The sequence below is a fragment of the Collinsella aerofaciens genome, from assembly GCF_040910185.1.
Taxonomy (GTDB): domain Bacteria; phylum Actinomycetota; class Coriobacteriia; order Coriobacteriales; family Coriobacteriaceae; genus Collinsella; species Collinsella aerofaciens_BF.
Genome location: NZ_JBDGBA010000007.1, coordinates 57,118 through 108,355, shown reverse-complemented (window position 1 = coordinate 108,355; position 51,238 = coordinate 57,118). Strand labels below are relative to the sequence as shown.

Annotated in this window: 47 protein-coding genes (1 of these 47 cut by a window edge); 20 read left to right on the top strand and 27 right to left on the bottom strand. The window is 57.0% G+C overall.

Going from position 1 to position 51,238, the window contains the following annotated elements:
- Positions 1-120 precede the first annotated feature (120 nt).
- Together AB5Z54_RS04595 and AB5Z54_RS04590 are read left to right on the top strand one after the other, a co-directional pair.
- On the top strand, positions 121-720 hold the full coding sequence (locus AB5Z54_RS04595) for a tRNA (cytidine(34)-2'-O)-methyltransferase (protein WP_368160504.1): 600 nt from the start codon (positions 121-123) through the stop codon (positions 718-720).
- Between the two features lie 142 nt (positions 721-862).
- The gene (locus tag AB5Z54_RS04590) at positions 863-1,963 is read left to right on the top strand and encodes a DUF8462 domain-containing protein (RefSeq protein WP_368160501.1); all 1,101 of its coding nucleotides are present in this window, start codon (positions 863-865) and stop codon (positions 1,961-1,963) included.
- A gap of 42 nt (positions 1,964-2,005) precedes the next feature.
- On the opposite strand, the gene AB5Z54_RS04585 is transcribed toward AB5Z54_RS04590, so the two are convergent.
- The 4 genes from AB5Z54_RS04585 to AB5Z54_RS04570 form a co-directional block, all read right to left on the bottom strand.
- Complete coding sequence (locus AB5Z54_RS04585; RefSeq protein WP_438265570.1) at positions 2,006-4,519, bottom strand: excinuclease ABC subunit UvrA; 2,514 nt, start codon at positions 4,517-4,519, stop codon at positions 2,006-2,008.
- Positions 4,512-5,630, bottom strand: coding sequence for a DUF8462 domain-containing protein (locus tag AB5Z54_RS04580; protein WP_368160495.1), 1,119 nt, complete (start codon positions 5,628-5,630; stop codon positions 4,512-4,514). Before AB5Z54_RS04580 ends, AB5Z54_RS04585 begins: the two co-directional genes overlap by 8 nt.
- 93 nt (positions 5,631-5,723) lie before the next feature.
- Positions 5,724-7,727, bottom strand: coding sequence for a GTP-binding protein (locus AB5Z54_RS04575; protein WP_368160492.1), 2,004 nt, complete (start codon positions 7,725-7,727; stop codon positions 5,724-5,726).
- 305 nt (positions 7,728-8,032) lie between these two features.
- Entirely contained in the window at positions 8,033-8,521 is a 489-nt protein-coding gene (locus AB5Z54_RS04570) for a GNAT family N-acetyltransferase (protein ID WP_368160490.1), read from the bottom strand.
- Between the two features lie 76 nt (positions 8,522-8,597).
- Here AB5Z54_RS04570 and AB5Z54_RS04565 point away from each other — a divergent pair, with 76 nt between their 5' ends.
- Positions 8,598-8,894: a hypothetical protein gene (locus AB5Z54_RS04565; RefSeq protein WP_055310006.1), complete on the top strand. Its 297-nt coding sequence runs from the start codon at positions 8,598-8,600 to the stop codon at positions 8,892-8,894.
- Positions 8,895-8,943: 49 nt separating this feature from the next.
- Here the strand turns inward: AB5Z54_RS04565 and AB5Z54_RS04560 are convergent, their stop codons facing one another.
- Complete coding sequence (locus AB5Z54_RS04560; RefSeq protein ID WP_368160487.1) at positions 8,944-9,648, bottom strand: class I SAM-dependent methyltransferase; 705 nt, start codon at positions 9,646-9,648, stop codon at positions 8,944-8,946.
- A gap of 63 nt (positions 9,649-9,711) precedes the next feature.
- A complete protein-coding gene (locus tag AB5Z54_RS04555; protein ID WP_368160484.1) occupies positions 9,712-9,855 on the bottom strand; it encodes a hypothetical protein in 144 nt (47 codons plus the stop codon).
- A 227-nt stretch (positions 9,856-10,082) separates the two neighbouring features.
- Here AB5Z54_RS04555 and AB5Z54_RS04550 point away from each other — a divergent pair, with 227 nt between their 5' ends.
- Positions 10,083-10,484 (top strand): hypothetical protein, encoded by a 402-nt coding sequence (locus tag AB5Z54_RS04550; RefSeq protein ID WP_161161012.1) that lies wholly within the window; start codon positions 10,083-10,085, stop codon positions 10,482-10,484.
- Between the two features lie 125 nt (positions 10,485-10,609).
- Here the strand turns inward: AB5Z54_RS04550 and AB5Z54_RS04545 are convergent, their stop codons facing one another.
- Positions 10,610-11,422 (bottom strand): putative RNA methyltransferase, encoded by an 813-nt coding sequence (locus AB5Z54_RS04545; protein WP_368160480.1) that lies wholly within the window; start codon positions 11,420-11,422, stop codon positions 10,610-10,612.
- 178 nt (positions 11,423-11,600) lie between these two features.
- On the opposite strand from AB5Z54_RS04545, the gene AB5Z54_RS04540 reads away from it, so the two are divergent.
- Both AB5Z54_RS04540 and AB5Z54_RS04535 read left to right on the top strand, forming a co-directional pair.
- The gene (locus AB5Z54_RS04540; RefSeq protein WP_368160477.1) at positions 11,601-12,983 is read left to right on the top strand and encodes an MATE family efflux transporter; all 1,383 of its coding nucleotides are present in this window, start codon (positions 11,601-11,603) and stop codon (positions 12,981-12,983) included.
- Positions 12,984-13,196: 213 nt separating this feature from the next.
- Positions 13,197-13,922, top strand: a complete 726-nt coding sequence (locus AB5Z54_RS04535) for a uracil-DNA glycosylase (RefSeq protein ID WP_156597989.1) — start codon at positions 13,197-13,199, stop codon at positions 13,920-13,922.
- A 53-nt stretch (positions 13,923-13,975) separates the two neighbouring features.
- Here the strand turns inward: AB5Z54_RS04535 and AB5Z54_RS04530 are convergent, their stop codons facing one another.
- The 3 genes from AB5Z54_RS04530 to AB5Z54_RS04520 form a co-directional block, all read right to left on the bottom strand.
- Positions 13,976-14,656, bottom strand: coding sequence for an SDR family NAD(P)-dependent oxidoreductase (locus AB5Z54_RS04530; RefSeq protein WP_346969449.1), 681 nt, complete (start codon positions 14,654-14,656; stop codon positions 13,976-13,978).
- Between the two features lie 9 nt (positions 14,657-14,665).
- Entirely contained in the window at positions 14,666-15,388 is a 723-nt protein-coding gene (locus AB5Z54_RS04525) for a VUT family protein (RefSeq protein ID WP_346969450.1), read from the bottom strand.
- A gap of 156 nt (positions 15,389-15,544) precedes the next feature.
- Complete coding sequence (locus AB5Z54_RS04520; RefSeq protein ID WP_368160474.1) at positions 15,545-17,158, bottom strand: peptide chain release factor 3; 1,614 nt, start codon at positions 17,156-17,158, stop codon at positions 15,545-15,547.
- A gap of 477 nt (positions 17,159-17,635) precedes the next feature.
- Between AB5Z54_RS04520 and AB5Z54_RS04515 the strand changes: the two genes are divergently transcribed.
- The 5 genes from AB5Z54_RS04515 to AB5Z54_RS04495 all read left to right on the top strand — a co-directional run bounded on the left by AB5Z54_RS04515 (position 17,636) and on the right by AB5Z54_RS04495 (position 20,562).
- Positions 17,636-18,016 (top strand): GntR family transcriptional regulator, encoded by a 381-nt coding sequence (locus tag AB5Z54_RS04515; RefSeq protein ID WP_118388727.1) that lies wholly within the window; start codon positions 17,636-17,638, stop codon positions 18,014-18,016.
- 23 nt (positions 18,017-18,039) lie between these two features.
- Positions 18,040-18,921, top strand: a complete 882-nt coding sequence (locus tag AB5Z54_RS04510; protein ID WP_368160471.1) for an ABC transporter ATP-binding protein — start codon at positions 18,040-18,042, stop codon at positions 18,919-18,921.
- Positions 18,918-19,619 carry an ABC-2 transporter permease gene (locus AB5Z54_RS04505; protein ID WP_368160468.1) on the top strand — a complete coding sequence of 234 codons (702 nt, stop codon included), beginning with the start codon at positions 18,918-18,920 and terminating at the stop codon, positions 19,617-19,619. The genes AB5Z54_RS04510 and AB5Z54_RS04505 overlap by 4 nt, the downstream gene beginning before the upstream one ends.
- Before the next feature lie 68 nt (positions 19,620-19,687).
- Positions 19,688-20,095, top strand: coding sequence for an EamA family transporter (locus AB5Z54_RS04500; protein WP_368160466.1), 408 nt, complete (start codon positions 19,688-19,690; stop codon positions 20,093-20,095).
- Positions 20,059-20,562 carry an EamA family transporter gene (locus AB5Z54_RS04495; RefSeq protein ID WP_368160463.1) on the top strand — a complete coding sequence of 168 codons (504 nt, stop codon included), beginning with the start codon at positions 20,059-20,061 and terminating at the stop codon, positions 20,560-20,562. The genes AB5Z54_RS04500 and AB5Z54_RS04495 overlap by 37 nt, the downstream gene beginning before the upstream one ends.
- 713 nt (positions 20,563-21,275) lie before the next feature.
- Here the strand turns inward: AB5Z54_RS04495 and AB5Z54_RS04490 are convergent.
- Positions 21,276-21,875: a type II toxin-antitoxin system PemK/MazF family toxin gene (locus AB5Z54_RS04490; RefSeq protein ID WP_346978060.1), complete on the bottom strand. Its 600-nt coding sequence runs from the start codon at positions 21,873-21,875 to the stop codon at positions 21,276-21,278.
- 690 nt (positions 21,876-22,565) lie between these two features.
- Here AB5Z54_RS04490 and AB5Z54_RS04485 point away from each other — a divergent pair.
- On the top strand, positions 22,566-23,810 hold the full coding sequence (locus tag AB5Z54_RS04485) for a radical SAM/SPASM domain-containing protein (RefSeq protein WP_346969459.1): 1,245 nt from the start codon (positions 22,566-22,568) through the stop codon (positions 23,808-23,810).
- Between the two features lie 64 nt (positions 23,811-23,874).
- Here the strand turns inward: AB5Z54_RS04485 and AB5Z54_RS04480 are convergent, their stop codons facing one another.
- The 5 genes from AB5Z54_RS04480 to lanKC form a co-directional block, all read right to left on the bottom strand.
- Positions 23,875-25,581, bottom strand: coding sequence for an ABC transporter ATP-binding protein (locus tag AB5Z54_RS04480; RefSeq protein WP_346969460.1), 1,707 nt, complete (start codon positions 25,579-25,581; stop codon positions 23,875-23,877).
- 19 nt (positions 25,582-25,600) lie between these two features.
- The gene (locus AB5Z54_RS04475) at positions 25,601-26,935 is read right to left on the bottom strand and encodes an FtsX-like permease family protein (protein ID WP_346969461.1); all 1,335 of its coding nucleotides are present in this window, start codon (positions 26,933-26,935) and stop codon (positions 25,601-25,603) included.
- Positions 26,932-27,657 (bottom strand): ABC transporter ATP-binding protein, encoded by a 726-nt coding sequence (locus AB5Z54_RS04470; RefSeq protein WP_346969463.1) that lies wholly within the window; start codon positions 27,655-27,657, stop codon positions 26,932-26,934. Before AB5Z54_RS04470 ends, AB5Z54_RS04475 begins: the two co-directional genes overlap by 4 nt.
- A 286-nt stretch (positions 27,658-27,943) precedes the next feature.
- Positions 27,944-28,075, bottom strand: coding sequence for a hypothetical protein (locus AB5Z54_RS04465; RefSeq protein WP_346969464.1), 132 nt, complete (start codon positions 28,073-28,075; stop codon positions 27,944-27,946).
- 35 nt (positions 28,076-28,110) lie between these two features.
- Positions 28,111-30,684: a class III lanthionine synthetase LanKC gene (gene lanKC / locus AB5Z54_RS04460; protein WP_368160460.1), complete on the bottom strand. Its 2,574-nt coding sequence runs from the start codon at positions 30,682-30,684 to the stop codon at positions 28,111-28,113.
- A gap of 1,633 nt (positions 30,685-32,317) precedes the next feature.
- On the opposite strand from lanKC, the gene AB5Z54_RS04455 reads away from it, so the two are divergent.
- On the top strand, positions 32,318-32,590 hold the full coding sequence (locus tag AB5Z54_RS04455) for a hypothetical protein (RefSeq protein WP_346970201.1): 273 nt from the start codon (positions 32,318-32,320) through the stop codon (positions 32,588-32,590).
- 1,073 nt (positions 32,591-33,663) lie between these two features.
- Here the strand turns inward: AB5Z54_RS04455 and AB5Z54_RS04450 are convergent.
- Together AB5Z54_RS04450 and AB5Z54_RS04445 are read right to left on the bottom strand one after the other, a co-directional pair.
- The gene (locus tag AB5Z54_RS04450; RefSeq protein ID WP_346970200.1) at positions 33,664-33,945 is read right to left on the bottom strand and encodes a helix-turn-helix domain-containing protein; all 282 of its coding nucleotides are present in this window, start codon (positions 33,943-33,945) and stop codon (positions 33,664-33,666) included.
- Positions 33,946-33,953: 8 nt separating this feature from the next.
- Positions 33,954-34,580, bottom strand: a complete 627-nt coding sequence (locus AB5Z54_RS04445; protein ID WP_346970198.1) for a hypothetical protein — start codon at positions 34,578-34,580, stop codon at positions 33,954-33,956.
- 280 nt (positions 34,581-34,860) lie between these two features.
- On the opposite strand from AB5Z54_RS04445, the gene AB5Z54_RS04440 reads away from it, so the two are divergent.
- On the top strand, positions 34,861-35,055 hold the full coding sequence (locus tag AB5Z54_RS04440) for a hypothetical protein (RefSeq protein ID WP_368143438.1): 195 nt from the start codon (positions 34,861-34,863) through the stop codon (positions 35,053-35,055).
- Between the two features lie 402 nt (positions 35,056-35,457).
- A complete protein-coding gene (locus AB5Z54_RS04435) occupies positions 35,458-35,784 on the top strand; it encodes a transposase (RefSeq protein ID WP_346969711.1) in 327 nt (108 codons plus the stop codon).
- Between the two features lie 463 nt (positions 35,785-36,247).
- Here the strand turns inward: AB5Z54_RS04435 and AB5Z54_RS04430 are convergent, their stop codons facing one another.
- The 3 genes from AB5Z54_RS04430 to AB5Z54_RS04420 form a co-directional block, all read right to left on the bottom strand.
- Positions 36,248-37,537 (bottom strand): chloride channel protein, encoded by a 1,290-nt coding sequence (locus AB5Z54_RS04430; protein WP_368160457.1) that lies wholly within the window; start codon positions 37,535-37,537, stop codon positions 36,248-36,250.
- Between the two features lie 125 nt (positions 37,538-37,662).
- Complete coding sequence (locus tag AB5Z54_RS04425) at positions 37,663-38,196, bottom strand: TIGR00730 family Rossman fold protein (RefSeq protein ID WP_368160454.1); 534 nt, start codon at positions 38,194-38,196, stop codon at positions 37,663-37,665.
- 37 nt (positions 38,197-38,233) lie between these two features.
- Complete coding sequence (locus AB5Z54_RS04420; protein ID WP_035136976.1) at positions 38,234-38,659, bottom strand: potassium channel family protein; 426 nt, start codon at positions 38,657-38,659, stop codon at positions 38,234-38,236.
- A gap of 198 nt (positions 38,660-38,857) precedes the next feature.
- Between AB5Z54_RS04420 and AB5Z54_RS04415 the strand changes: the two genes are divergently transcribed.
- Entirely contained in the window at positions 38,858-41,662 is a 2,805-nt protein-coding gene (locus AB5Z54_RS04415; protein WP_368160451.1) for an ATP-binding protein, read from the top strand.
- Positions 41,663-41,704: 42 nt separating this feature from the next.
- Positions 41,705-42,184, top strand: coding sequence for a pyridoxamine 5'-phosphate oxidase family protein (locus AB5Z54_RS04410; protein ID WP_368160448.1), 480 nt, complete (start codon positions 41,705-41,707; stop codon positions 42,182-42,184).
- 69 nt (positions 42,185-42,253) lie between these two features.
- Here the strand turns inward: AB5Z54_RS04410 and AB5Z54_RS04405 are convergent, their stop codons facing one another.
- The 4 genes from AB5Z54_RS04405 to AB5Z54_RS04390 all read right to left on the bottom strand — a co-directional run bounded on the left by AB5Z54_RS04405 (position 42,254) and on the right by AB5Z54_RS04390 (position 47,521).
- Complete coding sequence (locus AB5Z54_RS04405; protein ID WP_368160444.1) at positions 42,254-44,446, bottom strand: hybrid sensor histidine kinase/response regulator; 2,193 nt, start codon at positions 44,444-44,446, stop codon at positions 42,254-42,256.
- Entirely contained in the window at positions 44,443-45,312 is an 870-nt protein-coding gene (locus AB5Z54_RS04400) for a substrate-binding periplasmic protein (RefSeq protein WP_368160442.1), read from the bottom strand. The genes AB5Z54_RS04405 and AB5Z54_RS04400 overlap by 4 nt, the downstream gene beginning before the upstream one ends.
- A 144-nt stretch (positions 45,313-45,456) precedes the next feature.
- On the bottom strand, positions 45,457-46,671 hold the full coding sequence (locus tag AB5Z54_RS04395; protein ID WP_368160439.1) for a MalY/PatB family protein: 1,215 nt from the start codon (positions 46,669-46,671) through the stop codon (positions 45,457-45,459).
- A 112-nt stretch (positions 46,672-46,783) separates the two neighbouring features.
- Complete coding sequence (locus AB5Z54_RS04390) at positions 46,784-47,521, bottom strand: tRNA (N6-threonylcarbamoyladenosine(37)-N6)-methyltransferase TrmO (RefSeq protein ID WP_316364542.1); 738 nt, start codon at positions 47,519-47,521, stop codon at positions 46,784-46,786.
- 141 nt (positions 47,522-47,662) lie between these two features.
- On the opposite strand from AB5Z54_RS04390, the gene AB5Z54_RS04385 reads away from it, so the two are divergent.
- The 3 genes from AB5Z54_RS04385 to AB5Z54_RS04375 all read left to right on the top strand — a co-directional run bounded on the left by AB5Z54_RS04385 (position 47,663) and on the right by AB5Z54_RS04375 (position 49,888).
- Positions 47,663-48,490: a TipAS antibiotic-recognition domain-containing protein gene (locus AB5Z54_RS04385; RefSeq protein WP_368160437.1), complete on the top strand. Its 828-nt coding sequence runs from the start codon at positions 47,663-47,665 to the stop codon at positions 48,488-48,490.
- Positions 48,491-48,541: 51 nt separating this feature from the next.
- Complete coding sequence (locus tag AB5Z54_RS04380) at positions 48,542-48,787, top strand: glutaredoxin family protein (protein WP_152068661.1); 246 nt, start codon at positions 48,542-48,544, stop codon at positions 48,785-48,787.
- A gap of 834 nt (positions 48,788-49,621) precedes the next feature.
- Positions 49,622-49,888, top strand: coding sequence for a ribbon-helix-helix protein, CopG family (locus AB5Z54_RS04375; protein WP_316369217.1), 267 nt, complete (start codon positions 49,622-49,624; stop codon positions 49,886-49,888).
- A 143-nt stretch (positions 49,889-50,031) separates the two neighbouring features.
- On the opposite strand, the gene AB5Z54_RS04370 is transcribed toward AB5Z54_RS04375, so the two are convergent.
- The gene (locus tag AB5Z54_RS04370; protein WP_368160435.1) at positions 50,032-50,985 is read right to left on the bottom strand and encodes a tRNA dihydrouridine synthase; all 954 of its coding nucleotides are present in this window, start codon (positions 50,983-50,985) and stop codon (positions 50,032-50,034) included.
- 53 nt (positions 50,986-51,038) lie between these two features.
- Positions 51,039-51,238, bottom strand: the end of a protein-coding gene (locus tag AB5Z54_RS04365; RefSeq protein ID WP_368160432.1) for an ABC transporter ATP-binding protein/permease. Its footprint extends 3,055 nt past the window's final position; only the last 200 of its 3,255 coding nucleotides appear in the window; its start codon lies beyond the right edge, outside the window; the stop codon is at positions 51,039-51,041.

Sequence of the window (51,238 nt, the reverse complement as noted above, 5' to 3'; positions counted from 1 at the left end):
GTCGTGCTTCACCCTGAGGTCTATACTCATGGAAAACCTCCCATTTCCCGATGTCCAAGAAATGGGAGGCAGTTCACTGTCCCCTTCGTGGTGGTTTTTCGTTCTGAGCCAAGGAGATTCATGTTCAACATTGTGCTGTATGCGCCCGAGATTCCGGCCAATACGGGCAATATCGGCCGTACTTGCGTGGTTACCGGTGCCCGCCTGCATCTGGTGGAGCCGCTGGGGTTTTCGCTCGACGACAAGACGGTGCGTCGCGCCGGCCTGGGCTACTGGCAGAATTTGGACGTGACGACCTATGCCGGCTGGGAGGATTTCCTTGCGCGCAACGGCCTCTCCCCCGCCGACGAGCGCCTACATCTGCTGACCAAAAAGGCACGCCGCACCTATGCGCAAAGCACCTACCGCGACGGCGACTACTTGGTCTTTGGCAGCGAGAGCTCGGGCATTCCCGAGCCACTGCTCGCCGCGGCGCCCGAGCGCTGCGAGCGCATCCCGATGCTGCGCGATTGCGACTCGCTCGACAACGCCGAGGCCTGGGAAGCCCACGAGGAATCGCTCGGGCATACCGAGGACGGCCATGAGGCCATCCTTCGGCAGGATATCTGCGGCAACTTCGTCAATCCGGACGACTACCGCATCAGCGCACTCAACCTCTCCAACAGCGCCGCCATCGTCCTCTACGAAGCCCTGCGCCAAACAGGCTTTCCGGGAATGTGACAAAGGGGCAGTCCCTTTGTCACATTCAAGCACCATGTCGATGACACACACCTAATTGATGCTCTAAATAACGGACCATCGCTTTTAATCAGAATTAACTAGAATAAAATGAAGTTAAACGGCGGTGTGGAAGGAGAGCCTTGTGGAATATCTCGAGAACCCGTTTACCCCCAGTTTTGGCGAGGTTCCTGCCCATCTCGCCGGCAGACAACAGATTATTCGGGATTTGGACCGTGCCTTCTTGAGCCAGCGCAGGCGCCCGGAATTGACCTCTATCTTCTCAGGCGCGCGTGGAACCGGTAAAACCGCTCTCATGTCATCCCTCGCGACAAGGGCAGAATCCCACGGCTGGATAGCCGTAAAGACGACCGCGCTCCCGGGAATGCTTGAGGAAATCGAGTTCGGGGCGAAACGTGCTGCAGGCCATCTCATCGACCCGTCTAACAACTTCGAAGTCACCGGTCTCGAAATTGCACCATTCGGCAGCATCGAGGTCAATCGCGTTCATGATGTCTCAACCTGGCGCTATCGCATGAGCGACATCATCGACCAGCTCAACGAGGCGGGCACCGGTCTGCTCGTCACGGTTGACGAGGTGGACCCGACACTCGACGAGATGATTCAGCTCGCAGCGACGTATCAGCACTTTGTGACCGATGGGAAACGCGTCGCCCTGCTCATGGCGGGACTTCCCAACAACGTATCGACGCTACTGAACCACAAGACGGTCTCGTTCCTTCGCCGCGCTCAACAATATCATCTGGGTCGCATTGCCGACTATGACGTGCGCGAGGCCCTAATTCGCACAATCCAGGAAAACGACCGCTTGGCAGATGCCGAGGGAATCGATAAGGCCGTTCGCTCGATTTCGGGCTTTCCCTTCCTTTTGCAGCTTGTGGGTTACCGCGCCTGGGATCTCACGAGCAACTCGAGGGAAATATCATCTCGCGACTTTGACCAGGGAATCAAAATCGCACGCGACGAAATGGACGACCGGATCCTCGCGGCGACCTATCGGGAACTCACTGCAGAGGACAAGCGATTCCTCATCGCCATGCTCGATGACGAGGAAGAGTCCACCACCGCCGACCTTGTCGAGCGCCTTAAGCGTTCGCCACAACAGGTCTCCCGCTACCGACGCCGCATGATAGACGCAGGCATTATTGGGGAACGCGGGCGCGGTCTCGTTGCTTTTGAATTACCGTTCTTCCGTGACTATCTCGCCGCTCAATGCGTGAAATAGGTACCAATGTGACAAAGGAAACTGTCCCTTTGTCACATTCGGTTAGAGGTAGCGACCGGTGATGCTTGCGGAGCAGGCTGCAATGTCGCCCGGCGTGCCGGCGCAGACGATTTGCCCGCCGGCGTCGCCACCGCCCGGGCCCATGTCGATCACGTAATCGGCGTTACGGATAAGGTCGAGGTCATGCTCGATCACGACAACTGTGGCGCCTTTGGCAACGAGGCCGTCAAATACACTCAGCAACACCTGAACATCGAGCGGATGCAGGCCGATCGTGGGCTCATCGAATACGAATACGGCATCATCCTGCACGCGGCCCATCTCGCTCGCAAGCTTAAGACGCTGCGCCTCGCCGCCCGAGAGCGCCGGCGTGGGCTCACCGAGCGTGAGATAGCCCAAGCCCAAGTCGTGTAAGGTCTGTAAGCGCGCCTGAACTTTCTTGAGACCCACCGTGGCGTCGAGGGCCTCGTCCACACTCATATCCATGAGCTGCGGCAACGTAAGCAGACTCCCGTCCTTGCCCTCGCGATGAATATGCGAAGCCGCGTCTGCATAACGTGAGCCGCGACATGTCGGACAGACGATCTCGACGTCGGGCAAGAACTGCACGTCGAGCGATATCGAGCCCGTGCCATCGCACGTAGGGCAGCGCAAGGCGCCAGTGTTGTAGCTAAATGCGCCCGCCTTGTAGCCGGCTGCCTTGGCCTCGGGCGTACGGGCGAAGGCGCGACGTAGCTCATCATGGATGTCGGCATAAGTCGCCACCGTCGAGCGCACGTTGGCGCCGATAGGCGTAGCGTCAATCAGATTTGCACGGGCAATGCCCTCGGCATCGACCCAACGCACGTGCCCCGGCAGGCGCTCGCCGGCTGCCTGCGCCTTGAGTGCCGGAATGAGCGTCTCGAGTACCAACGTCGTCTTACCCGAACCCGAAACGCCCGTCACCGCGACCAAGCGACCGCGCGGGATATCAACTTCGAGCGGCTTGACGGTATGGATGGCATCGGTCGCCATGCGGATATGGCCCCGGTCGAACATTTCCTCGTCGGACACCTGCGGGCGCAAGCGCTTGGACTCTGCGCGCAAAAACGGGGCGATGCGGCTGCCCTGCGATTGTTCGACCTCGTCCACCGTGCCAGTGGCAATCACATTACCGCCGCCTGCTCCGGCAACGAGGCCCATCTCAACCAGATAGTCGGCTTCCGCTAGTACGCGCGTATCGTGGTCGACAACAACCACGGTGTTGCCGTCATCCACCAGATCGCGCATTACGCCCACCAAGCCGTCGACATTGGCAGGATGCAAGCCAATCGAAGGCTCGTCCAGCACATAAAGCACGCCCGTCGAGCGGTTGCGCACCACGCGGGCGAGCTGCACACGCTGGCGCTCACCCGTGGAGAACGTAGCACCGGCGCGGTCGAGCGAGAGGTAATCGAGCCCCAGGTCGACTAGGCGACGAGCCGTGCTCAAAAACGAATCGCAGATATCCACTGCCATGGGCTGCATCTCGGCCGGCAAGGATGCGGGCACCCCGCGCACCCACTCAATCGCCTCACCCAACGTCATGGCCGCGGCCTGCGCCAGATTGATACCGCGCACCTGGGGCTGGCGCGCAACCTCGGAGAGACGCGTGCCGCCGCAGTCACGGCACGGGCCCTCGCGCAAAAAGCGAGCCACGCGCTTTAGTCCCTTATCGTCCTTAACCTTGGCGAGCGCATTCTCGACGGTATAGACGGCGTTGTAATAGGTAAAGTCGAGCGGCGTGGCACCCTCGCCGTTTTTGGGAACGTAAAGAATATGCTTCTTAACCGCCGGACCGTGGAACACGATGTCGCGCTCTTGAGGTGTGAGCTGATTAAACGGCGCATCGGTACGCACACCCATCTCGCCGGCCACCTGCTTCATCAGGTCCCACATGAGCGTGCCCCAGGGAAGCACCGCGCCTTCGTTGATAGTCTTGGACTCGTCGGGCACCAGGCTCGCCTCGTCTACCTCGCGCATGACACCGGTGCCGCCACAGGTGGGACACGCGCCGCCGCTATTGAAAGCCAAATCCTCGGCACTCGGCGCGTAGAACTCGCGGCCGCATGTCGAACACGTGAGCGACAGGCCTGCGGCCACGTTAAGGCTCGGCTCCACACGCGCCCCGCAATGTGGGCACACGTGATGGGCACAGCGGCTAAAGAGCAAACGCAGACTGTTGTTGAGCTCGGTCATGGTGCCAAAGGTCGAGCGTACGCCTGGCACACTAGGGCGCTGATGCAACGCGAGCGCCGCCGGCACGTGCAGCACTTCATCCACCTGAGCGTGCTCGGCCTGGGTGAGCCGTCGGCGGGTATAGGTGCTGAGCGCCTCCAGGTAACGGCGCGAGCCCTCGGCATAAAGAACTCCCAGCGCCAGCGAGCTCTTGCCCGACCCCGACACGCCGGCAATACCCACGAGCTTTCCCAGCGGAATATCGATATTGATGTCCTTAAGGTTGTGTACGCGCGCACCACGCACCTCGATAGCTTGCGGGCTCATCTTCTGTTCCGTCACCTTTATCACCCTACTCATGCCATAAAATGCGGTCGCGGATGTACTCGCCCAGCATGGGCACGGTAAACCGGACCAGGCCGTATCCGGCAGCCTCGATGACGCGCTCGCGAATCAGGCTTGCGCGATATTTACTCGCCCAGCTCTGGGTGCGATCGCAGCGCTCAATGATATCCGCCATGCGCGTCGGTTTGCCCTCGTCAACCGCCATGGCCTCGATAAAGAGACGCTGGGGGCTGCGCAGCCCGTAATACAGAGGCGCATCGACCGCTTCGTAGAACTCGGAGACGGCATCCGCATGGCCATCCTCGACATCGCGTCTTTCAATGACTCGCGAGTTGCGTCGGACAGCAGAGCGCCACATGTAATATCCCACCAGCTGAACCATATAGGGATGCCCCATGCTCTTGTGTGCCGCAAGGTCCGCCGTCTCCGCGTCAACGCAAAGGCCAGAGTCTTTAACCGTCTGGATATATGAATCGCGCACCTTGGGCAAAGATATCGCCCCCAGCGTACGCTGCTGGGCACGCCGCAAAAACGTCACGCTCGGCTCTTCGAGCAGATCGTCAACCATACTGGGTAAGCCGGCGAACACCAGCGCAAGACCGCGCTGGTCGCTATCGGACAAGCCCGTGGCATCCTGATCTCCGAGCACCTGCTGATAGAGAACGGCAAGAGCCGCCAGCTCCTCGATAGACGCAGATTGTGCCTCGTCAATCGCAAACAGTATGCCCTTGCCTGGACCGAGCTTCTTGAGGCGCTCGTTGACCAGCCCCCGTAGCGTCTCGCCCTTTGCCCGAGCCGCCTCGACCGACATCCGACCAAACGACGGCCCAAACTCCATTGACGTCACAACGGGTTTATTCGAGCGAAGCGCGTCGGCCAAGCGGTCGCATAAGCCAAGCGAAGCGGAATCGGAGACAACCGCCCATCCGCGCTCGCTGGCCAGACGTTGCAGCTCCCTCAGGAGAACCGTCTTGCCACAGCCGCGGTTTCCCGTAATGAGCATGAGCCTGCCCGGCGCTCCGGCGCCGTTATCGAGCCCTTCCTCGAAATCTTCGATGATCGACTCGCGACCGATGAGTATCGGGGGCCGCTTGCCAGCCGTGGGCTTAAAGGGATTTGGATTCATGTCGGCCTCCTCGGATTGGCAAACGCTGTAAATAGTTATACCAACTTATACCGAGTTATACCAACTGAATCTGACAAAGGAACTGTCCCTTTGTCAGATGTGGCCGAAAAACTCGGCATCTGCTGCTCGCCAGGGACGGAAGGTGGCGGGATCGATCTTGACGTGCGCCGCGGCGGGTACGTCGTACCATTTGACCGTGTAGCCGGCGCCGTGAGCGCAAAAGACCGAGTCGGGCGTGTTAGGCAGATCGGCCTCGGGCTCGTAGGCGGCCGCCTCGATTACGCGCTCGGCATCATGACAGGGCGCGTAACCGGCGAACTCTAGGTACAGATGTCCGCGACCGCTCGTGTAGGCAGCTACCTCCAGCGCATAATCCTGCACCTCGGACGCCGGCACGCGACCCACAAGCTTCGCCCGGTCGCCCGTCATCGCCGGCGGCTCGTACTCGGCACCCATGCGCGTGGCGTCTGAGAGCGCCCTACCCACGCACTCCCCCGGCACCTCGAGCTCAAAGCGATACCACGGCTCCAGCAACACGTCTGCGCCGGCCTCGCGCGCCTGCATCAAACCCTGGCGAATCGCGCGGTACGTGGCCTGGCGAAAATCGCCGCCCTCGGTGTGTTTGGCATGCGCGCGGCCGCCCGTGAGCGTAATGCGCACATCGGTGATGGGCGAGCCCGTCAACACGCCCAGGTGATCGCGCTCCATAGCGTTGGTGAGCGCCAAACGCTGCCAGTTAAGATCGAACTCATCGGTCGAGGTCACGGTGCCAAACTGCACGCCCGAACCCGCTGGCAACGGCTCTAGGCGCAAATGCACCTCGGCATAGTGGCGCAGCGGCTCAAAGTGGCCCACGCCCTCGACCGGCTGCGAGATCGTCTCCTTATAGAGAATGCCGCCGGGCTCAAACGCAATCGAAAGGCCAAAGCGATCTGCCAACACCCGCTGCACGACTTCGAGCTGCACGGCGCCCATCAACTGCAAATGGATCTGCTCAAGATGCGTATTCCAGCTTACGCCGAGCATGGGATCTTCGTCCGCCAACTCACTCAGCGCTTTAAACACCGCATGAACGTCGTGTTCGCCCGGCAGCACCGTATAGGTGAGGACCGGAGCGATGACGGGCGCATCGCCCGCGGGCTCCGTGCCCAGGGCGTCCCCTGGGCGAACGTGCGCAAGACCCGTCACGGCGCAAATACCGCCAGCAGCAACTTCTTGGGCAAGCTCATACTTCTCGCCGTTATAGATGCGTACCTGATCGACCTTCTGTTCCCACGCCTCGGCACTGGAATGCCCGCTGATCATCTGTTTTGCGCGCAGCGTGCCGCCGGTCACTTTAACCCAAGCCAAGCGCTCGCCACGATCCCCGCGGCTGACACGATAGACGCGCGCGGCAAACTCCGGGAGCCACGCCTGCTCACGAATCAGCGCGCATATACCATCCAGCAGCTCGTCAACGCCTTGGTCCTTGAGCGCCGAGCCGGCAAAGCAGGGAAAGAGCTTGCGCTCGGCAACCATGCGCGACAGCGTTGCGACAGAAAGCTCACCCGCTTCAAGAAACTCCTCGAGCGCCGCTTCGTCCAACGCAGCAGCGTCCTCCTGAACGGCGCCGCCCGCCAGCAGTTCGTTGGCATCCAGGCAGCCCTCGGAAAGACGCTGCCCCAGCTGTGCCAGCAAAACATCGCGACCGGGATTCTCCAAATCGATTTTGTTGATGAAGATGAACGTCGGGATGTCATAGCGTGCAAGCAGGCGCCACAGGGTTTCGGTGTGCCCCTGCACGCCATCGTTGGCACCCACAACCAAAATCGCATAGTCGAGCGCGCGCAGCGTGCGCTCCGCCTCAGCCGAAAAATCGACGTGGCCGGGTGCATCCACGAGCATGACGTGGGTATCGCCGCGGTCGAGCACGGCCTGCGACGAGAAGATCGTAATGCCGCGCTCGCGCTCGATCGCGTTAGTGTCCAGGTGCGAATCGCCATCGTCCACGCGGCCGCGCTTGCGAATGCGACCCGCATTGAACAACATGGCCTCGGCCAACGTGGTCTTGCCGGCGTCGACATGCGCCAAGATTCCAACGACCGCTTGCTTCGACATGGCTCTCCTCTTATTGCAAGCCCATCGCACGCGGCAACGGGCATCCTCGTTCCACACTGGATGATACAATTTACGGGCCGGCGGGCGAAGCGGGCCCTATCCCCCGACCGAGCTCATCGCCCTGCGTTGCCGCGCGGCGATTTTCGTAGGTTCGCGCCTTGCGAAAGCCGGCACCTCTCCTTTTTGTCCGCCCGGACTCATCTGGGCGGTAACAACGCGAGCCCCACAACGACGCGTCTTACCAAAAATGGCCCCACTCGAGGCCTTTTTTTATTTGAGCTGGGTGATGATACGTGCCTTGGCTCCTACGCATCGCGCAGCCAATCAAACGCGACACGCGGCGTATCGTCCGACACATATACGATACCGGCGCGCTTAAACCCGGCCTTGGTGATGGCGCCCTGCATGGGCAGATTGTCTTGGTGCGTGTCGATACGCAGATGGTCGATGCGTTCCTTGGCAAAGGCAAACATCGCAGCAGCGACGCCATGCGTGGTGCCGTCCGACGCCACGCGATGCAGCACGGCATACGGAGTGTCGCTGCGCCACTGGCCGCCCTCGATCGCATCGTAGGAACTGTCCGGCCCCGGCAGAAAGGCAAACGTCGCCACCACGCGTCCGTCTTCCTCGCACACATAACTGCCACCAGTGGCAATATCGGCAGCCAGCTGCTCGGCAGAAGGCGTGCCCTCGGGCCACTGCGTGGCGTTGCCATGCGCGCGCATAAAGGCGCGGGCCGCGTCATAGATGGCCATGACGGCGGGAATGTCGGTATCGAGGGTTTTTCTGATCATCACGCGGCGACCTCACGTTTATTGGTATCACTTTGATTGAGCAATGATACCAACGTTTGGAGAGGGTGCGAAGCAGATGGGGAGCAAGAAGCGAGCCGCCTGGTCAAAGGCCAAAAGCGAGTTTTTGGGCGCTGCCACCGGCGGCGATATGAGCGACCTGTTTGCGCGCGAGGACGAGCGCCGCGACGCCCTGGACGCCGAGCGCGATGAGGCTTGGCGCTATAAGTCATGCGAGCGCAAAAACCGGTACGACACACGCGCCGAGGCCGAGGCCGTTATGGCCGACTGCGAAAACCGCGGACGACGCGGTTTAGCCTGCTACAAATGCGAATACTGCGGCGGATGGCATCTGACGTCACACCCTTGGAAATAGACCTCGCATCGGCACGATGGCTGGCGAAGCGCCAGCCATCGTGCGCAAGCTACGGGCGAGGCGGCACCAAAACATCGTAACGAACGGCCTTGCCCGCAAGTTGATAGCTCGGCTTGACGCCGGCAAGCAGCGGCCCCTTCACCGGCCGTTTGATAACGACCTTGCGCGGGCGTACCGCAAGCGCGGCTTCGACCAGCGTCTCCTCATCGGCACACGGCTGTTCCAGATGATGCAAGAGTTGGAACTTCTTTTTGACCGCCGCACTCTTGGTGCGCTCGGGAAACATGGGGTCCAGATACACCACGTCGGGGGCTGCAAGCTCACCTTGCTCGATCAGCTCGGCCGAATGGCGAAGGACGGCAATGCTGTCCTCGCCCGCATGCAAACGCATGCGCGCCACGGCAGTCGCAAGCGCCGGATTATCTGCCGCGCGATCCAAGGCATCCTTGAGGAGCGCCGCGATCACGTCGTCCTGTTCATACAGATCGACGGTAAAGCCCGCGGCAGCCAGCAGCAGCGAATCCTCGCCAAAGCCCGCCGTGGCGTCAATCGCCCATGGGCGCTCGATGCCTTTTGCGCGCGCAGCCTTCACCAGCAGCTCTTGTTGCAGACGGCCCTGCTTGAGTCGTGGCAGCATGCGGCCAAAATCGGCACGCAACTCCATCGTGCCGTCGGTGAGCGTAAGGCCCTCGGACGTCCGCGCGAGCTCAAGCCCCGCGGCCCGAGCAACAGAAAAGGGATCGACGACGCCCATGGACACTCCTTAGCAAGCAAAACGAATACGTGAGCGCCGTTTATGTCGGCACCCAACTGTCCGCTATTGTCCCACATGCGACATGGCCCACAGCATCCCAATGCAAAGCACCGCCATCAATCCCGTGCACACGGCAGCGATCACAGAATCGCCCATACGCCTTCCCAACGAACGCGGCTCACGCACTTGCTTGGCTCCGTACATCACGGCTCCTCCTTCGGTCCAGCTCTTACCATGGCCTCATCATCGCAGTGCCGCGCATACGCTGCCATCGATTTGGCTTACGTCCAGCTTTCCCTTTTGAAAGGTTGGACCGTACAGGCAAGAGACGCTTTCAAACGCATGCATCGCCGCGTTGAACTACAATGTGCTTCACCATATGTGCAGCACATGGGGTGCGCCAGGTTGGCGTACTCGTATCGAAAGGACCAGCCATGAGCTCCGCTCGTAAGACTCTCAAAATCCTTGCCCTCGTCTACTTTGTTTTGGGCATCGCCAGCCTCGTCATCGCCGGCGTCGGCATCGCCAGTGGCAACCTCGATTCCACGTACGGGTCGAACGCCATGCTCGCCGCGGTCGTGCTGGTCGCCAAGGGCGTTGTCGATCTTGCCGCAGGTGTTGCGGGCATCAAGGGCGCCAACAAGCCTTCGCAGGTGGATGGCGCGTTTAAGCTCGGTATCGTTGCCGCAATCGCCACGATTGCGCAGGCCGTGCTCACGCTTCCCGCGCTCGGCGGCAGCTCCGTCAATATCGTCGCCTTTGTCATCGTGGTCTACGACCTGTTCTTTGTTCAGCAGGCACACGCCGTTAAGGCCGAAAACAAGGATCGTCTGTAAGCGCTCGCTTCTCATAACCTCTGCAGCCAAGCAACTAAAAAGGGCCGATCGCGCAGCAACGCGGTCGGCCCTTTACGTTTGCCCAGATAAAACCCGCCAAAATAAACCTGTCCCTTTTTGGTAGGTTAGTGGCGGTACTCGGCGATGATGAAGTCGATGTCGGTTTGAAGGGTGTCCAGGTTTGCCAGGCGCTCTTTGTCGGCGGGGCGCGTGCGGTAGAAGTACGGCGTCATCTGGAACACCGCCTCGATGTCAGCCTGGGTCTGAAGCGTAATGTTCGCAGACACCCGCTGCGTTCCGACCAACTCGAGCTCAGTAGTCTTCGGCAGCTTCTCGTCATTGAGATATGGCGTGTCGTAGAGCACCTCCTTGAGCCCAAACAGATGACGGGCACCCGGCACCACGGTATAGAGCGAGCCCTCTGGCGCCAGCACGCGGGCAAACTCGCGCTCGTTAAAGGGAGCGAAGAGCTCGGTCACCATATCGAAGGCGTCATCGGCCACGGGAATGTCCTTCATGTTGGCCACGAAGAAGGTCGCATCGCCGCGCTTGGCGGCCAGGCGCACCATCTCTTTGCCCAGGTCAAAGCCGTAAGCATCCACGCCCGGCACCGCACCCATGGCGCTGGTGTAGTAGCCCTCGCCACAGCAAATGTCGAGCAAGGTCATGGGGCCGTTCGTAGACGCGGCACGTTCAGACACCCGCTCGCGCACCAGCTCGACCATCGCATCGCGCAACGGCGCATAGTATCCGCGGTTCAGAAAGTCACGACGGCTGCGCGCCTGCGACTTGGGATCGCCCATGGAGTCGCCGCTCTTGGATGAGCGCAGCAGATACAGATAGCCCTCGCGCGCACGGTCAAACCGGTGTCCGCCCGCACATGCAGCACCGCGCTCGTCGTCTACCAACGGCTCATGGCAAACGGGACACAACAACATGGCAACTCCTTAGCGCGAACAACACAACGTCCACCATTGTCGCACGCCTTCCCCATCTAGTCATTGAGGGCGTTCTTGAATGAGTAATCGTTTTAGAACGTCCCCAATGACTAGTCGATTAGGAGTATCATCGTCTGCGCAAATAAGCACAAAAGAGCATGTTAGAGATTGAGAGCGTATGGCTGACACCGTATCTAAGCACATTGACATGACCACCGGCTCGCTGTGGCGCAATATTCCCCTGTTCGCCTTCCCCGTGGCCGCCACGAGCATCTTGGAGCAGCTGTCGAACCTCATCGCCACGGTCATCATCGGTAATTTCTCGGGCGACCAGGGAACCCTCGCCATGGCGGCGGTCGGCTCCAATGTTCCGCTTACCGGTCTTATGCTCAACCTGTTTATTGGCATGTCGCTTGGCTCCAACGTGGTCATCGCCAACGCTATCGGCCGCAACGATCAGAACATGGTCAAACGCGCCGTCCATACCTCGATTTTAATGGCACTCGTGGGCTTTGTCGTCATCGCTCTGGGCGAGATCTTTGCCGAGCCCATGCTCGCCGCGCTCAACGTTCCCGCCGAGACCATGCCGCTCGCTTCGCTCTACCTGCGCGTCTTTTTGCTGAGCATGCCCTCGATCTTGCTCTACAACTTTGAGGCCGCGATCTTCCGCTCCGTCGGCATCACCCGCATGCCGCTGCAGGCGCTTGCCGTGTCCACCGTCCTCAACATTGGCCTGGACCTCATCTTTGTCCCCATACTCCACTGGGGCGTCGCGGGCGTCGCCATCGCCACCGCCATTGCCTACACCGTCAGCGCCGCTACGCTCTTTATCCGCCTGCTCAAAACCAACTCCGTCGTCCGTGTCACCCCGCGCGACTTAGGCTTAGACCCCATCGCCCTCAAGCGCATCGTCAAGATCGGCCTGCCCGCCGGCATCAAGAGCGCCGTCTTTGCCGTCGCCAACATCATCATCCAGTCTGCTATCAACAGCCTGGGCACCGAGGTCATGGCGGCATCGAGCGCCGCTATGAGCTTGGAGTACGTATGCTACAACCTGCTCAACAGCTTTAGCCAGGCTTGCACCACCTTTGTGGGACAAAACCACGGTGCCCGCCAGATCGACCGCTGCACCAAAACGCTCAAGGTCTGCCTGACCGAAGGCGGCATCGTTGCACTCACCACGATTGTCGTTATTGTCGGCCTGGGGCGCGAGATCTTGTCGCTGTTCAACAGCGATCCCAACATCGTCTCGATCGGTTATATCCGCGTGTGCTCGATCTTCCCTGCCTACGCCTTTAGCATGTTCTACGAAAACATGTCCGGCTACCTGCGCGGCTTTGGTATCTCGCTCATGCCCGCCCTCATCACCATGATCTGCGTCTGCGGCATTCGCTTCTATTGGGTGTTCTGCGTATTCCCGCACTTCCGCACCTTTGCGAACATCATGATGGTCTATCCCATCAGCCTGGGCACCACGGCATTCTTTATGGTCGTGGCGGTGCTACTCTGCCACCCGGCACGCACCTATCGCACTGCCCAAACCAAAGCGACAGCCCGCTAAACACCGCACTCAACGCCCCGCCAGTCATTAATGGACAATATGCGAGCTCATATAGTCGATAAAGCGCCTCGTGGCGATAGGCATGGTCTCTCGGCGGCGCCAGGCCGCCACCACGTCGCGCGAGGGGGCATGCACAACGGGACGTACGCGAATATCGGCCGACGAAAGTTTTTACAATAGATGCAAACAGAGCATCTGACGTAAAGGAGCCCCATGGACGCCGCGACCCGCGACCGCAACATAGCAACTTGGTTGGGCGATGCGCCACAGCCGGTACGTGACACTACGAACCAGCTGCTCGAGCGCATCGCCCTTTTGCGTGCCGAGCAAACCATCTACCCGGCACAAGACGACATCCTCAATGCCCTCGCCTACACGCCGGCCGACCAGGTCAAGGTTGTCATCTTGGGTCAAGACCCCTATCACGGGCCCAACCAGGCCATGGGGCTGTCGTTCTCGGTCCCCGCGACGCAAACCAAGTTGCCGCCGAGCCTGCGCAACATCTACAAGGAACTCAATGCCGATCTGGGTTGCCCCATTCCCGCCACAGGAGATCTAACGCCATGGGCACAACAGGGCGTTCTGCTCCTCAACACCACGCTCACCGTGCGCGAGCATGCCGCCAACTCGCACGCCAAACTAGGCTGGTGCACGCTCACCGACTACGTTATCGAACGCTGCTGCCAGCTGCCCCAGTCGGTCGTCTTTTTGGCATGGGGTCGCTTTGCCCAGCAGATGGTCGAAGGTAAGCTCGCCGCGATCGGCGCGGGCAAGGCAACCGACAAGTTCTGTCTGGCCTCCACGCACCCCTCGCCGCTTTCGGCCAACCGTGCCACGGCAGAACTCCCCGCCTTTATGGGGTCGCGTCCCTTCTCGGCAGCCAATCGTCTACTCGAACAGCACGGCTCGACCCCCGTCAACTGGACTTGCCTCGGCTAAAATCGATACATCAAAAACGCGCCCGACGGCAATCTTGCCATCGGGCGCGTTTTCTACTCGGGCCAGATAAACTGGGTGCGGCCGGCCTCGCCGCCATCGATCAGCAGGCTCTGCCCGGTCATGAACCGGTTGATCACGCCCACAAAGTAGATCCACTCGGCGATCTCTTGGGCGGTAGCCCAACGTTTAAGCGGCGTGAGCCCCATAATCTGGTTCCACAGGTGCTCGTCTTCCATCACGCAACGGTTGAGCGGCGTGATAACGCCGCCCGGGTCCACACTGTTGGCGATGGCCTGCGGTGCCAAGCGGTTTGCAAGGTTCTTGGTGTAGGCGATAACGCCGCCCTTGCTGGCGGCATAGGCGGGAAACTCCGATCCCGTATGCCCGCTCGCCGACCCCACATTGACCACGGATTTGATAGCCGGCGCCGGCTTGGCGGCAAGCCCCTCCCCCACAAAGGCGTAGCGCTCGGTCACGTTGATGGTGCCACACAGGTTGGCAGCAATATCATCGGACGAATCTTGTGTACCGGCAACGTTCACAATCACCTGGGGCTCAAGGTCGCCTGGAAACGCGTCCAGCTCGCGGACATCGACGATCAGATGGCGGTAGCGCTCATGTTCGACCGCCGCCGGCAGCAGGTCAAAGCCCACGACCTCGTGGCCCTCGTCCAAAAAGCGCCGCACGCATGCGGCTCCGATACCGCCCGAAGCACCCGTGATCAAAACCCGCATACTTGCTCCTTAGGCGGTTGCGTGGCGCTCGAGGTACTCGGCGCCCACGTTCTCGCGCTCCCAGCTGCGCACGACCTTGTAGCCCACGGGGCTCAGGAAGACCTCGCACAGCAGCTCGGCAATAGCGCCGGTCAGCGAGCACATAAGGACCTGTACCCACGTCCAACCAAAGAACGTGTGGCTCACCACGATGGCAAAGACCAGGTTGTCGATGAACTGGCCAACGCCCGTGGACACATAGGAGCGGAAGGCAAAGCTCGCAAAATTATTCTTTTTGACCATACGGCCGAGCGACTGATTGAGCGTGGAGTTAACCACGGCAGAGATGAGCATGGCAAGCGACGAGCCAAGCACCACGTACCAGGTGCCACCGATGGTGGCGTTAAGGGCAGTGTTGACCTCGATCATGCCGGTGTCGTAGTAGGCGCCCCACATGCCGGGCGTGAGCGAGCATGCCCAGAAGCACAGGCTCACGGCCAGGTTGACCAGCAGCGCGAGGATAGAGATTTTGATGGATGCCCTGGCGCCAAAGCGCTTGCAGATCATGTCCTGGCACAAAAACGAAACCCAGCTCACCACAAAGCCACAGTCGAGCGCCAGATACGGCAGGCTGATCAGCTCTTTGTTGGCCAGCAGGTTCATCATGATGACGCTCACGAAAAACAGCGAAACCGTTGCCGCGGGAATGCTCCGCAACAGGACCTTGTAGTCCTCCATGACCTTCTTGATCATTATGTACTCCTTTGGTTTTAGGTTTAACGAGCAGGATATCGGACCCGAACTGCTCGGACGCCCCGGTCTTGAGACGACGGTGGGTATGATAGCCGCTCACACGGCATCAGGCAAGCAAGCGGCGCGGCAGCCCCACAGGGCCACCGCGCCGATGCGTTAAAAGGCTACGTTGCCAAACTCCGACAGGATAAGGTTGGGGTTGTGATCGGTTGCCCAATCCACGTTCCACGGACTCGTGAACAGCAGCAGCTTACCGCCGCGCATGTCCTCGACGCGCAGCGTGTCGCGCGTGAGCGAAAGGCCCGGGATATCGATGGTGTCGGGGTCGTTCTGGATCCAGCGGATGTCCGTATAGGGCAGTGGCTGGCGACGAACCTCAACACGGTACTCGGCCTTAAGGCGGCGCTCGAGCACCTCAAACTGCAGCACGCCGACCACGCCCACAATGACGCTCTCCATGCCGGCACCCAGCTCGCGGAAGATCTGGATGGCACCCTCCTGGGCAAGCTCCTCCATACCCTTGACGAACTGCTTGCGCTTGAGCGTATCGACCTGCGTAATGCGAGCGAACATCTCGGGGGCAAACGTCGGGATCTGCGGATACTGCACGTGGCGCTTCCCGGAGCACACGGTGTCGCCGATGCTAAAGATGCCCGGATCGAACAGGCCCACGATATCGCCCGCATACGCCTCGTCCACGATGGCGCGGTCATCGGCCATCATCGACGTGCCCGTGGCAAGCTTAAGCTTGCGGTTGCCCTGCACGTGGAAGGCATCCATGCCGCGCTCGAACTTGCCCGAGCAAATGCGCACAAAGGCGATGCGGTCGCGGTGGTTCTTGTCCATGTTGGCCTGAATCTTAAACACAAAGCCGCTAAAGTCGTCGCGGCAGGGATCGACCGGCTCGCTGGTGAGCGTATCGGTATAGACGCGCGGCGTCGGGGCCAGACGCAGGAACTCCTTGAGGAAGGGCTCCACGCCAAAGTTGGTGAGTGCCGAGCCAAAGAACGCCGGGCTCAGCTTGCCGCAGGCCACGGCATCCAAGTCGAGCTCGTCACCGGCGCCATCGAGCAGCTCGATGTCGTCCATCAGGTTCTTATGGTTCTCCTCGCCGATGAGCTCGTCCATGGAAGGATCGCCCAGCTCGGCCTCGACCTCGGCGACCTTCTTGGTGGCGTTGGCGTGGCCGTCGCCCTCAAAGGCAATGACGCGACGGGTCTGACGATCGAACACGCCGCGGAAGTTGCGGCCGCTGCCGATCGGCCAGTTCATGGGATACGTATTGATACCCAGGACATTCTCGATCTCTTCCATGAGCTCAAACGGATCGCGAGCATCGTGGTCGAGCTTGTTCACAAAGGTGAAGATGGGAATGTGGCGCAGCGTACAGACCTTAAAGAGCTTTTTGGTCTGGGCCTCGACGCCCTTGGCACCGTCGATGACCATGACCGCAGCATCGGCGGCCATAAGGGTACGGTAGGTATCCTCCGAGAAGTCCTGGTGGCCGGGGGTATCGAGGATATTGACGCAGGCGCCGTTATAGGTGAACTGCAGCACCGAGGAGGTGACGGAGATACCGCGCTCCTTCTCGATGTCCATCCAGTCCGAGACGGCATGCTTGGCCGAGCTCTTGCCCTTGACCGAGCCGGCAGTCTGGATGCTGCCGGTATAGAGCAGCAGTTTCTCGGTCAGTGTGGTCTTACCGGCGTCCGGGTGGCTGATGATCGCGAATGTGCGGCGCGACGAGATTTCATCCGACAGGCTTGCCATGCGGATCCTTTCTTGCATTGAGTGCATTACGTCGATGTAACCGTATTATTGTAGCCGCGAAACCTCGCCATAGGGCGCCTATCAGGACAAATTCATCAGTTGGGGCTCGGACGGTGGAATGTCAGCGGTGTTCCGCGACGGTTTTTCTCAATCTGTAACACCTAGAAGGGTTTTTGACCTCCAGATGTTACAGATTGAGATGAACGCACAGGGCGGTCAGCCAATATCTTGATCTGTAACAGTTAGCCAGCAAAAACAGGTCTAGATGTTACAGATCAAGACAAATGAATGGACAGGCAAATAACGTCTCAATCTGTAACAGTTAGTCATCCAAAACGGGTCTTAGTGTTACAGATTGAGATGAATGAGTAGAGGGACGGACAGCCCCGTAATTTCCTCTTGCATAACTGTGCATAGTGTGTATATACTGTGCTTACCGGTTATATACACGTGTAGCCCATCAGCTAAGGAGCCGCTGTGGACATCATCCTATCCAATTCGAGCGACAAGCCCATCTACGAGCAGATAACCTCGCAGGTCAAAGCTCAGATCCTTTCGGGCACGCTTGCTGCGGGAGCCAAACTCCCCAGCATCCGTGCACTCGCGAGCGATCTTGGCGTGAGTGTCATCACCACCAAGCGCGCCTACGCCGACCTGGAGCAACTCGGCTTTATCTGCACTGTGCAGGGCAAGGGCTGTTTTGTCGCCGAGGGCAACCAAGAACTCTTGCGCGAAAATCAGCTCTGCCATATCGAAGAGCTGCTCGCACAGGCAGCAACGCAAGCCGAAGCCGTGGGCGTCACGCGCGATAAACTGCACGAGATGCTCGACCTGGTAGCCCCCGAAACCATGCAGTAACCATCTGCAAGAAAGGCTATGCCATGCAAAACTTGCTAGAACTCAAAAGCATCTCACGCCGCGTGAGCGACCGCTTTTCGCTACGTGGCGTCACGTTGGCCGTGGAGCCCGGCCAAATTGTTGGCTTTGTGGGCGCAAACGGCGCCGGCAAGACGACGACCATTCGCGCCACGCTTGGGCTTATAAAGCTCGATGCCGGCGAGGTGCACCTGTTTGGGCAGCGCCGTGGCACCGACGCGCCCGATGAGTCGCAACGCCACCTGCGCTCTCGCATCGGCCTCGTGCTGGACACATGCCCCTTCCCCTCCACGCTCAAGGTCGTCCAGATCGAGGCGCTCGTAGGCCCGGCGTACCCCACGTGGGACCGCGAAACGTTCGCCGGATTCATCAACCGATTTGGCCTCGATCCCAAGACAAAGGTCAAGGACCTCTCCCGCGGCATGGGTATGAAGCTGCAGCTCGCCTGCGCGCTCAGCCACCATGCCAAGCTGCTCGTTTTGGATGAAGCCACCGCGGGCCTCGATCCCATGGCACGCGAGGAACTGCTCGATGAGCTGCTCGCCTTTGTCGCCGACGGCCAGCGCAGCGTGCTGCTCTCGAGCCACATTACGTCTGATCTCGATCGTGCTGCCGACCGCGTCATCTGCATCGATAACGGCTCGATTGTGTTTGACCTGCCACGCGAGGACATTACCGACCGCGCCGGCATCGCCCACTGCACCCAGGCACAGGCCGCCGAGCTCATGGCGTGCGTCGAAGGCACCCGCGCCGCCCGCCACGCCTACAGCGTGGACGTGCTCGTGCCCAACCACCGCGAAGTGCTCGAGGCCTTCCCCGAGATTCCCTGCGATCGGGCAACCATTGATGACTATCTGCGCTTCATGCTGAAAGGGGCTTTGAAATGAAACGCGCCATTATGTCCGAGCTTGCCATCGTTCGCACGCTCGTCCCGAGCATCGCAGGTGTCGGTCTGTTCATCTTCGTCGTGCTGACCGCCGTCATGGCATCGAATGGTGATTCCGACATGAGCGCCGCCGGCGCCTTCGCGATCAGTGCCATGTCGCCTATCATGGCCATGACGTCGCTGGCCGGGCTCGACAACCAAAACGGATGGGAGCGCTATCGGGCAACGCTGCCCATCTCACGCAAAGACATCGTCAGCGCACGCTACCTGTGCATCACTATTTTCTCGGTCATCATGGCGTGCGCGGCCGTGCTGTTGAGTATCGTCGCCATCCCGATCTTAAACAGCGTGGGTATCCCCTCCACGGGAGGGACCGTCTTTGAGACCGCAATCGCCTCGGCAATATCGATGCTTTTCTCCCTCATGGCGGTGTTTTTGGTACTGCCTCTGTTCTTTCGATTTGAACACATGAAGGCGCAACGCCTATCCGTTGGTCTGTACGCCCTTTACATGTGCCTTATCATGGTCACGCTAAACTCATTCAACCCCATCAGCAACCAGCTCATGTCGATTGCAGGGACGAATCCCGATTCTGCCGTCCTCGCTTGCCTGTGTGGTGCCGTCGCGCTGGCAACGGTCGTCCTTGGCGTTGTCAGCTGTGCCATCAGCACCAAGGTTTACCGGGCACGCGACCTATAGGCAAGCGCGGTATCATCGGACATGCGCCATAGATCTGGCGTGATCTTTTTTGAGGAGGCACCGCACCCGTGTCGTGGGTCGTCGCAGCATTTGCGTCAGCATTCTTTGCCGGCATCACATCCATCTTGGCCAAATGCGGCATCAAGCAGACCGACTCCGATGTCGCGACGGCCATTCGCACCTGCGTGGTGCTCGTTTTCGCCTGGGCAATGGCGGGTATTTCTGGATCCATTGGAACCATTGGCAGCATCGAACCCAGATCCTGGCTCTTTCTCGTCTTCTCGGGACTCGCTACCGGAGCTTCGTGGATCTGTTACTTTAAGGCGCTGAGCATCGGAGACGTCAATAAGGTCGTACCGGTTGACAAGATGAGCACCGCGCTCGCCGCGCTGATCGCCATCGTGCTTTTGGCGAGACGAGCAACCTTGCGGTTAAGCTCGTGGGAACTGCCGTCATCACCCTCGGCACGTTTTTAATGATCGAGAAGAAGCAGTCTGCCGGACCCGAGCAGCAGCAAGACCGGACCTGGCTCGCTTACGCCCTCGGCGCCGCCGTGTTCGCGGCGCTCACGTCCATCCTCGCCAAGGTTGGCATCGAAGGCGTCGAGTCCAACCTGGCCACGGCAATCCGTACCTGCGTGGTACTGGTTATGGCATGGGCAATCGTGGCAGCTAAAGGCAAGATGGGCCAAGCCGTGCACGTAGACCGCTACGAACTCGTATTTCTCACGGCATCGGGCATCGCGACCGGAGCATCGTGGCTACTCTATTACTATGCCATCGCCGCAGGCCAGGTGAGCGTCGTGGTGCAGGTCGACAAACTATCGATTGTCGTATCGGTACTATTTGCGCGCCTGACATTCAACGAAAAGGTCTCGCGGCGCAGCGCCATCGGTCTCGCCCTCATCGTCTTGGGCACTGCGGCGCTCGCGGTTTGGAAGTAGCGCTGACACCGTGCGAGGCCCAGTCCACCCGGGAATCCGTGACATATGGCATGCCCCGGCCCGCACGCAGTGTCTTACAATAGAGCTGTCACGGGCCTTAGACCAATCTCGATCATCCAAGGGGATGTCTTTTTGGTCATTGTTCTTTAGGGAACGGTCAATCGCATACAAATTGGAAACGTCCGTCCAACGGCCGTGGTTTGTTACGCCGTTCCACCCCCGCCATCTGTCATATCTGCACCTGATTGGAAAGAACAATGCAATCCCAGAAATCTCAATCGGGACCACCCATCTGCTGCCCATCCTCGCCCCTTTAATTTCCCCCATCTTGAGCAGACGCCTCACTCCGCCCGGAGTCCCTTCAAGCGAACTCGGCGACCTGCGTTGGCGTCATGAGGTAGGGATAGGGTTCGAGCGCCGCCAAGTACAGCCCGTCCAGATCTGCGTCGGCCAGGACGGGCATGTTCGGATCTGCCACGATTCCTTCGCTCGACATTTCCCTTCCAATCTTGGAGGGCCGCGCACCCTTAAAGGCACGCGATCCCAGTCTCATCCCCGCAGCCTCACACGGCAACGGTGCTGCTGCCGGGCTTGCACGCTTGCGGTCCGCCACACGCTTCGCCACGGCCCCGATACCGCGTAATCTCGACCCGCGCGGTCTCCGCAGTAGACACAAAGGGAGTCATCGCGGCTCCCGGGTCTCGGGCGTCGAGCTAGTAGCCCGCGTCGCGAAACCGCCGCGCACAGACGTCACACAAGGGGACGACGTTTCTCCGTGGGACAAGCCCCGGGCTTACCGCGATAGCCGCATCGACCCTTGCCATCTCACGCTCGCCTGCAATGCCGAGACGCACCCCGAGACGTGCCATGTCGAGCGTTCCTACCTGCTCGAGCATCACCGTCGACGTCCGTCTCAACCCTACGACCGCAGGAAGGAGAACGTGCGTCGGCATCCACCTTCCCACTCGCTTCGTGAGAGGCCGTACTTTATCGCCCTTTCGAAGCACCCCTCCCTCCGCAATTTCCCTTATCGGGAGCAGGGCCACATCGTGCATGAGAAGCCGCCTCATCTGAACTGGGGAGAGTGTTGCGACCGCGTAAGCCAGCGCCTTCGATTCGTATCGCCTCGCCAGCATCTCCTCAGGGTTCGACGAAGGGTCCGCCAACACCTGGGGGAGCATAGCGTCCAAACTGAGAGTGTGGCGTGCCTCCCGACGCTCGATACGCCACCATTCGCGCTGGAGGTCGTCTAGGGCTTCCGCCACGGCGCGCCCGACCGCGACCACGACGTGACCTCCACCCGAGATCCTCATCTCGACACATAGTCCACCATCCGACGAGAGCGCGCAATTCGTCCTGTATAGGCGCATGGTGTCCCCCTCCGCCGCAAGAGGGAAACGAAAAAGCCCCTCTTGCCACTACGGACAAAAGAGGCCCTTTAGGGGAAGGCGTTGAGACCGCTGCGACTCGCTTAATCTCGCTGTTCTGGCTCTCGCTCCAACAGCTATCGCTCTTCGATATGTTTGAGTTGCTGTATCATTTTGCAACTTCCAAGACGTGCAGGAGGCCCGAAAAACCCTGTCAAACAACGTTCTTGGTGCTTTTCCGCATCTTCACCAGCCTGATAATGACACCGAATCCAGCCATCTCGATAATCGAGATTCCAAATAGGTCTTCTTACCTGCGAAAATCGAAAACGAAGCACCCCTCTTCTCAAGCACTATCAAGAGAATTTATGAGCTGCGGTGCAGAAACTCGCCCTCCTGAATCATAGGAGCCTGCACCCGTATCGTCGCTTTACGTTATTCGCTGATTGGGATTTGGCTGACAACAACTGTGGCCACTCATTCGATTCACAATTGGCATATCTTATTTGCGCAATAGAATATGTGTGTCAATGCAGCCTCATGGACCCTTATGGCCCAACCGGAACAATCAAACTCAGCTGTATTGGCTTCCATCTGCGGGACGACCATTGGGGACTTAACCTGAGAGGATTGAGGATGAAGTTCCATAAAAACGTGACCATGTTCGATTTTGCTGGTATTCCGATAGTTGCGAATTATGACAACGGTATTATTATCGGACTGACTGCCGCCGGTGCAGAAATATGTCGAAAGTTGCTCGTGGAAGACCTAGACCGGTCCGAAATTTCACTCGTAGATCAAAGTCTGTTCGACCAGCTAAGTAATAGTTGTTTTTTTGAGGGTCCACGGCATCCACCCGCATTGAAAACGGTGTATTTTCATGTCACGAGCCGCTGCGATTTAACATGTCAGGGATGTTATTCGTACAAGGAGGGGAGAAATTCCTGCGAAGACCCCTCCCTGGAATGCATCAAGAAAGCGTTGGATGAAATAAGTAGTCGCGGAATAAGTCAACTTGTCATCTCTGGAGGGGAGCCGTTCCTTCGTGATGACTTGCCAGATATCGTCGCATATGCAAAGGAGGTTTGCGGAATCCCGTCTCTGGCCATTCTCTCGAACGGGCTGCACATCGATCAAAGCTCCCTTCATCGCCTCTCAGGTCATTCTCCCTGCATTTCTATTTCATTTGATGGATACTCCGCAGAATCGCAAGCTCACATTCGTGGTACACAAAACTTTTCTAAGCTCGTTGACTCGATTAAACAAATAAAGAGCGCCGGGATTCAAGGACATATCATCGCCACAATTCACGCCCTGAACATCGAAGATGTTCTTCAGTACGTGACCCTTTCAAAAAGACTTGGAGTTACGATCAATTTCAGCCTGATATCGTTCACCTCTTCCGATCCTCATACGGCTGGCCTCATTCCCTCTCCGAGCCAACTTTACTCGCTGGGGGACGCATTGTTCCACCTTGGAAGCGATTCGATGGCCGGCCCTCATGGACAAACGCGCCTCAACATTTCTGCAAAACGTTATTGTGGCGCTGCGAAAAACACGCTCAGTATTGATTCCGACGGAACGGTTTACCCGTGCCATATGCTTCATGAGGAAAAGTACGCAATGGGCAATGTGTTTATCGATAGTCTGGCCAATGCTCTCGATTCGGATGTCGCGAGACTATTTCAGCAGCTTGATGCATCTCGATTTGAGACATGCTCCACTTGTAAATACTGCGAAATATGTGGCGGTGGATGCAGGGCGCGATCTTTATGCTCATCGCCCACTCTTGCTGCGCCCGATCCATACTGCCCACTAATGATTCGTTTCTTTGAATTGCTCGAGGACGAAACGTCACGCGCCTTCTGTGCTGTCGAATAAGTTGCTGGGGGTGCGTATCGTCTTTTGTTGTAGTCATCGCGCAAGGTAACGCAACGACAACAGTTCATGCTGCCTGAGAAGCAACGAGCTCTCTGTAATACTCGCATGTGTCCATCAGGATTTCATGCGGACCTTGCGCGACAACTTGACCTTCATTCACGACAACAATCCAATCAGAACTCAAAATCTGAGACAACCTATGCGCCGTACAGAGTACGGTAATTGATGAGAATGCCTTACGGATGATGTCATTTATCTCATGCTCCGCTATCCCGTCGAGACTCGATGTCGGCTCATCCATAATTAACAGGTTTGGGAGCCCCAAAAATGATCGAGCCAGGGCCAGTCTTTGTTTTTGCCCTCCAGACAAGGCGGAGCCGTTTTCCCCCGTTTGATAATCGAGTCGCGGTTGCGGAAGCGTTAGTCCAACTAAATCCAGGACCTTTTCCATCTCGGAATCCGAGATTCCCTCCCGTCCGACAGACAAATTCGATCGTATCGTCCCCCTCATGACAACTGCATCTTGGTCTACATAGCCGATTGAGGCTCTCAAACGACTTGTCTCAATTTCATTCAGGGGCATTCCATTTAACAATATCTCTCCAGAGTTTGGAAAGAAGAATTTCTCCAGCAATCCCAGGCAAGTTGTTTTTCCACCGCCCGAAGCGCCAACAATGGCGGTTCTTTTCCCTGCGGGAACGATAAAACTTGCATCTTTCAAGGCGAATTCTGTTTCTCCGTCGTAGGAAAAGCTTACGTTGTTGAACTGTATTTCCGCAGCGCCAGAAATTATATTTGGAATCTGATGATTATATCGAATGCTTCTCTCAACGTTCATTGTCTCGAGTTCGGTGAGACGACGCTCCCCCGCTTCCGCTTCGCGCATCCTTGATATCGATCCTGACAGCTGAGATACGGATGAGGAAAACGCCGAAAAATACATTAAAAACATGACGAGACCGGAGAATGAAATTGCTCCGTCTGCCACACGAAAGGCGCCGAACAGTATGGTTCCAATATTTGCTAGCTGCATCAATATCGAAGCAATTGGAAACAAGCAACTGTTGATTACTGACAGTCGCAACCCATCCTCATGTGCCCTAGAAACTTCGAGCTCCAACTCCTTACGCGAAGCATTCCACGCTCCATATGCACGGAGCACTCTGCCTGTTCTCATGCTCTCTTGCGCGCCAGCCGTTATTCCGGTATACGCATCTTGAATCCCCTCTCTCAGTTTTACGAGGGGTCTGGACGCCATAACAGCAAACACAAGAGAAAGGACTCCGAAGGAAGCACCAACAAAGAACGTGATTGGCTCGATACACAATAGAGCTATCGTCGAACCAATCAGAATAATTGTCGCTTGGAACAACGCGATACTCTGTCCTGGCAATGCTTTAGTTAAATCTACATCGCTTACTATTCTCTGGGAATACCATCCCGGAGCCTTAGATTCTTGCTCAAGAATTGGCAGACTGAAAAAACGTTCAACAAGCCCACAGCGCAACTCATATGCCGAGTCTTCACATATCTTACCCAGCACTAGTTGCTGGCACATTGTTACCAGGGCATTGGAAGCGAGTATAAACACCAATGCAGCAACAATAGACCCGGAGAGCTGCCCGCTCTGAACACCTTCGATTAGCTTGCCTCCAAGCTGGGGTTGAACTAGTACCAGCAGCTCACTGATCCCCCCGAGTAAAAGGCATAAAATATATAGGAACCGATGATGGGAGATACTTCGTCCCAGCACTTTAAGCAATGTCTTCATGATCTTCACCGATTGCAAACTATTCCGACAGCCCGTTGACGAGACCGACTCCTTCGCTATGCCTCACGCCGTACAGCGTTTGTATGAGTATTGAGAGCGCAACGAGAATGAATCCTGCCCCTAACACAACGCCCCCACCAACAAGCGGTCTCCAGAATGATGGGGCGATTCCGATTGGAATACCGATAAGATAGCCGGTCAACATTGCCGGCATTGCTCCAATCGCCGCAGCAGCCACAACGTGAACAGCTGCTTCAATGAGGCAGGCTACCAAGAGGCTGCTGCGCCGAATCCCAAGCGACAGGTATTGTGCGGCATCTTTTTTCCGACTATCAAAAGAAAGAAAGGAGGATACAGCCGCACCGGTGCAACTTAGTATTACAGGACCACCAAATAGTATTATTGAGCTTGTCCAATCCAAAGATGTATTGAGGCCGGTTAATCCAATTCGGTTGATGTAGCCTGTCAAGACATCGGTCATCACATTAAAAGAGGATAGGATTCCATATCCAACCATAATGGACACTTCCGATGAACCCGCTATTTCAATCTGATGCAAGGCATTTCGAGCCGCGATAAAACCTGGAATGTTGCTGACAGAAACTCCCTTATTTAATAGTTTCAACACCGCAGTTAACAGCCAAGGAGATGCAACGGCGAAGATGCTAGTCGCAAAAAGCGGTACCATCATCGCATAGTCGAAATATCCTTCTCGCAATTGATCCGGAAGGTCGCACAGGTATAAAGATAATGCCACCACAAGCAGGAACCCAATTGCGGCCCTTAAGGGAGACCTCCATTTTGTAGGCATCTCGGTCTCCCGCACGACTGTGACTGGGGGAATATTCGCCGCTCGCCTCGCGGCTCGGCAACCACCAACAACAAACAAGATTCCCGCGCCAAACCAGACAGCAGGCATGTTGAATAAACCCAGATCAAGGGTAATATTGCTCGGAGGATTATATGAGCTAAAAACCAATGGAAACAACAGGGGGTAAGATAACACTTCCAACGCCGATCCACCAGCCGCTCCGACAATAGCAATCGCGAACAGTTGCATCAACACAATCAATCGAATTGTCCGAGGGCTGGCTCCAACAATCTGCCACAGTGCATAAGTTTTCGCCTTCAACGAAACCGCCTGCTGCGCCAAAGGCACCAACAAGGAGACGGCGGCTATCGACGAGAAGAGAACCACTACAGTACCGAGGTTTTTGAGATTATCGAATTGACTTGCAGTTGACTCGATCGAAACTGCCCAGCTGCCGAGATATCCGAAAACCACCGCAATTGCAAGCAATCCACCCCATACGGCCTTTGTGCTCGTTAGGTCAGCGAATACCAAGCGAATCATTTGGCCACCTCAAATGCAGCCAGTATTTCTTTAGGGCTAGGACCGTCCATCTCACGTTTGATAGTTCCATCAATAAAAACTAGCACCCGGTCCGCAAGAGCCGCTGCCTCCAAGTCATGGGTAACCAAAAGGACTGAACGTCCTTCGACATCAACCAGGTTGCGAAGAATTTTCAAGACATGTTGAGTGTTTTCCGCATCTAGGGCACCTGTTGGCTCATCCGCAAAAATGATATCGGCGTTCGTCGCAAGCGCACGGGCTATAGAAACGCGCTGCTGCTCACCGCCAGAAAGTTGAACAGGCTTCAGTTTTTGCTTTTCAGCTAACCCCATCTTTGCAAACAGGTGTTGCAGATCCTGCTCAGCTACCGCAGCCCCCGAAAGACGAGCCGCAACAGATACGTTCTCTATTGCTGATAAAGATGAAATGAGATTATACGATTGAAAAATAAAACCCGCGTGCGCCCTGCGAATCTTAGATAGTTGATTTGGAGATATGCCCACGATATCATGACCTGCAAGTTTTATCGTCCCTTCTGTGGGAGACTCCAACCCGGAAAGGCAATGAAGCAGCGTTGACTTTCCGGAACCACTCGGTCCCACTATTGCCACCATTTCTTTAGTGCCAACATGGATGTCAACCCCTTTCAACACCTCTACGGGTTTCCCTCCTTTCTGCGCAAACGTTTTGCGAACTCCGTATGCGACAATCGGTTCACACATTCTTGTCCCCCAATTGCTTCAAGCTCCCAACTCATAAGAAATGGAAGGCGTGAAGCCTTCCATTTCTTATGAGCAACTATCCGAAGATGTCACAGAAGAAACTTAGATTGCTCTGCTTTCCATCACAACCCCAGCTCCATCCAGAAGCGCAAAGATCGACATCTGGCTCTGCCGGAGTCATTGCCTGAAGTTGGAGCAGCGCGTTCACCCGCACCACACCTCCCCTCAAAAAAATCAAGTAGGTAAGAGGCCCACAGGGTCTATTAAAACCCTGTGGGCCGCGGACTTAGTGGTGGCCTCCGCACCACAGGCTTGCAGCGCTGTTGTCGCCATCGCAGAAGAAGCTCAAGCCCGAACCGCGAGGATCGATCTCAGCGCCGGACGACTTCATCGCCTGGAGTTGAAGCAATGCACTCATTTCTAACCTCCTTTCCTTTTTTCATAAATGCGAAACTAATGAAGAGGAACGGGGAACCATTCGCATCTGCGCGACTGAAAGGACAACAGGAATCCGATCAAGCCTGCTGACCCAGTGGAATAATCCGCAGATAAACAGGCTCCTCCGTTCCCAACCATGAATATGGATTCATCCTCATCGCGCGAAAATAGGAATCCATTCGCGACGTTCCTGATCATCAACCGAAGGGGCGCCTCATCTTTTGGGTTTGGCGAACAGAGCAGGGCAGCAGCTTTTCCACAAATCCCACAAAATAGTCCGCCGTTTAACGAGATGGGCTCTTCTATATTCAAACTCATCTTTTCCAGCTCATCAGTCCAGCTGTTAGGAGTGCAATACGTCAAGGCGAAGAACACTCCCGCCGTCCCCTCAGAGAGATAGCCGAAGTTGACGCCATCATAATTAACAAAGTAACCGTTTTCCCCGAAGCTCAGAAGGTCCATCTCGAATTTAAGGCAATCTTGCATCATTGCTAACCAGTCTGAGCTGCCGTGAAAATACTCCATCAAACGCTTGCACGCAATGGCAGCCCCTGACCAGCCATCAAATAGGCCCACAGCATTTCCGGTTTCCGAGCCTGGGCTCACCAAACATTCATGAGACTGGATCGCCGTCTTCAGCTGTTCTGCCGCAGATTCAATGAGGCGAGATAGTCGTGGCTCTTCGGTGTCTTCTTCAAGCTGGCAGAGCGCAAGAATTGTCCCGGAAAGGCCGGTTCGAATCGAAAGGTCATGTCGGTTGATAGCGGGCAGTTCAGACGGCACAAGCGCAAGCGCCTCCCGCGTATACCCAGATTGTGACAATGCACTTGCGATTCCTGACACCCCACGCAAGAGGCCGTGAAATCCAATAGACGTTCCTGCATCGAGCTTCCTCTTTATCCATTCCACATCTTCTTGAACGTTCATTCCTGCACGAGACATCATTAGCATTATTCCTGCTGCTCCAGTCTCGATGTCCAGTGAACCGGAGTCGTCATGCAAGAATTGCGAAGCATCGCCCGGATATCTTCTTTCATCCCCGGATTCAATCAACATCTGCGATGACATTCTGATGCCCGCGGCAAGCCGATTTATCAGCTCACCGCAATTAATATCAGTTGCCACATACGGGGAATAGTCAAATCTGTCTCGTAGCAAGCTCGAAGGTACATTGGCCCTGGCGTCTGACAGCAGATTCATCGTCTCTTCAGAGAATAGACTCTCCACGTGAACAAGGCTTGTCTCCAGCGCTCTAGGACTGAATGCCGTGGACCAAGAGGGCCAGAAGATATAAAACAGCAAATTTGTGAGAGCGAATGCGTCGCGATCAGCATTACCACACCTCTCGTAGGGAATGAATCCTGGAGTACCCAGAACGCCCGAATCATCGCCCTCAACGTGTCGGACTCCTTCGAAATCGATTACCGAAACGCTTTCATCAGGCCCAACAATGAAGTTCTTCAGATTTATGTCCATTATCGCTATGCCCCGAGAATGGACCTCGTTTACGAGCCTGATGATGGCCCTCGCGATTCGCAGAGCTCTTTTTTCAAACTTTTCAACAAGAGCCATTTCGAGGGAAAATGGATAATTAGACGCAAGCCATGTTTGGAGCGATACTCCTTCGACGAATTCCTCAATCAGAAATTCATGCCCATCGATCACCTTATATCCAAGGTACTCGGGAATACCGCCAATGCCCTGTAATTGTATCAATGCCTCCTTTTCTCTCCGCAGCCTGGCAATGGCGTCTTCCTCACCCGTGTAACCAGCAAAGGGACGTGCTTCCTTCAAAACCACGCTTTTGCCGGTTGCCTCATTCCTTCCGAGATATACCCCTCCACCATTGCTGAAATGAAGGCTATCGAGAATCGAATACGGCGCGAGTTCTCTTGCTAGAGAGTCAGCATCGGGATTCAATCTCTCGAAAACTTCTGCTTCGATTTTTTGCGGTACTTTTACGAAATCCGGGAGAACGAAAAACGGTACCCGCTTGTCCTCAATCGTGTTTCCATCTGGAGTGGCAATCACCATGACATTCTTGCCACCTTCAAGCACTTGCTTGCGATAGTAAAAGCCACCATAGCGAAAATACACTGAGCCGTTTCCATATTTTGTATCGGAAAGAATATACGGGCCCTCAACGTTCTCGGTCAATTCATTGAGGCTATCTAGCAGATAGCAAAACTGCTCATCGTCTCTAGGATACACAGTAATAAATTTACCGGATCCCGATCGATCTGCGTACTTCATATTCGATTGATAGAAAGCAGTTGTAGTCGCTCTAAATTTAAATGGGACACCCTTTTCGAGCAAGAAGTTGGATATGTTATCCAAGACGAAATCTTCCATTCCCGGACGAACGCTAATGTGTATCTTCCATCCTTGCAAAGGAAGCTCATAGCGATCGGGGAAACAGTATCTCCAAGTATCATCCTCCGTTGTTGACCAGCTTTCCGGCAAATCAACTCGATACTCTCGTCCTACCTTGAAACTCGTCTTTTCATAAAACGGAGAGCTTGGGAACACATGTTTGAATCTATACTCAGTCAGATTTTTATACGGTAATGCTGACTTCTTATTATCCAACTCCAACCCCTCCCTCTCCGGACTTTACTGCACGGCATTCGAAGACTTCTTACAGATATAGATAATAGACCAAAAGTTAAACTATTTGTTTAAGAATTTCTCGATTTCTTATGGCTTTGCTTTATGAATCAAAACAGCTTCCTGCCTAGAACGTGATAGCCACCGGATCGTATGCTTGCAATAGTCTGCATCGATACTTCGAACAAGTGGTACGCCCGCTCCCCGAATACAACATCGCCCTCGAACCGTGTCTGGTTTCATTTTCCATGAGAGACACCTCGCGTCGAAAGGGCCCATATGTCCGCAAGGAGGAACATCGTACACAAGCTCGCAAAAAAAGGGGCTGAAACGGTACCGAGGCGTCGACGACAGGGCCTCAAGACCATCTTACGAAGCGCACTTACGAGGAAAACGTCGACGCTGACCGCCTTTTTCTGATACTGGGTGCCAATCTCTTGAGGCTCTTCATCGACGTCCTTTTCAGGTGTGTGAAGAGCATCTCGGGTCCGACCATTCGCGCGCTCCTGTGGCCGACTTGGAGGAATCCCGAATATACCGCTTGTTCCGCATCGAGCACACTGCCTCGAGATCCCCGGTGGGAAGCACCCCTGCAGACATTCGGCATTCTCCCGCGAGGTCAACGCCTATACCCCACCCACAACCCGTCCGTAAGGATTGAACGCGTCCGGCCTGAGCCGACGTCGCCGCCTCGGTCCACGCCCCCGTCTCGGAGTGAGGCCACCGGCGCACTTGTCCATCGCCCTCCCCCGTTCGAGATGGATATGCGCCAAGAGTCTCCCCGACATGGAGGCACATTCCCGGATCGCGGCGGGCGACCGTACCTTCGAAAAAGACATGTGCTCCCCGTGTACCATCGTCCCGGACAACTGAATCACCGTAGTCAGCGGAAACGCAAGGGGCCCGATGGACAAACCGCTGCTGCCTAGAGACTGCGGAGCACCACGGCTACACGATTCTCTCTACCCGGGCCTGAGCCCTGCAGGCCGAAAGACCAAGCGGCGAAAACGGACGACCCAAGCGAGCCGTGCGAACTTCCGATCTTCCAGGAGCTCGCTAATGAGCTCACCTGCATCGTAGGAGCGCTCAGCTCCAAGCCGCTCTCTTGGTGGGATGGAAATTGAGATGACGTATCCCTTGAAGAGGAATCTGCGTGCCGTGCGTGCTGCCCTTCGAACTCCGAACGCGACGACGACTCGAAGTATCGCCCGATCACCGAACGCGGCCTGAGCGGGCGCAGCAGTCGACCCCTTCCGGCTGGACAGCCATCTCCTTCCCGGCCGCAGTGCACTGACGTACCTGGCAATATCCCACCGACTTGGTTCGCATGCCGCCGTATTACGCCGAGGCACAAACCCATTGCAGTCCGAATCACAGCGAAGCCGACGATGCAGCGGTAACCCCCGACGCCACGGCGGCGTAGGATTGCCACACGTTCCAAGCAACAGCCCATCGAGCGCGCACGGACTACCTTATGCCCCGTCCCTCGACGACCTAGGGATGCCACGCGGAAACACCCGGCGTCATTATGCGGCTTTTCGATGCGTCAACTCCTGGAAATCGATCGATAGAGCTATAGAAGTACCCTTTGGGCACGCAGGAGCGATTAGAAAACATGGAGGCGGAGGTCAACTCGGAGGCAGGGAAGCTGATCGGATTCATTCTTGACTCAGGCTCGATGCAGCTACAGGCCTACGTCTCATACACGAACATCCTGTCACTATCCAAGCGCGACAGGCGCGACGAGGTCGGACGACCCCGCATCAGGATCAATAAGCTCGGCGGTACAGTACACTACGCCATAGTGAACAACGCCATACCGCTCCAGCCGAAAACGCAGGCCGCAAGGAAGCGTGCGCCGGCATTCCGAGAATCATATACCGCTTGATAGCCGGCCATCTCTGAATGCTTCGGTGTGTTTTCGGTATGTAATTCACTGAGGACGAATTTGGTCCGGCGGGACCGCTCCAGACGGTAAGTATGCGCGTACGACATGAGGCGGTTGAGCTTGCTCTCTGCGCGCTAGCCGAGAACATGCCGTCTTCGGAGACTGTCGGGCTCGCCGGCGCTTTGAGGACTATGATGGCCAACCAGACGGGACAAACTTCCTCTCGCTTGTTTCCCAGGCAGAATCCGGCTCAGAGACCCGGACCATGGGGTGAGCGCATCGAACACCGACGAAGGGGCCACCCACTACGCGGCAATGGGGAAGCATCCCGTTCAAGGCTGTGCTGGACGACTTATGGGTAACAGGCTCCGCCCCATCCACGGTGCTGAGGTGAAATATGTCAAACTCGGCTAGGCATTGCGAGTTGAGGGTCGACCTGCCCCCAGCTTGCATATGCTTTCTTCAGAGCCTCAAAGAACTCGCAACGAATGGCTCTTGAGAAAGAAACGGCAGTTATGAAAACCACACGCGAAAAGGCACTCTCCGACGTCGGAACCGTGAGGACGGAACGATCGACATCAGCGTCGCGGTAAAGCCGCTGCTGGAGGGACTGCTCAACACTGCGATGGATAAACAGGCATTGAAGTTCGGGGTGTGCGCTGCATGTCCCGCAGGCCGCACTGGCAACAAGGGCTACTCCGAAGGGTTCTTCGACCGCTCAAACAAAAACTCTTCCACCAAAAAGCCTGGATCGGCGCGGGTGTCGCCGAGCTCATGTCCGAGCCTGATATCTGAATACCGCGGCTCCGTTCGGGTCGCATTACGCAAGCTCTCAGCTGGTTCACGCGCGACAAGCCACGAATCGCGTTGGCAATGCGATGTTGATATCAAAATGTCCACAACTCTGCCCGCGTTAACAGCCCCATGTCAAACACGATATTTATCCTATAAGGTCTTTTCGGCACCGTTAATACTGAACCGGATATTAACGGTACATAAATGGGGGGCCACTTTCTCAATTTAAAGTAAATTTCTCGAGGCAATTGATTCGGCTAATATGTTGTTTATCCACTCTAGTCTGCGCTTTGTTCACGATAGAACGCCAGGTAATCTTCCATGAATTTCTCTCCGAAATTCTTACGTGCCTCTTCCGCGCTCATATATTCAATTAGGTCTCCGGGCTGGCAGTCGAATATCTCGCAAAGCCGATTAAGCGTCTCGATCCTCAATGCCCTTACCTTGCCGTTTTTAAGTTTGGAAATCGTCTGGACGCTGCAGCCAAACTCATCAGCAAGATCGTTCGATTGCATTTTACGGGAGGCTAACATCTTATCCAGATTAAAAATAATCGCCATAAGGCACCTCAGAGCGTTTCATCGGATAGCCTCTGAAGCAAGGCTCCATACTTAAAAACATATGATAGGCAAAACGAGACAATCGCCCAAAGCACAGAAGCCACATCAACATTCACAATAATGGGTTGAACGGACAGCCCGACAAACATGTCTCCAACGGACTCAATAGAAAAGGGAGCAAATGAGATCATTAGCTCAAATAGCATTTTACCCAAAAGCAGCCAACCAACTGTCTTCCATCGTAAAGACTGTATGTCCGAGAAAGGAGACTCACCTCGTGACATATCCTCAAACACACGTATGAACAGTCGAAACAGAAGCGTTACAATAGCGACCATAATCAAATTGGGCAAAAACCGCTGGATTGTTGACAGGATATCCCCGATTGAATAATCCAAAGAGACAATCCACAAGAACATCGCCGCACAAATCACCAAGATAGCAACTATATAAATATAAAATAGAACTCTAAGCAATCGGCCCGCGACTCGGCTCACGGATTTTAGGCGCCCCAGAGATTGGTAGATTTTCTCCTCATCGTTCGTCATGTATCGGTTCGCCGCATTCGAAGCAGTGTCCATTTGATATCTATCCAGTTTCACCTTGATGGCGCGCCATGATTGGCTGCCGGCCATTAGAACCCAATCTTAAAGCAAACGTTTCCCCAACCGATTACAGAGCAATAGGTATACGAACTAGCATCGTTAGTGAAAATCATTTTTCCTCCTTAGGTATCAGATTCCTTTAATTCTTTTAATGGTCTCTTTCTATTTTATTACGGTTTGATGTTATTGAGCAATAGCTTTGCGGAAACAACGATGACAACATCTGGCCAGCTGCAAGTTCACCCGGGCAATTCAGCAAGAGTTCGGGAAACTCGCATCAGCTTATCGGACAAAAGGAGCCGCTCGTCCAATGCGTATCCCCTTCAGCATGGATAACACCTCAACCTTCAACCGCGCCAAACAAGACTCGTCGCTGAAGTCCATACAGGTCGAATGCTTGGTTTCCAAGTCCTCGCGCAAGACCCCCCCCTTCAATCGCCTCTCCCAGACCGCCAGCGTCGTCGAACGTGAATATCGAACAGAGACCGTCGCTCTCAATCCTTAACCGCCTATCAATGTACGGCTCGCCGAACCCTCTTGTTCAGCAAAACGCCTTTCCAATATCCGGAATCTCGTCGCCATTGCAGTCTAGTAGCCGCAAGCTAGAGGCAATCTCAAGCTGCCGTTCCATTGATTTCATCCAAAGTCATTCGAAAATGTCGATCATGTCGGAAATGTCGGTGTAAGGGCCTGAAGCAAAGGAGCGGCCACCGCCTTAGAATCTGTAGCTGCGACAAACGGATTCGATGCAAGGAAATGACCGCGATGCAGAGTGTAAACCAGATCGAGGCCCCGGCGCCGAGGGTTCGCCCCGCTTCGACGACGGGATGGTGAACCTCCATGAGCTCGTGCGCGCGCTCGCCGAAGTCCTCGTCAACCAGATCGTTGACGCGGTGGTCGACCAGCTGTGCGCTGGAGGGACGAACAGCCGCAACGGCTACCACGAGCGGAGGCTGGAGACCTGTGCGGGCACGATCACCATGCGCATCCCAAGCTGCGGACTGGCAGCTTCTTCCCCGACGACATTGTCGAGCGCTACCAGCGGGTTGACCGGGCGTTCGTGGCCGCGATGGCGGTGATGTACGCCACCGGCGCCAGCACCCGCAAGGTCGCCAGGGTCGCGGAGACCTTCCCCTCGGTCGAGTCGCTCGAGCGCCTGGCCGGGGCGGTGATGTGCGACGAGGACGAGGAGTGGTCGCATGCGCGCTACTTCTCCGAGGCCAAGATGGCGTAGCTGCACGCGGGCGGCGCGGCCGCCGCCGAGCCGAGGTCCGACGAGGAGCTGAGGCTGGTCGTGGAACGCACCATCATGTCGAGCCTGGAGCTTGCGGACATGCTAGAGACGGCGTAGGATGGCGATGTGATTCTGCGGTGGGCCGCCCTCCCGAAGGGATTCTTACGCCAACTTTCCCGACGCGATCCGAAGAGCTGCTTCGCGATGCGCCTGTCCCCTGCGGCGTCCGCGTCTACGACCTTGGGTCGGGTACCGGTATTACCAGTGTCCTGCTTGCCCGCGAATACGGGTTGGACTCGTACGCTGTCAATCTGTAGAGCGACCCACAGGAAAGCCGCGCGTTCTTTGATTCGCTCGGTATCTCGCGCGGATTCTTTCTTCATGACTGTTGGAACAGCAGCCCAGCAGACGCCACATTCTCACGCCGGGCCTGGGATGCCTGTATTGGCCGCGCACCACCACGTTACTTGCGCAGCGGCTTGGGCAGCGGAATGCCAGCGGCGATGGCGGCCGCGATGATCATGCAGACGATACCCTTGAGTGGGAAGCACATGAGCAGCAGGCCCACGACCATGACGGGTTGACGCATGACGGCGCCCATTGTCGAGGCGGTGCAAACGGCGACGCAAAAGACCGGATCGGCGCCGGTGAGGATGGCAAGGCCGTAGCCAAGGCTCACACCCGAGAAGATAACCGGGAAGAAGTGGCCGCCACGCCAGCCAAGGTTGATGAGGGCAGGCGTCAACATGGCCTTGACAAGACCGATCGCGATAAGCACGCCAGCGGGAATGGTCAGGTAGGTTTCCATGAGCACATCGGCTTGTGTCTCGCCGGCAAACATGGTGTAGGGCAGGACCGTGCCGCAGATCGCGAGCGCCAAACCAGCCAGCATCGCCTTGACGACAGGACGCTCCCCTATTGCATGGGCAAGCGCTTCGCTCGCGTGCTCAGAGACAAAGTACAGCCAGCCGCAGATTGTTCCGATCAACGACAGAGGGACGAGCCAGGTAAGCTCCAAGTTGCCCACCACGGCAGCCTCGAACCTGGGCATGCCCATGCCGCCGCCCATGAGCTGGCCGAGCAGCAGGTAGGTGCCCAGGCCGCCGGCAATCGCGATGCCGTAAACCACGGTCTTTTGCGCCTTGGGCAGCCTGATGGTGATCTCGTCGGACGCAGAGCCCTCGTCGCCGTCGGCGCTACCGGCAAGCGGTGCCACAAAGCCAAAGACGGGCGCGGTAAAGAGCGCCGTCAACGCGGCCTGGGTACCCAGCAGCGTAAGCTCCCTAAATTCGGCGCCAAAGCGGCGCATGCGGTCGCCAACCCAGCTGCACAGACCCGCGATAACGCCGGTCAGGCCGGCCTCCGGTCCAATACTTCCGCCAAACAGCAGCGGCAGCAATGCCGCGAGCGAAAGCTTGCCCAGGTTGTCGTACGGGTAGCGCCCGTCTTGCTTAACCTTAGCCATCACCTGGTTGAGGTCATCGGTCTTGGTGCCTGTCATCTTTTCGTACAGACCGATTAACAGGCCGCCCAGCAGGCAGACAAAAAACGGGTACGGCAGAAAGCCAAACGGGCCGCTGGCAAGCTCGGGCGAAGCGACGCCCAGCGCGTGCGGAATCTCGGTCCATAGATAGTCGATACCGTGCTCCATCGCAAAAAAGAACAGCCAGACTGCGGCACCCGCGAGTGCACCGGTCACGGCAACGCTGACCAAAAACAGCGCTCGGTTCGTGGGTTTGGCAAGGTTATCCATCGGGTCCTCCCGCGGTCAAAGTCGACATAGATACGTTTTATTGTAGAGCGAGCGTTACCCGAACGAGCCAACCGCCTGCGCCGCAAACGGCACCATTGGGAGCCATAGTGGGGCAGGCTCAAGACTTATCCGTTGATAATCGAGGCAATCTCGCGCAAATCGTCGGCAAAGTAGATGCCGTGCTGGCGCCTCGGGCTCGAAAGCCCCTTATCAATCATGTGCCCGAGCAACGCCGTGAGGTCGTTGTAGTAACCGTCCAGGTTATACAGGATGCACGGAGAGCTCAGGTGCCCCAACGACACCGCGGACATGACCTCGGCAATCTCCTCGAGCGTGCCCGTGCCGCCTGGAAATGCGATGAACGCATCGCCGAGCTCGATCATCTTGGCTTTGCGCTCGGCCATGCCGCTCGTCACGATAAGGTCGTCGATTCCGTCGTGTTGAAACTCTGCCTCGATAAAAAAGCTCGGCTCCACACCCGTCACATGTCCGCCTGCCTCGAGTACGCTATCGGCGAGCGCGCCCATCAGTCCCGATTTGGACCCGCCGTATACGAGCGCGTGTCCGTTGGCGCCAATCCAATTGCCCAGCTCCTGCACCGCGGGCAGAAACGCCGGGTCGTTGCCGACGCTCGCGCCCAGGTACACCGTGATGTTCATATGCAATCCCCCCCCGTCGTGACGCGCGGCACCCGTTCTATCGTTGCCGGCGACGGTATTCGCGCACGCGGCGCGACAAATCGGCGAGCTCATCGCGGTCGAGTTCTTCCAAATGCTCAAGATCGTCCATAAAGCGCGCCATGGTGTCCTTTTGGCGCATCTTGATAAGCGTATTGCAGTAGTTCACCGCCACGCCCGTAAGCATGGCGATGTAGAAGATGCTGATAACGCTCAGGACAACGGTAATGGCGCGGGCAACCGGCGTTTCGGCCGGGATATCGCCAAAGCCGATGGTCGAGACCGTCTCGAAGCTAAACCAAAGTCCATCGCCAAAGGTGAGGGTCGTAGGCTCGGACAGCCAGACGGCCGTCGAACATAGCAGGTAAAAGATAAGAAACAGGCCCGTGATGCGCGCAAAGCCAGCCTGGCGCAACACGTCGGCAAGCGTCCTCAACTTGTTCATCGCGACCCCTTTTCCCAGACGCCCAATCACGTTTGCTCGGTATTGTCCCACAACCGGCAGTTAGGGACGTTCCTTTTGTGCCGGCAGAAAGGGACTGTCCCCAACTGCCGGGCGGGAGCGTTTAGCGGTGCAGCCGCCGGCTAGGCAGGCTGAGCTGGTATCCTTATGCGGTATTGTCTCGATTCGTTAGGATTGCACGTGAGAGCTACCGTCGCCCTTCGTTTAGTTATATCTCGCGCCTTGGTCATCGTGCTCGTCGCGCTTACCGTGCTGAGCGCCGCCGCGCCCGCCCCCGTCTATGCCGCCAACACCGATCAGCCAGTCAAGACGGTCCGCGTTGGTTGGCTCGTCAACAACGAGGGCTTCCAGGACGGCACCCCCGGCGAGCGTCTCTCGGGATGGGGTTACGAGTACCTCCAGACCCTGTCGTACTACACGCCCGGCTGGCGGTACGAATACGTCTCCGGCACCTTCACCGAACTTATGGACATGCTCGAGGCGGGCGAGATCGACCTCATGCCCAACATCTCCTACTCCGAGGAACGCGCCCAAAAGCTGCTCTTTTCCTCGAACCCCGAGGGCACCGAGCGCTACTACATCTACGCCAAGCCCGAGCGCGACGATCTGGCCAAGGGTGACCCCCAAGCGCTCCAAGGCCTTACCATCGGCTGCAACCCCGGCGTTATGCAAACCTTCGTTGGCCAGCAGTGGCTCGCCAACGAAGGAATCACCTGCACATACAGGGAGTATGACGGGAACTCCGTTCTCTTTGACGCGCTCGCAAACAACGAGGTCGATGCCATTATCATGAACGACACGGCCTCGTCGCCCAGCGCCTCCCCCATGTTCTACATTGGTTCGAGCGGCTACTATTTTGCCGTCCCCAAAAGCCGCCCCGACCTGATGGACGACATCAATGCCGCCATGTCGGCAATCGCCCGCGTCAACCCACGCTATATCGACGAAGTCAAATCTAACTACTCGGCCCAAAACAGCGGTTCATCATCGCTCAACGGCCCCGAACGTTCCTGGCTCAAAGCAAATGACAACACCATCACGCTCGGCTACATTACGGGCAAACTCCCCTACTGCAACGAAGACGAAAACGGCGAAATGGAAGGCTCGCTCACATCGCTTGCGACGACGCTACACGATAAATTTGGCATTACGGTCAAAACCGTCGCCTTTGATAGCTACAAGATGATGTCAAAGGCCCTGTCAGAGGGAAGCATAGACGTTGCGCTGCCGGCATACCGAGATTACTGGTTCGCCGAGCAATCAGGCGTTGTGCAGTCGGTATCGTTGGGGACCATGTCCCTCACCGCCATCCACACCGGCAGCAACCTGAACAAAGACCTTCAGAACATCGCCTGCACCAAATCATCGTTTGTCAACAAAAATGCACTTGAAAGTCTGTTCCCCACAGCGACCGTAACCGAATACCAATCCGACGATGAAGCGTTCGACGCCCTCAGGAAGGGAACGGCACACTGCATCGTCGCTCCCAGTTCACGCGTAAAAACCATCGGTGACCGTTATGATCTCGAGGACTGCGAGACGGTCGAGCTCCCTGACACCTGTGACCTCGCGTGCTTGATGTCGCGCGGCAAGCCCGAGCTGTTGGGAATCATCAACAAGGGCATCATCAATGCCGGAGAATCGCTCTCCGCAAGCAATTTCTCCTCCACGTCGTACACGGCCCAGGAATCCAACACGCTTCAATTCCTTTACCGCAACCGCACCGCCATTGCAGCTACCCTCATCGGTATGTTGTCGGTCGGCATCGTCCTGCTCATCTGGGCGCTCGTGCGCGCTCGAACCGAGCGCAAAAAAGCCGATGCTGCCAACGCCGCTAAGACGGCATTCCTCACGCGCATGAGCCACGACATCCGTACGCCGCTCAACGGTATCCTGGGCCTTATCGAAATTGAAGAATTGAAGGAAGGCGATATGCAAGTCGCCCGCGAGAGCCGTGCCAAGGCGCGCGTTGCCGCCAATCACCTGCTCTCGCTGATCAACGACATCCTCGAGATGGGAAAAATCGAAGACCGCAAGCTAACACTGGAACATGCGCCTTTTAACCTCAAAGAGCTTTGTGATGATACGCTGGTGCTGTGCAAGCTCCGCGCGTCCAGTAACGGCATCACAATGCAGGACAATAGGCTGCCGTACGCCACGGGGCCATACGTAATCGGCAGTCCCACCCATATCCGACAGGTCATGATCAACCTGTTAGACAACAGCATTAAGTACAACAAGCACGGCGGCTCCGTCACCTTTAGTTCACAGACCAAGCCACTCGATAACGGGCGCGCGCTCTTTTGCTTTAGCGTTTCGGATACCGGCATTGGCATGGCTCCCGAGTTTTTAAAGCATATCTATGAGCCGTTTGCCCAAGAAGGTGACGATGCGCGCAGCAAGTTCCAAGGAACCGGCATGGGCATGCCAATCGTCAAGTCGCTTATTGAACTGATGGACGGCACCATCGAAGTCACCAGCGAACTCCATGTGGGCACCACGTTCTACGTGGAAATTCCGCTCGATATCGACAAGAACCCCCGGGCGCGGGCGAATACGGTCGAGAGGGCGCTCGACTGCTCGCTCGCCGACATGAACGTGCTGCTCGCCGAAGACAACGAATTGAATGCCGAGATTGCCCAGACGCTGCTAGAATCCGAGGGCGTCGTGGTCACCCGCGCCGTCAACGGCAACGAAGTCGTCGATCTGTACCTGTCTCATCCCGCCGGCAGCTTCGATGCGATCCTGATGGACATTATGATGCCGGACATGGACGGTTACGAGGCAACCCGCGCGATTCGCCTGAGCGAGAAGGTCGATGCAGCCGATATCCCCATCATCGCGCTCACCGCCAATGCCTTTGCCGAGGACGCCAAGGCGGCACACGACGCCGGCATGAACGCCCATCTGTCCAAACCGCTCGACTTTAACAAGCTCAAAAACATACTCGCCCGCATCAAGAAAAACGGATCCGTTTCGCTATAGTTTGTGCTCAACCACCACGCACGACCAGAAAGGAAGCCAACGATGTTTAGGCCCTTACGTCGAAAGAAACGCGCCATCACTGACGAGGAAGCGCGCGAACTGCTCGCTACCTGCAAGCGCGGCGTCTTTGCCGTCAACGGCGACGATGGCTACCCGTACGCCATTCCCGTCAACTACTTCTTTGACGCCGAGCACGACAAGATTAATTTCCATGGCGCCAAAGCCGGCCACAAGGTCGACGCACTCAAGCGCGATGACAAGGTCTGCTTTACCGTTTACGGCAACGAGTGGCACAAGGACGGTGACTGGGCTCCCTACGTTATGAGTACCGTGGTCTTTGGCCGCTGTCGCCTGGCGAACGACACTCCCGCGTTTATCGAAGACAAAGTCCGCCAGCTCGCCCTTAAGTACTACCCTTCCGCCGAGGAAGTCGAAGAGGAAATCGCCAAGGACATTAAGGGCGTCCAGCTCTACGAGATTACGATTGAGCATCTCTGCGGCAAGCAGATTCAGGAAAAGTAAGCCCCTCAGCAGGCCTCATCAATAACAATATGGCCTGGTTCCAACCCACCTTGGAACCAGGCCATATGCTTATAGAGCGTCGGCGGCTATGTGCGCAAGCGCCTCAATGAGCTCCTGCGAGCTCACGGGTTTACTCAGGTGCGCGTTCATGCCCGCCTCACGCGAAAGCCTGCGGTCGTCGGCAAAGGCGTTGGCGCTCACGGCGATAATCGGCGTGGTCGCGGCATCCTCGCGATCGAGTGCTCGAATCTGACGTGTGGCCTCAAGGCCATCGATGCCCGGCATCATGATGTCCATCAACACCACGTCGTACTCGTGCGGCACGCTCGCGGCAAACATCTCGACGGCAGACTCACCATCCCTAGCGTGTGTCACGACGGCACCGGCACGGCTGAGCGTAAACTGCGCGATCTCGGCATTCAGATCGTTATCCTCTACGAGCAAAACGCGCAAGCCCTGGAGTGCATCGCCGTCTCCCGCGTCCACGCGCACAGCCTGAGGAATCTCGGAGCGCTTGCATTTCTCGAACGGCAGGCGGATGGTAAACGTCGTCCCCTGCCCCAAGACGCTCGTAAAACTCATGGTTCCGCCCATAAGCTCGACCAACTGTTTTGCGATAGGCGCGCCCAGGCCAGTTCCCGATGAAGCGCCTTCCACCTGTTGCCCCTCACGGCAAAACGGCTCGTAGAGGCGCTGTTGGAACTCCTCGCTCATGCCAATACCGTTGTCGGCGATCGTGTATTCATAGACGGGGACGCCATCCGCTGGCTCCACCTCGCGGCACACCAGGCGAACATAGCCGCCCTGGCGGTTGTACTTGACGGCATTGCCGGCAATATTGAGCAACAAGCGCTTGAGGTGCGTCACGCTCACCCGCGCATAGGGATGATTAAGCGTCTGCTGGTCGCAGATAATTGTCACCAGACGCTCCTCGGCCTGGCGCTCCAGAATATCGCGCACCTCACAGTTGAGTGCCACCAAATTTGTGGGTACGAGGTTCAGGTCGACCTGCCCGCTCTCCAGGCGACTCATATCGAGCGCCTCGTTGGCAAGGTCGAGCAGCAGTCCCGATGCCGTCCAGATTTTTGAGCGGCACTCGGTCTGCTTTTGCAGATCGTCCGCATTGGCATCGCCAACCTCGACCATGCCGCGAATGCCGTTGATAGGCGTGCGCAGATCGTGGCTCATGCGACGCAAAAACTCCGTCTTTGCCGAGTTGGCGGACGAGGCCTCGCGCGCCGCCTTTGCCAGCTTGTCGCCATAGTCGCGCTCCTGCAGCAACAGGTCGGTCATGCGCTGGCGCTCGGCACGGCGACGCATCATCACAACGGCGGCTATTGCACCGCCGTAGAGCACCAGCACGCAGGCGACAACGGCGGCGACGATCTCGAAGTAATGCCGCGCCGAGGCATAGGTGTACACATAGAATTTGTGCGCTTTTCCAAATGTGCCCAAATACCACTCGCCGTCGGCGTTAATCAATTTGACCTTACCAGCCAGGCATCGATCCTTAATACCGTCGACAATGAAGACATCCGTCACAGGCAGATCGAATACGCCCAATATGGTGGGTTCAACGACATTGGTCGCAACGACCTTGCCATCGCTTTCGATCACGATATTGCCACTGTCGATGGTCTCATAACCACCGAGCAGGCTCTGCAGTTTGAGCGTATTGCTTGCAACTGCCTTCGCGCTCTGATGCCTTACCGCAACAACGATGCCCTCGTCATCCCGCCGGGTTACGCAGCCAATGTCTGCGACCGAATCATCCGCAAGCGTGATGCGGGCGGTATAGGACTTAAGCGGATGGGCTGCCACCTCCAGCACGGGTGCTTCCTTGAGATACGTAGCGAGCGACTCGTAGCCCACGCCATCCGTCGAGGACTCGGACACCAAATTGCCCGATGCGTCCGTCACGATCAGTGCGCTCACGTTGAACTGGTCGGCATATTGCTCCAGCATGGCGTTATCCACCGAACCGTCGCGCTCCATATCGCGCGCTGTCTCTCCGGCGATCTCCATAACGCGAATCAGGTTTTTGGTCGTATAGGCGCTATTGAATGCATCGTAGGAAAGGCTCTGCGTCGCCACGTAATCGACAACGTCGGCAAAGCGCTGCTCGGCCTGAGCTGTCGTGTAGCTGTAGCTCATCATACCGGCAACAACCGAGAGCGCTATCCCCAGCAGGGCGACAAGGAACCATGCCCCTGCCGAACGATTGCCCCGCTTCTCTACGGCGTGGTCGGGTGCACCGATCATGACAGGCCCTCTATATTCAAAAAGGGCGAAGGGTCATCAAAGTACTTTGACACTAGGCGTTCCATGGTGCCATCGGCAAGCATTTCTTGGTAGGCATGAGTGAGCTTGACGTCGATGCCGCGCGTATCGTTGATATCGAAAGCGGTGCCCAAACCAACCTTTAGCAGCGGCTCATCCAAAATGCGATATGTCACACCATAGTCTTTTTCGTAGGTGAGGAACGAGGACTCATGCGCGGCGATAGCGTCGACCAGGCCCTCGACGAGCGCCGGGTTCAGATATGAACCGTCCGAAAAGCTGTAGAGCTCCTTGATCTGCGGAACGTTTTCATTTGTGCGATTGAGCAAAATGTCCTCGGGCTTGGTGGTGGACTGAACCGCCACGATCTTATCCTCAAGATCGGCAAGCGTGTAGATATCGCTCTGGGAATCGACCGCGACCACCTGGCGGCTCGCAAGGTACGGGCCGGCCCAACGATACTCGTTTTCGCGACCCGTCATGCTAAAGCTACCCATGACGCAATCGAGTTCGCCGCTCGCCAGCAGCTCTTTCTTCTTTTCCCAGTCGATCAGCTGGTATTTTGGCTTGTAACCAATGCGGGCCAAAGCCTCGGTCAATATCTCGACATCCAGGCCAACAATATCGCCGTACTCGTCGGTATACACAAACGGTGGATAGAGGTCGCTGCCGACGTTGAGCGTCTTAAGATTGTCGTCCTGGACCTGCGAGGCCTCCAGGCCTTTTGATGCAGACGTCGATGCCTCGTCATTCGACCCGGAGCAGCCAGCTATCGCTACGACAAAAGCGCTCGCCACTGCAAGCGCAACAAACAACGAAATGGCAACCGAGCGACGGGATCTTTTCATCGAGCTCCATACGATCCTGTTTACAGACTGAAATGGTTAAAGATAATAGCAAACAAAACCACACGAGCACCCAATTGTTACAGACGCTTTACCGTGTGGGGCCTTCCAGCCGACTTGGCAGAAGACCCCGCATGCAGCGCTCACTTACCGTGCATTAAAAACGTAGCGGTCCAGGCGGCCGCACGCTTCCTTTACGCGCGAAAGCGGCAGCGCCAGATTCACGCGAATGTGGCAGGGCCCGTGGAACGGACGGCCGTCCTGATACCCCACGCCCACGCGCGCCCCCTCGTCGAGCAGCCACTGAATATCGCGGCCATGTTCGCGGCACCACTCGGTGCAGTCCAGAAACACCATGTACGTGCCCTGCGGACGCGAATAAGACACGCCCTCAAAATGCTCGTCCACGTAATCGCAGAAGTACTCGATATTGCCGGCAAGCACCTGGTTGAGCTCGTCCACCCACTCGTAGCCCTGCGGCTGGTAGGCACCGATAAGCGCATGCATGGAGAGGACGTTCATCTCGTTGTGGTGAGTCTTGTTGGACACGGCGCACACGCGGTCGCGCAGCGTCTCGTTGTAGACAATGTGGTAGCTGCCGACCAGGCCCGCCAGGTTAAACGTCTTGCTCGGCGCATAGAGGGCAACCGTGCGCATGCGGGCATCCTCGCTCACCGACTGCGTCGGGATGTGCTTGTGCCCCGGCAGGATGATATCGGACCAAATCTCGTCCGAGATCACCACGCAATCGTGCTGGCGATAGATGTCCATGGCGTGCTCGATTTCGTCGCGCTCCCATACGCGGCCGCAGGGATTGTGCGGCGAGCAGAACACCGCGGCATGGATGTGGTTTTGGGCGAGCTTGTGCTCCATGTCCTCAAAGTCCATACGCCACACGCCCTGGTCGTCGAACTTAAGCGGGCTGTGGACAATGCGATAGCCCGCGGCCTCAATGGACTTGGTAAAGCCGATGTAGGTAGGGCTGTGGACCAGCACCGCATCGCCTGGTTGGACATACGCGCGCAGCGTCGACACGACACCGCCCAGCACGCCGTTTTCGTAGCCGATATGTTCAGGGCTCAAACCTTCGACGCCATTGCGGCGGTTCTGCCATTCGATGATGCGGTCGAAGTACTCGGGGCGCGGGTTAAAGTAGCCAAACATGGGGTGCTGGGCACGCTGAATGATGTGCTCCTGGACCGTGGGCACCGTGGCGAAGTTCATGTCGGCCACCCACATGGGAATGCGGTCGAAGCCCTCGTCGGGTGCATTCGGAGCCATACCGGGGATCTCGCCCCAAGAGTCAACGGCGATGGAGTCCATGCCGTGGCGGTCGATGATTGAAGTGAAGTCGTATTTCATGCTGGACCCCCGTGCAAAGTAGACTGTTTCGATAGGCGCTATTGTCCACCAGCACGGGCGGTTTTGGCGCGGGGTTTGGCGCTTAATTTGACGGGTGCGGGCGAATGGCTGGTTAGTCTCGTGCGTCGTTGACGGCGACTACGGTTAGCTGGGTTTCATCGACCGTAAACGATATGTCGAGCCCGGCGAAGGCAAGATGATAGACGCGGTTTGGCTCGTGCTTGCTGCCCGCGCGGCGCGGATCTTGGCGAAGGACCTCGACCAAGCCGGGGAGCTTTGCGGGCGAGACCATATCCTGCAGCGCCTGCGGAAACTCAACATCGAGCTCTTGCCACGGAGCATCCTCAATCCAGCCGCCCGTTGCATCCGGGTGGCAGTCCGCAAACGGAATGTAGGGCTTAATGTCGTAGATGGGCGTGCCGTCGCGCAGGTCGGCCCCCAACACATGGATGATGGGACCATCGTCGGTAAGCTCCACGCGGTCGAGCTTGACGCAGGTGAGCCCAATGGAATTAGGGCGAAACGGACTGCGCGTGGCAAAGACGCCCACACGCTCGGCTCCACCCAGGCGCGGCGGACGCACAGTTTTCGACCATTTTGCGTTGGTGCCGGACCTGTCCTGCGTTTTGGCATCGGCGGCTATGTCCTTAGCCGTGCCGCCGGGCGTTCCGTTTTCGAAGCGCCACAGCAGCCACAGGTAAGAGAAGGAGTCCAGACCCTCAACCGCTGCGTTGGAGGCAAATTCCGGCTCAAAAACGATGCGTCCCTGCAGATGAGGCGCCAAAAAGCTGTTGCGCGGGATGCCGAACTTCTGCGGCAGGTCGGTATGTATGTGTGCAATAGGTTCCATGCCGGTCATTGTACGGCATGGAGGCGTGGGGCGTTGCGTGCAATTCTTCGCCGCGGTCCCCCGCCGTGCAACCAACGGTTGCTTGGAAGGGCGTCTGCCGCCGCGTATGCTTAAGCCATCAACCAGCAGAAAGGAGCCGCTATGGCCTTTGCAGAAAAGCTCATTGCCATCCGTCGCGCCCATCACCTTACCCAAGAGCAGCTCGCCGCCAAACTCTTTGTCACGCGCCAAGCCGTCAGCCGTTGGGAGCGCGACGAGGTCACCCCGGGCATCGACATGATGAAGCTCATTGCCACCGTAACCGGCGAGCCACTGTCCCACCTGCTCGAAATGCCCGAGCATTATTGCCAGAGCTGCGGCATGATACTCACGCCCGGCGACTGCGGCACCGATGCCACGGGCGCCACGACCGAACATTACTGCAAGTGGTGCTACGACCACGGCCAGTACACCTACGACACCACGATGGAGGCAATGATCGAGGACTGTGCCCCACGGCTAGCACAAAACACAGGTATGTCGCTCGACGAAGCCGTCTCGCTCATGGGCGCCGTCCTGCCGCAACTGGAGCGCTGGCGCACCGTGCAGGAAAACGAGGAACGCTACGGCGCCGAGGCTCGGGCTCGCTATGGCAATGAGGCTATCGATGCAGCAAACGAAACGTTACTGGATATGGATCCTCAGACATGGAACGACATGAAGGAACTTGAACGCGCTGTTCTGGGCCAGCTTTCGATTGCCATGGGCATTGGCGACCCAGAGAGCAACGAGGCCCACAAACTTGTCGCAATGCACCGTCGATGGATTGCCCTTAACTGGGGACACGAGCCCCAAGACGAAGCATACCTGGGCCTCGCCCACGGCTATCTTGCCGACCAGCGCTTTGTTGACTACTACGACAAGCCCTGCGGCACCGGAGCCACGGCGTTTCTGGTCCAGGCCATCGAGTCGTCGTTGACGCGCGCATAGACCGCGGCTGCTTTGGGTATTTCAATCGAAACCTCAACCGATTGGAGACCCATGGCTACTAATCATGAGCTCACGCTGTACGTTATGACCGGCTGCCCGTATTGCATAAAAGTCAAACGATTCCTTGCCGATAACGGTGTGACCATCCCCGAGCGCAATATCTCGACCGATACCGAAGCCGAGCAGACACTCATCGCCGTCGGCGGAAAACGCCAGGTTCCCTGCCTGTTCATCGACGGCAAACCACTCTACGAATCGAGCGACATCATCGCATGGCTGCAGGAGAATCTGCTCTAGTACGCACGCTCTGTCCGTCCAGGGCCCCAGCCCATACGACCCAAACATGTACACCAGCATCCAAAGTCGACATTTTTCGACATCTTTGGATGCTGGCGTACAGCTTTTGGGTAGTCATGGACGCTCTTAGCCGGCTAATTGTTTGAGGCGACCTTTGGATTATGGCTGTTTGACGCCTCTGGAAAGGTTTCCGAGAGGGCTGTGGTCAAAAAAGGGCAAATATGAGTACTGCTACCTGTTTAGTAGCAGCGATTTTGATCACTTCAGGAACTATTCAACGTTCCATACGTCCGTAGACGACGCTATTTCTCCTCATATGTTCAATAAAAGTAGTTCCTAATGGGAACAAGTCTCATCAGGAGCTACTATTTATAGCAAAATAAATGCAACTATAATGGCAACAGTACTCATATTTGCCCTTTTTTGACCACGACCCTCCAGAATAGCCGCTGAGGACGACACTAAATGACAAAATCCGACACTTGGACGTTCTTATATGACTAGCCATTGAAGGACACCTAACGACTACTCCCATTCGCGACACACTGTGTCGCGAATTAAGCTGGTCCCATTATCGAAGACCAGTGAGAGCTCCTGCTCAGAATCTCGATAGCTTAATAAAGCGCTCCCCTCCGGAAGTTCAATGAGCATCCAAATTCCAGGCTGAAAAGCAAAGGAGTATCGAAACCGTCAATGCTCATTTCCTATCGAACACGCGGGTCAAAACAAGCTAATTAGCCTGATAAACTGTTTGTATTTTTGTCTACAAAACTGTATACAAAAAGAGTATCCGTTGACCTCTGCTCGACATTATGCCGATCGATAGGAGGCGCTATGGACGCTAAGCAGCTCGAAAAGATGATGGGGTTTGCTCCCGGAGAGTTGGAGAAAGCCGCGGAGGCATACGAAAAAGATGAGTGGCCGAAGGGTCGCACCATCAAGCTGGGAAGGCCGTCGATCTCCGATGAGCCAAGCGTTGTTTTATCGGCACGTGTGGGTGAGTCTGTTCTTGATGCGTTTGACGCAAAAGCAAAGCGCCATGGGCAAACACGCACGGAGCGACTCAGGGAGCTCATCACGCTCGATGCGATGATTGCCTAGTCACCCTCCGAACCCAAACATGTACGCCAGCATCCAAAGTCGACATTTTTCGACATCTTTGGATGCTGACGTACAGTTTTTGCGGGTAGTCATCGGGGACGTTCTTAAATGACCAGTCGTTAAAGAACGCCCCCGATGACTAGTTAGCCGTGGAAGCGAGCTGTGGGTGCAAGCGGCTGTTCACGAAAGACGCGCTCGACGGCAGCGCGGTATTCGTCGACCTTTTTGGTCTTGCGTACGATCTTGTGGACGGTAGCGGGATCAGCGAAAGCGCACTTGGCGTAGAACCACCACTCCTTCATGCGGAAGACCGCATTGCCGCCAATCTCTTCTGCATATGCCGCAAACAGCGTGTCGTGGAAGCGCTGCAGCTCAGCAGCCGTTGCAGCAGGGCCGCCCTTGACCATGCGAGCCAGCGCGGGGTTCGCGAGCAGGCCACGCCCCAACATCACATGGCGCGTGCCGGGATAGGCCTCCACCAGCGCGTCCATATCCTCAAGATCAAAAATGTCACCGTTATAGGCCACGGGAAACGGCGCCCGCTCCAACGTCTTGCCGTAAAACTCTTTGCGCGGCGAACCCGTATAGCGGTCCTTTTGCACGCGCGGATGCACAATGAGCTCTGCCAACGGCATGCGGCAATACAGATCGAGCACGCGCTCGTATTCGTCGTCATTCTCCAGCCCCAGCCTGGTCTTTACCGACACCGGCAACGGCGACCGCTCGCACACATCGCTTAAGAACGCCTCGAGCTCGTCGAGATTGCGCAAGAAGCCCGATCCTTTGCCCTTGGCGACAACCGTTCCCGAAGGACAACCCAGGTTGAGATTGACCTCGCGATAGCCCATGTCGGCGAGCACCTGCGCCGCCCACACAAACTCGTCCGCGTTCTTGGACATCAGCTGAGGCACCACGTTGAGCCCCTGGTTATTGGCAGGATCGATCTCCTTAAACGCCTTGCCGCCAAAGCGATTTCCCACCCGCGGCGGCGGCAAAAACGGCGTGTAATAGCAATCGAGCGCACCGAAGCACTCCGCATGCACGTGACGGAACACATGCCCGGTAATCCCCTCCATGGGGGCCAACGAAAGGATCATCTACTCTTCTCTCATATCAACGAACGTGACAAAGGGACAGTCCCTTTGTCGCATTATTCGGAGCGCAGGGCTTCGACGGGGTCCTTCTTGGATGCGCTGCGGGCAGGCAGCAGGCCGGCAACGACCGTTAGCAGCACCGAAATTGCAATGAGTACCAGCGCATCCTGCACGGGCAGGCTCATCAGGTTGGGAACCTGTTTGACCGCAAGTGCCCAGGCATTGACCGGGAAACTCACGAGCACCACGACGACAA

Coding starts and splice junctions, on each gene's coding strand:
- AB5Z54_RS04595 (WP_368160504.1), top strand. CDS start 121: ATGTTCAACATTGTGCTGTATGCGCCCGAGATTCCGGCCAATACGGGC.
- AB5Z54_RS04585 (WP_438265570.1), bottom strand. CDS start 4,519: ATGAGTAGGGTGATAAAGGTGACGGAACAGAAGATGAGCCCGCAAGCT.
- AB5Z54_RS04580 (WP_368160495.1), bottom strand. CDS start 5,630: ATGAATCCAAATCCCTTTAAGCCCACGGCTGGCAAGCGGCCCCCGATA.
- AB5Z54_RS04575 (WP_368160492.1), bottom strand. CDS start 7,727: ATGTCGAAGCAAGCGGTCGTTGGAATCTTGGCGCATGTCGACGCCGGC.
- AB5Z54_RS04570 (WP_368160490.1), bottom strand. CDS start 8,521: ATGATCAGAAAAACCCTCGATACCGACATTCCCGCCGTCATGGCCATC.
- AB5Z54_RS04565 (WP_055310006.1), top strand. CDS start 8,598: ATGGGGAGCAAGAAGCGAGCCGCCTGGTCAAAGGCCAAAAGCGAGTTT.
- AB5Z54_RS04560 (WP_368160487.1), bottom strand. CDS start 9,648: ATGGGCGTCGTCGATCCCTTTTCTGTTGCTCGGGCCGCGGGGCTTGAG.
- AB5Z54_RS04550 (WP_161161012.1), top strand. CDS start 10,083: ATGAGCTCCGCTCGTAAGACTCTCAAAATCCTTGCCCTCGTCTACTTT.
- AB5Z54_RS04545 (WP_368160480.1), bottom strand. CDS start 11,422: ATGTTGTTGTGTCCCGTTTGCCATGAGCCGTTGGTAGACGACGAGCGC.
- AB5Z54_RS04540 (WP_368160477.1), top strand. CDS start 11,601: ATGGCTGACACCGTATCTAAGCACATTGACATGACCACCGGCTCGCTG.
- AB5Z54_RS04535 (WP_156597989.1), top strand. CDS start 13,197: ATGGACGCCGCGACCCGCGACCGCAACATAGCAACTTGGTTGGGCGAT.
- AB5Z54_RS04530 (WP_346969449.1), bottom strand. CDS start 14,656: ATGCGGGTTTTGATCACGGGTGCTTCGGGCGGTATCGGAGCCGCATGC.
- AB5Z54_RS04525 (WP_346969450.1), bottom strand. CDS start 15,388: ATGATCAAGAAGGTCATGGAGGACTACAAGGTCCTGTTGCGGAGCATT.
- AB5Z54_RS04520 (WP_368160474.1), bottom strand. CDS start 17,158: ATGGCAAGCCTGTCGGATGAAATCTCGTCGCGCCGCACATTCGCGATC.
- AB5Z54_RS04510 (WP_368160471.1), top strand. CDS start 18,040: ATGCAAAACTTGCTAGAACTCAAAAGCATCTCACGCCGCGTGAGCGAC.
- AB5Z54_RS04505 (WP_368160468.1), top strand. CDS start 18,918: ATGAAACGCGCCATTATGTCCGAGCTTGCCATCGTTCGCACGCTCGTC.
- AB5Z54_RS04490 (WP_346978060.1), bottom strand. CDS start 21,875: ATGAGGATCTCGGGTGGAGGTCACGTCGTGGTCGCGGTCGGGCGCGCC.
- AB5Z54_RS04485 (WP_346969459.1), top strand. CDS start 22,566: ATGAAGTTCCATAAAAACGTGACCATGTTCGATTTTGCTGGTATTCCG.
- AB5Z54_RS04480 (WP_346969460.1), bottom strand. CDS start 25,581: ATGAAGACATTGCTTAAAGTGCTGGGACGAAGTATCTCCCATCATCGG.
- AB5Z54_RS04475 (WP_346969461.1), bottom strand. CDS start 26,935: ATGATTCGCTTGGTATTCGCTGACCTAACGAGCACAAAGGCCGTATGG.
- AB5Z54_RS04470 (WP_346969463.1), bottom strand. CDS start 27,657: ATGTGTGAACCGATTGTCGCATACGGAGTTCGCAAAACGTTTGCGCAG.
- AB5Z54_RS04465 (WP_346969464.1), bottom strand. CDS start 28,075: ATGAGTGCATTGCTTCAACTCCAGGCGATGAAGTCGTCCGGCGCTGAG.
- AB5Z54_RS04455 (WP_346970201.1), top strand. CDS start 32,318: ATGGAGGCGGAGGTCAACTCGGAGGCAGGGAAGCTGATCGGATTCATT.
- AB5Z54_RS04450 (WP_346970200.1), bottom strand. CDS start 33,945: ATGGCGATTATTTTTAATCTGGATAAGATGTTAGCCTCCCGTAAAATG.
- AB5Z54_RS04445 (WP_346970198.1), bottom strand. CDS start 34,580: ATGGCCGGCAGCCAATCATGGCGCGCCATCAAGGTGAAACTGGATAGA.
- AB5Z54_RS04440 (WP_368143438.1), top strand. CDS start 34,861: ATGCGTATCCCCTTCAGCATGGATAACACCTCAACCTTCAACCGCGCC.
- AB5Z54_RS04430 (WP_368160457.1), bottom strand. CDS start 37,537: ATGGATAACCTTGCCAAACCCACGAACCGAGCGCTGTTTTTGGTCAGC.
- AB5Z54_RS04425 (WP_368160454.1), bottom strand. CDS start 38,196: ATGAACATCACGGTGTACCTGGGCGCGAGCGTCGGCAACGACCCGGCG.
- AB5Z54_RS04420 (WP_035136976.1), bottom strand. CDS start 38,659: ATGAACAAGTTGAGGACGCTTGCCGACGTGTTGCGCCAGGCTGGCTTT.
- AB5Z54_RS04410 (WP_368160448.1), top strand. CDS start 41,705: ATGTTTAGGCCCTTACGTCGAAAGAAACGCGCCATCACTGACGAGGAA.
- AB5Z54_RS04405 (WP_368160444.1), bottom strand. CDS start 44,446: ATGATCGGTGCACCCGACCACGCCGTAGAGAAGCGGGGCAATCGTTCG.
- AB5Z54_RS04400 (WP_368160442.1), bottom strand. CDS start 45,312: ATGAAAAGATCCCGTCGCTCGGTTGCCATTTCGTTGTTTGTTGCGCTT.
- AB5Z54_RS04395 (WP_368160439.1), bottom strand. CDS start 46,671: ATGAAATACGACTTCACTTCAATCATCGACCGCCACGGCATGGACTCC.
- AB5Z54_RS04390 (WP_316364542.1), bottom strand. CDS start 47,521: ATGGAACCTATTGCACACATACATACCGACCTGCCGCAGAAGTTCGGC.
- AB5Z54_RS04385 (WP_368160437.1), top strand. CDS start 47,663: ATGGCCTTTGCAGAAAAGCTCATTGCCATCCGTCGCGCCCATCACCTT.
- AB5Z54_RS04380 (WP_152068661.1), top strand. CDS start 48,542: ATGGCTACTAATCATGAGCTCACGCTGTACGTTATGACCGGCTGCCCG.
- AB5Z54_RS04375 (WP_316369217.1), top strand. CDS start 49,622: ATGGACGCTAAGCAGCTCGAAAAGATGATGGGGTTTGCTCCCGGAGAG.
- AB5Z54_RS04370 (WP_368160435.1), bottom strand. CDS start 50,985: ATGATCCTTTCGTTGGCCCCCATGGAGGGGATTACCGGGCATGTGTTC.